At 37.0% G+C, this 57,671-nt stretch carries 60 protein-coding genes, 4 tRNA genes and 1 pseudogene (1 of these 65 only partly in view); 54 read left to right on the plus strand and 11 right to left on the minus strand.

The features are described from left to right. The 4 genes and pseudogenes from ME3_RS02950 to ME3_RS02970 form a co-directional block, all read left to right on the plus strand. A pseudogene (locus ME3_RS02950) lies at positions 1 to 219 on the plus strand (hypothetical protein); the annotation flags it as partial. Between the two features lie 16 nt (positions 220 to 235). Beyond that, a complete protein-coding gene (locus ME3_RS02955; RefSeq protein WP_007477008.1) occupies positions 236 to 901 on the plus strand; it encodes a lysozyme in 666 nt (221 codons plus the stop codon). Continuing rightward, entirely contained in the window at positions 898 to 1,125 is a 228-nt protein-coding gene (locus ME3_RS02960) for a hypothetical protein (RefSeq protein WP_007477009.1), read from the plus strand. The genes ME3_RS02955 and ME3_RS02960 overlap by 4 nt, the downstream gene beginning before the upstream one ends. Positions 1,126 to 1,256: 131 nt before the next feature. After that, complete coding sequence (locus ME3_RS02970; RefSeq protein ID WP_007477010.1) at positions 1,257 to 1,475, plus strand: hypothetical protein; 219 nt, start codon at positions 1,257 to 1,259, stop codon at positions 1,473 to 1,475. Between the two features lie 100 nt (positions 1,476 to 1,575). Here the strand turns inward: ME3_RS02970 and ME3_RS02975 are convergent. After that, positions 1,576 to 1,651: transfer RNA gene (locus ME3_RS02975), tRNA-Lys, on the minus strand. 237 nt (positions 1,652 to 1,888) lie between these two features. Here ME3_RS02975 and ME3_RS06925 point away from each other — a divergent pair. Together ME3_RS06925 and ME3_RS02980 are read left to right on the plus strand one after the other, a co-directional pair. Further along, complete coding sequence (locus ME3_RS06925) at positions 1,889 to 2,059, plus strand: hypothetical protein (protein ID WP_007477011.1); 171 nt, start codon at positions 1,889 to 1,891, stop codon at positions 2,057 to 2,059. A 68-nt stretch (positions 2,060 to 2,127) separates the two neighbouring features. Beyond that, positions 2,128 to 3,705, plus strand: coding sequence for a TerC family protein (locus ME3_RS02980; protein WP_007477012.1), 1,578 nt, complete (start codon positions 2,128 to 2,130; stop codon positions 3,703 to 3,705). A 368-nt stretch (positions 3,706 to 4,073) separates the two neighbouring features. Here ME3_RS02980 and ME3_RS02985 read toward each other — a convergent pair whose 3' ends face one another. Continuing rightward, on the minus strand, positions 4,074 to 5,018 hold the full coding sequence (locus ME3_RS02985) for a lysylphosphatidylglycerol synthase transmembrane domain-containing protein (protein WP_039952524.1): 945 nt from the start codon (positions 5,016 to 5,018) through the stop codon (positions 4,074 to 4,076). A gap of 1,651 nt (positions 5,019 to 6,669) precedes the next feature. Continuing rightward, the gene (gene secD, locus ME3_RS02990; RefSeq protein WP_007477014.1) at positions 6,670 to 9,171 is read right to left on the minus strand and encodes a protein translocase subunit SecD; all 2,502 of its coding nucleotides are present in this window, start codon (positions 9,169 to 9,171) and stop codon (positions 6,670 to 6,672) included. A gap of 538 nt (positions 9,172 to 9,709) precedes the next feature. Here secD and ME3_RS02995 point away from each other — a divergent pair. Both ME3_RS02995 and ME3_RS03000 read left to right on the plus strand, forming a co-directional pair. Continuing rightward, entirely contained in the window at positions 9,710 to 12,085 is a 2,376-nt protein-coding gene (locus ME3_RS02995; RefSeq protein WP_007477015.1) for a mechanosensitive ion channel family protein, read from the plus strand. Then, positions 12,079 to 12,351: a hypothetical protein gene (locus tag ME3_RS03000; RefSeq protein ID WP_007477016.1), complete on the plus strand. Its 273-nt coding sequence runs from the start codon at positions 12,079 to 12,081 to the stop codon at positions 12,349 to 12,351. Before ME3_RS02995 ends, ME3_RS03000 begins: the two co-directional genes overlap by 7 nt. 501 nt (positions 12,352 to 12,852) lie before the next feature. Here ME3_RS03000 and ME3_RS03005 read toward each other — a convergent pair. Then, positions 12,853 to 12,938, minus strand: a tRNA-Leu gene (locus ME3_RS03005). Between the two features lie 166 nt (positions 12,939 to 13,104). Here ME3_RS03005 and ilvA point away from each other — a divergent pair. From ilvA to ME3_RS03020, 3 genes are all read left to right on the plus strand, one after another. Then, positions 13,105 to 14,370, plus strand: a complete 1,266-nt coding sequence (gene ilvA / locus ME3_RS03010) for a threonine ammonia-lyase IlvA (protein WP_007477017.1) — start codon at positions 13,105 to 13,107, stop codon at positions 14,368 to 14,370. Between the two features lie 36 nt (positions 14,371 to 14,406). Then, entirely contained in the window at positions 14,407 to 14,937 is a 531-nt protein-coding gene (locus tag ME3_RS03015; RefSeq protein WP_007477019.1) for a hypothetical protein, read from the plus strand. Positions 14,938 to 15,238: 301 nt separating this feature from the next. Continuing rightward, complete coding sequence (locus ME3_RS03020) at positions 15,239 to 16,603, plus strand: DEAD/DEAH box helicase (protein ID WP_007477021.1); 1,365 nt, start codon at positions 15,239 to 15,241, stop codon at positions 16,601 to 16,603. 1,220 nt (positions 16,604 to 17,823) lie between these two features. On the opposite strand, the gene ME3_RS03025 is transcribed toward ME3_RS03020, so the two are convergent. Further along, positions 17,824 to 18,645 (minus strand): outer membrane protein, encoded by an 822-nt coding sequence (locus ME3_RS03025; protein ID WP_007477023.1) that lies wholly within the window; start codon positions 18,643 to 18,645, stop codon positions 17,824 to 17,826. Positions 18,646 to 19,525: 880 nt separating this feature from the next. On the opposite strand from ME3_RS03025, the gene ME3_RS07170 reads away from it, so the two are divergent. Together ME3_RS07170 and ME3_RS07355 are read left to right on the plus strand one after the other, a co-directional pair. After that, a complete protein-coding gene (locus ME3_RS07170) occupies positions 19,526 to 19,885 on the plus strand; it encodes a hypothetical protein (RefSeq protein ID WP_007477026.1) in 360 nt (119 codons plus the stop codon). Between the two features lie 390 nt (positions 19,886 to 20,275). Continuing rightward, the gene (locus ME3_RS07355; RefSeq protein ID WP_483413617.1) at positions 20,276 to 20,560 is read left to right on the plus strand and encodes an AAA family ATPase; all 285 of its coding nucleotides are present in this window, start codon (positions 20,276 to 20,278) and stop codon (positions 20,558 to 20,560) included. 347 nt (positions 20,561 to 20,907) lie between these two features. Here the strand turns inward: ME3_RS07355 and ME3_RS03035 are convergent. After that, positions 20,908 to 20,982 (minus strand) — tRNA-Asn (locus tag ME3_RS03035). 185 nt (positions 20,983 to 21,167) lie between these two features. Here ME3_RS03035 and ME3_RS03040 point away from each other — a divergent pair. The 6 genes from ME3_RS03040 (at position 21,168) to ME3_RS03065 (ending at position 28,132) form a co-directional block, all read left to right on the plus strand. Then, positions 21,168 to 21,241: transfer RNA gene (locus tag ME3_RS03040), tRNA-Cys, on the plus strand. A gap of 206 nt (positions 21,242 to 21,447) precedes the next feature. Further along, the gene (locus ME3_RS03045; protein WP_007477030.1) at positions 21,448 to 22,122 is read left to right on the plus strand and encodes a protein-L-isoaspartate O-methyltransferase family protein; all 675 of its coding nucleotides are present in this window, start codon (positions 21,448 to 21,450) and stop codon (positions 22,120 to 22,122) included. A gap of 58 nt (positions 22,123 to 22,180) precedes the next feature. Next, positions 22,181 to 23,458, plus strand: a complete 1,278-nt coding sequence (locus tag ME3_RS03050; RefSeq protein WP_007477033.1) for a TolC family outer membrane protein — start codon at positions 22,181 to 22,183, stop codon at positions 23,456 to 23,458. A 233-nt stretch (positions 23,459 to 23,691) separates the two neighbouring features. Continuing rightward, on the plus strand, positions 23,692 to 24,258 hold the full coding sequence (locus ME3_RS03055) for a DUF2497 domain-containing protein (RefSeq protein ID WP_007477034.1): 567 nt from the start codon (positions 23,692 to 23,694) through the stop codon (positions 24,256 to 24,258). Between the two features lie 167 nt (positions 24,259 to 24,425). Further along, positions 24,426 to 27,149 (plus strand): valine--tRNA ligase, encoded by a 2,724-nt coding sequence (locus ME3_RS03060; RefSeq protein ID WP_007477037.1) that lies wholly within the window; start codon positions 24,426 to 24,428, stop codon positions 27,147 to 27,149. 194 nt (positions 27,150 to 27,343) lie between these two features. Next, positions 27,344 to 28,132 carry a tetratricopeptide repeat protein gene (locus ME3_RS03065; RefSeq protein WP_007477040.1) on the plus strand — a complete coding sequence of 263 codons (789 nt, stop codon included), beginning with the start codon at positions 27,344 to 27,346 and terminating at the stop codon, positions 28,130 to 28,132. Positions 28,133 to 28,232: 100 nt separating this feature from the next. On the opposite strand, the gene ME3_RS03070 is transcribed toward ME3_RS03065, so the two are convergent. The 5 genes from ME3_RS03070 to xth all read right to left on the minus strand — a co-directional run bounded on the left by ME3_RS03070 (position 28,233) and on the right by xth (position 32,426). Next, on the minus strand, positions 28,233 to 28,979 hold the full coding sequence (locus ME3_RS03070; RefSeq protein ID WP_007477042.1) for an amino acid ABC transporter ATP-binding protein: 747 nt from the start codon (positions 28,977 to 28,979) through the stop codon (positions 28,233 to 28,235). Between the two features lie 11 nt (positions 28,980 to 28,990). Further along, entirely contained in the window at positions 28,991 to 29,707 is a 717-nt protein-coding gene (locus ME3_RS03075) for an amino acid ABC transporter permease (protein WP_007477044.1), read from the minus strand. Between the two features lie 2 nt (positions 29,708 to 29,709). Continuing rightward, the gene (locus ME3_RS03080) at positions 29,710 to 30,462 is read right to left on the minus strand and encodes an amino acid ABC transporter permease (RefSeq protein WP_007477046.1); all 753 of its coding nucleotides are present in this window, start codon (positions 30,460 to 30,462) and stop codon (positions 29,710 to 29,712) included. A gap of 139 nt (positions 30,463 to 30,601) precedes the next feature. Further along, positions 30,602 to 31,510, minus strand: coding sequence for a transporter substrate-binding domain-containing protein (locus tag ME3_RS03085; protein WP_007477048.1), 909 nt, complete (start codon positions 31,508 to 31,510; stop codon positions 30,602 to 30,604). A gap of 124 nt (positions 31,511 to 31,634) precedes the next feature. Next, positions 31,635 to 32,426, minus strand: a complete 792-nt coding sequence (gene xth, locus ME3_RS03090; RefSeq protein WP_039952528.1) for an exodeoxyribonuclease III — start codon at positions 32,424 to 32,426, stop codon at positions 31,635 to 31,637. Positions 32,427 to 32,941: 515 nt separating this feature from the next. Between xth and rpsL the strand changes: the two genes are divergently transcribed. From rpsL to alaS, 35 genes are all read left to right on the plus strand, one after another. Continuing rightward, entirely contained in the window at positions 32,942 to 33,313 is a 372-nt protein-coding gene (gene rpsL, locus ME3_RS03095) for a 30S ribosomal protein S12 (RefSeq protein WP_007477052.1), read from the plus strand. A 19-nt stretch (positions 33,314 to 33,332) separates the two neighbouring features. Further along, positions 33,333 to 33,803, plus strand: coding sequence for a 30S ribosomal protein S7 (gene rpsG / locus ME3_RS03100; RefSeq protein WP_007477054.1), 471 nt, complete (start codon positions 33,333 to 33,335; stop codon positions 33,801 to 33,803). Between the two features lie 27 nt (positions 33,804 to 33,830). Next, entirely contained in the window at positions 33,831 to 35,915 is a 2,085-nt protein-coding gene (gene fusA / locus ME3_RS03105) for an elongation factor G (protein WP_007477056.1), read from the plus strand. Between the two features lie 63 nt (positions 35,916 to 35,978). After that, the gene (tuf, locus tag ME3_RS03110) at positions 35,979 to 37,154 is read left to right on the plus strand and encodes an elongation factor Tu (protein ID WP_007477058.1); all 1,176 of its coding nucleotides are present in this window, start codon (positions 35,979 to 35,981) and stop codon (positions 37,152 to 37,154) included. A gap of 65 nt (positions 37,155 to 37,219) precedes the next feature. Continuing rightward, the gene (gene rpsJ, locus ME3_RS03115; protein ID WP_007477064.1) at positions 37,220 to 37,528 is read left to right on the plus strand and encodes a 30S ribosomal protein S10; all 309 of its coding nucleotides are present in this window, start codon (positions 37,220 to 37,222) and stop codon (positions 37,526 to 37,528) included. Positions 37,529 to 37,555: 27 nt separating this feature from the next. Beyond that, on the plus strand, positions 37,556 to 38,296 hold the full coding sequence (rplC, locus tag ME3_RS03120) for a 50S ribosomal protein L3 (RefSeq protein ID WP_007477065.1): 741 nt from the start codon (positions 37,556 to 37,558) through the stop codon (positions 38,294 to 38,296). Next, positions 38,296 to 38,916 carry a 50S ribosomal protein L4 gene (gene rplD, locus ME3_RS03125; protein WP_007477066.1) on the plus strand — a complete coding sequence of 207 codons (621 nt, stop codon included), beginning with the start codon at positions 38,296 to 38,298 and terminating at the stop codon, positions 38,914 to 38,916. The genes rplC and rplD overlap by 1 nt, the downstream gene beginning before the upstream one ends. Further along, positions 38,913 to 39,206, plus strand: coding sequence for a 50S ribosomal protein L23 (locus ME3_RS03130; RefSeq protein WP_007477067.1), 294 nt, complete (start codon positions 38,913 to 38,915; stop codon positions 39,204 to 39,206). Before rplD ends, ME3_RS03130 begins: the two co-directional genes overlap by 4 nt. 21 nt (positions 39,207 to 39,227) lie before the next feature. After that, entirely contained in the window at positions 39,228 to 40,061 is an 834-nt protein-coding gene (rplB, locus tag ME3_RS03135; protein WP_007477068.1) for a 50S ribosomal protein L2, read from the plus strand. A 15-nt stretch (positions 40,062 to 40,076) separates the two neighbouring features. Continuing rightward, positions 40,077 to 40,355 carry a 30S ribosomal protein S19 gene (gene rpsS / locus ME3_RS03140; RefSeq protein WP_007477069.1) on the plus strand — a complete coding sequence of 93 codons (279 nt, stop codon included), beginning with the start codon at positions 40,077 to 40,079 and terminating at the stop codon, positions 40,353 to 40,355. 2 nt (positions 40,356 to 40,357) lie between these two features. Beyond that, complete coding sequence (gene rplV, locus ME3_RS03145; protein WP_007477070.1) at positions 40,358 to 40,747, plus strand: 50S ribosomal protein L22; 390 nt, start codon at positions 40,358 to 40,360, stop codon at positions 40,745 to 40,747. Beyond that, positions 40,747 to 41,457 carry a 30S ribosomal protein S3 gene (rpsC, locus tag ME3_RS03150; protein ID WP_007477071.1) on the plus strand — a complete coding sequence of 237 codons (711 nt, stop codon included), beginning with the start codon at positions 40,747 to 40,749 and terminating at the stop codon, positions 41,455 to 41,457. Before rplV ends, rpsC begins: the two co-directional genes overlap by 1 nt. A 36-nt stretch (positions 41,458 to 41,493) precedes the next feature. Beyond that, positions 41,494 to 41,907 (plus strand): 50S ribosomal protein L16, encoded by a 414-nt coding sequence (gene rplP, locus ME3_RS03155; protein WP_007477072.1) that lies wholly within the window; start codon positions 41,494 to 41,496, stop codon positions 41,905 to 41,907. Positions 41,908 to 41,919: 12 nt separating this feature from the next. Beyond that, positions 41,920 to 42,120, plus strand: coding sequence for a 50S ribosomal protein L29 (rpmC, locus tag ME3_RS03160; RefSeq protein ID WP_007477073.1), 201 nt, complete (start codon positions 41,920 to 41,922; stop codon positions 42,118 to 42,120). Positions 42,121 to 42,131: 11 nt separating this feature from the next. Next, the gene (rpsQ, locus tag ME3_RS03165; protein ID WP_007477074.1) at positions 42,132 to 42,371 is read left to right on the plus strand and encodes a 30S ribosomal protein S17; all 240 of its coding nucleotides are present in this window, start codon (positions 42,132 to 42,134) and stop codon (positions 42,369 to 42,371) included. Positions 42,372 to 42,521: 150 nt separating this feature from the next. Continuing rightward, a complete protein-coding gene (rplN, locus tag ME3_RS03170; RefSeq protein WP_007477075.1) occupies positions 42,522 to 42,890 on the plus strand; it encodes a 50S ribosomal protein L14 in 369 nt (122 codons plus the stop codon). A 12-nt stretch (positions 42,891 to 42,902) separates the two neighbouring features. Then, a complete protein-coding gene (rplX, locus tag ME3_RS03175; protein ID WP_007477076.1) occupies positions 42,903 to 43,217 on the plus strand; it encodes a 50S ribosomal protein L24 in 315 nt (104 codons plus the stop codon). Further along, a complete protein-coding gene (gene rplE / locus ME3_RS03180) occupies positions 43,210 to 43,767 on the plus strand; it encodes a 50S ribosomal protein L5 (RefSeq protein WP_007477077.1) in 558 nt (185 codons plus the stop codon). Before rplX ends, rplE begins: the two co-directional genes overlap by 8 nt. A gap of 24 nt (positions 43,768 to 43,791) precedes the next feature. After that, on the plus strand, positions 43,792 to 44,097 hold the full coding sequence (gene rpsN / locus ME3_RS03185; protein ID WP_007477078.1) for a 30S ribosomal protein S14: 306 nt from the start codon (positions 43,792 to 43,794) through the stop codon (positions 44,095 to 44,097). 14 nt (positions 44,098 to 44,111) lie between these two features. Beyond that, positions 44,112 to 44,510: a 30S ribosomal protein S8 gene (gene rpsH / locus ME3_RS03190; RefSeq protein ID WP_007477079.1), complete on the plus strand. Its 399-nt coding sequence runs from the start codon at positions 44,112 to 44,114 to the stop codon at positions 44,508 to 44,510. A 38-nt stretch (positions 44,511 to 44,548) separates the two neighbouring features. Beyond that, on the plus strand, positions 44,549 to 45,082 hold the full coding sequence (gene rplF, locus ME3_RS03195; RefSeq protein WP_007477080.1) for a 50S ribosomal protein L6: 534 nt from the start codon (positions 44,549 to 44,551) through the stop codon (positions 45,080 to 45,082). A 12-nt stretch (positions 45,083 to 45,094) separates the two neighbouring features. Continuing rightward, positions 45,095 to 45,457: a 50S ribosomal protein L18 gene (gene rplR, locus ME3_RS03200; RefSeq protein WP_007477081.1), complete on the plus strand. Its 363-nt coding sequence runs from the start codon at positions 45,095 to 45,097 to the stop codon at positions 45,455 to 45,457. A 114-nt stretch (positions 45,458 to 45,571) separates the two neighbouring features. Next, complete coding sequence (gene rpsE, locus ME3_RS03205) at positions 45,572 to 46,132, plus strand: 30S ribosomal protein S5 (protein ID WP_007477082.1); 561 nt, start codon at positions 45,572 to 45,574, stop codon at positions 46,130 to 46,132. A gap of 31 nt (positions 46,133 to 46,163) precedes the next feature. After that, positions 46,164 to 46,370: a 50S ribosomal protein L30 gene (gene rpmD, locus ME3_RS03210; protein WP_007477083.1), complete on the plus strand. Its 207-nt coding sequence runs from the start codon at positions 46,164 to 46,166 to the stop codon at positions 46,368 to 46,370. A gap of 26 nt (positions 46,371 to 46,396) precedes the next feature. After that, a complete protein-coding gene (gene rplO / locus ME3_RS03215) occupies positions 46,397 to 46,864 on the plus strand; it encodes a 50S ribosomal protein L15 (protein WP_007477084.1) in 468 nt (155 codons plus the stop codon). A 170-nt stretch (positions 46,865 to 47,034) separates the two neighbouring features. Further along, on the plus strand, positions 47,035 to 48,381 hold the full coding sequence (gene secY / locus ME3_RS03220; RefSeq protein WP_007477085.1) for a preprotein translocase subunit SecY: 1,347 nt from the start codon (positions 47,035 to 47,037) through the stop codon (positions 48,379 to 48,381). Further along, positions 48,378 to 48,956: an adenylate kinase gene (locus ME3_RS03225; protein ID WP_007477087.1), complete on the plus strand. Its 579-nt coding sequence runs from the start codon at positions 48,378 to 48,380 to the stop codon at positions 48,954 to 48,956. The genes secY and ME3_RS03225 overlap by 4 nt, the downstream gene beginning before the upstream one ends. A gap of 179 nt (positions 48,957 to 49,135) precedes the next feature. Then, complete coding sequence (gene rpsM, locus ME3_RS03230; protein WP_007477089.1) at positions 49,136 to 49,504, plus strand: 30S ribosomal protein S13; 369 nt, start codon at positions 49,136 to 49,138, stop codon at positions 49,502 to 49,504. A 110-nt stretch (positions 49,505 to 49,614) separates the two neighbouring features. Then, the gene (gene rpsK, locus ME3_RS03235; protein WP_007477091.1) at positions 49,615 to 50,004 is read left to right on the plus strand and encodes a 30S ribosomal protein S11; all 390 of its coding nucleotides are present in this window, start codon (positions 49,615 to 49,617) and stop codon (positions 50,002 to 50,004) included. Between the two features lie 95 nt (positions 50,005 to 50,099). After that, positions 50,100 to 51,113: a DNA-directed RNA polymerase subunit alpha gene (locus ME3_RS03240; protein WP_007477093.1), complete on the plus strand. Its 1,014-nt coding sequence runs from the start codon at positions 50,100 to 50,102 to the stop codon at positions 51,111 to 51,113. Between the two features lie 24 nt (positions 51,114 to 51,137). After that, positions 51,138 to 51,566 carry a 50S ribosomal protein L17 gene (rplQ, locus tag ME3_RS03245; RefSeq protein WP_007477095.1) on the plus strand — a complete coding sequence of 143 codons (429 nt, stop codon included), beginning with the start codon at positions 51,138 to 51,140 and terminating at the stop codon, positions 51,564 to 51,566. A 241-nt stretch (positions 51,567 to 51,807) separates the two neighbouring features. After that, a complete protein-coding gene (locus ME3_RS03250; RefSeq protein ID WP_007477097.1) occupies positions 51,808 to 53,205 on the plus strand; it encodes a Do family serine endopeptidase in 1,398 nt (465 codons plus the stop codon). A gap of 8 nt (positions 53,206 to 53,213) precedes the next feature. Beyond that, positions 53,214 to 54,545, plus strand: a complete 1,332-nt coding sequence (locus ME3_RS03255; protein ID WP_007477099.1) for a replication-associated recombination protein A — start codon at positions 53,214 to 53,216, stop codon at positions 54,543 to 54,545. Between the two features lie 635 nt (positions 54,546 to 55,180). Next, complete coding sequence (recA, locus tag ME3_RS03260; protein WP_007477102.1) at positions 55,181 to 56,224, plus strand: recombinase RecA; 1,044 nt, start codon at positions 55,181 to 55,183, stop codon at positions 56,222 to 56,224. 196 nt (positions 56,225 to 56,420) lie between these two features. Further along, positions 56,421 to 57,671: the beginning of an alanine--tRNA ligase gene (gene alaS, locus ME3_RS03265; protein WP_007477104.1), read on the plus strand. It continues 1,416 nt past the right edge of the window; 1,251 of the gene's 2,667 nt are visible here — the first part of the coding sequence; its start codon is at positions 56,421 to 56,423; its stop codon lies beyond the right edge, outside the window.

Consider the following 57,671-nt stretch of genomic DNA (forward strand, 5'->3'; position numbering starts at 1 on the left):
GGGGGTGGCAGAGGGGGTAAAGGCAAGCAAAACGGTAATAATGGTGTTAGAGGGCGTGGGGGCCATAGCATGTGGGGTGGTCATGGGGGACGAGGGAGTGTTGGCATAGATAAGAGTTACCATGGTGGTGGTGGTGGATATTTCCCCGGAGGAGATGCAACAGCTTCATCAAGCGGTGCTGGGGGAGATGGGGCTGTATTAATTAAAGTGTATTTATAAGAAATGGAATAAGACAATGGCACGAAGGATCAGTAAAGACTGTTTAAACTGTTTAAAAAAATGGGAAGGTTTGCGATTAAACGCTTATCAGGATACCTCTGGCGTTTGGACTATTGGTTATGGTCATACAGGAAAAGCTGGTAAACCAGATGTTATTGAAGGGATGACGATTACAAAGCAAAAAGCTGAAAACATCCTTTTAAATGATTTGCACAAATATGAAGCAGCTGTAGAAAAAGCCGTGCATGTCGATTTAAGTGATGAACAGTTTGGCGCTCTTGTTTCTTTTTGTTATAATGTGGGGGTCAATGCTTTTGAGCGTTCTACTTTACTTAAAAGACTCAATAAAGGCGATTATGAAGCTGTACCGGCTGAGTTACAAAAATGGATAAGAGCTGGAGGCAAGCCTTTGAAAGGCTTAGTTCACAGGCGTGCTGCTGAAGCCGGCTTATGGGCAACAAGCGCTTATGTTTCTTCTAATTATCAAGCTGTAGAAGAAAAAGAGCCAACAAGTGCTTTTAAAGCAGAAGTGTTAGCTCCCATCATTGGATCTTTCTCTGGACTTGGAGGGTTGCTTGCGGGTAATGGGCCAGTTCAGTGGGCTTTTGCTGCAATTATGCTGTTAGCTGCTTGTATCGGTATTGCTTTTGTTGCTCAACGTTTTTGGGAGCAACGACTATGATTTGGTGGACAAAGAAATATTTACGGATCATAACGACGGCTTTTGCCGCTTTTTTTGTCATTTTAGCTCAGGTTTTTCGTCTTGGAAAAAAAGTTGAGCAACGAAAACGAACTGAGAAAACTTTAAAAATAGCTATAACACGGTTTGAAGTTGAAGATGAAGTTAACAAGAAAAGTGATGTGGATATACGCTCTGATCTGTCTAACTGGGTGCGCGACAAATAAATACGATTCCTCTTGTCTTGGATGGTTGCCAATTTATTTGCAACAAAAAGATTACAACGTGATCAGTTCAAACTTAGCTAGAGAGCTCTTAAAACACAATAAACAGGGGGAAATCTTGTGTGGATGGAAACATGGTTAGAAGAAAAACTGAAAAACACTCTGAGCTTACAGACGAAGAAAAAGAAATGCTTCAAGAAATGATCATTACCTATCAAAGCATGAAAATGATGTCTCGGTTTATGAAGTGGATAGCATTTATGATCTTTTTAATCATCATGGATTGTGCCCGTTTCATCGATGCCATAGAGAATATTTTTTCTCATTTGAAAAAGTGGGTGACCAAAAATTAACAGAAATATTATGATTCCTATTCCCTAACCTGATTTTTTCATTCCCTAACCTTTAAAAAATAGAAATAAAATCAATGGGTTACAGGGATAAAAAAACAGCTGGTGGGTGATGAGGGAATCGAACCCACGACCCGCTGATTAAGAGTCAGCTGCTCTACCGACTGAGCTAATCACCCAGGGTTCTTCCAAAGAAGAGAATGAGAGGTTCTATAACGTTCCTAGAGGAGGATGTCTAGGTGGCCTCATTGTTTTTTGTAAGATAAATAAAATCTTTAGCTGAACCAGTATAAGACATATAAGCTTTATATAGTATTTTCTCTTGATCTTGTACAAAAATATCCATTATAAGATAATTCTACTAATAAATGTTCTAATTATCTATGCAGAACGGTGCTAAAGGATTGTCGAGCGTAATGCCCGAACAAAATTCAGAAGAGTTTTCTTATAATATCAAGCAATGTGAGCTTTTCTTTCACGGTATGAATCTTATTAACAATCATGTGAGTTTAAGTAATGCCTTGTGGCTTCCTGCTTTTGGGTGCAATTTATTTGCATTCAATGTTATCGATCAATTGTGCGAATGAAAGCTTATGAATTTATTTCATCAACGATGCGCATTTAAGTTTTTTACAACATTTTCAAAGGATGAACTATGATGGAATGGGTCATTGATCCCTATGTGTGGTTTGGTTTGGTTACGTTGATTTTCCTCGAAATTGTTTTAGGAATAGATAACCTTGTTTTCATTGCAATCTTAGCAGAAAAATTGCCATTACATTTGCGTAATCGTGCACGTTTGGTGGGGTTAACTTTAGCATTAATTATGCGGCTTTGTCTTCTCATGGTTATTGGCTGGGTAATGAGTCTTGATAAAGTAATTTTTTCTATTGCATCCTTTGGTTTTAGTTGGCACAGCCTCATTTTAATTAGTGGTGGAGCTTTTTTGTTAGCAAAAGGAACGCTGGAGTTACATGAAAGATTAGAGGGGGCAGCACATGAAAGGAAAACTGGTGTTATTTATGCTGTTTTTTGGCAAGTGATTGTTCAAATTGTTGTACTTGATGCAGTGTTTTCTCTTGATAGTATTATTACTGCAACAGGTATGATTGCCAGAGATCAGGCAGTGGTTATGTACATAGCGGTTGTCGTTGCAATGGGTGTAATGATGTGGGGATCTAGCACCATTATGCGTTTGATTAGTCGTTATCCTACGGTTGTCATTCTTTGTCTTGGTTTTTTAATGATGATTGGCTTTACTCTCATTGTTGAAGGATTGGGCTTTCATATTCCAAAAGGTTATTTGTATGCAGCTATAGGTTTTTCAGTTCTTATCGAGGTTTTGAATCAAATTGGGCGTCGTAATCGTGAAAAGATGGTTACAACAAATGATTTGCGTGAGCGGACAGCCGATGCTGTGTTACGACTTTTAGGAGGAGGAAAAAAAGACGGTAATCTGAGTGAAACTGTAGATGTCATTGTTGAACAAGCAGCCACTTCTGAGCTTTTTCGACCAGAAGAAAAAGAAATGATACGTGGTGTTTTAGATTTGGCTGATCGTCCTGTGCGCTCTATTATGTCACCCCGTAATGAGATTGAATGGTTGGATTTGAACGGTAATGAGAGTGAGATGCGTGAAGAATTGCAAAAAGTTAAACATAGTCGTTTAATTCTTGCGCGCGAAAAAGTAGACGAATTTGTTGGCGTTGCTTTAACTAAAGATCTGCTTTTAAATTGGGCTGAAGATCAAAAGATTAATTGGCAAAGAGCTATGCGTGAGCCACTTGTTGTTCATGAAAATACGAGTGTTTTACGATTGATGGAGCAATTACGCCATTCTTCGATCCAGCTTGCGATTATTGTGGATGAGCATGGATCTTTTGAAGGTATTGCAACACCAACAGACATTCTTGAAGCTATTGCTGGTGATTTTCCTGATGATGATGAAGAACCTGTTGTAGTGGAACGACTTGAAGATGGAAGTTTTCTTGTTGAGGGGTGTGCGGATATTCGCCATTTAAGTAGTTATCTTGAGCGTGATTTTGTTGATGAGGCAGACCGTTATACTACGCTTGCAGGATTTATGCTTTGGCATTTTGGCCATTTACCAAATAAAGATGAAAGTTTTGAAACTGAAGGTTTATGTTTTAAAGTGATTGAAATGGACCGTCGAAATATTTCTAAAGTGCTTATCTCTCCCCTTAATTTTGTGACAAAAGAAGTAATGATTTAGAAAATAAAAAGAATAGCCAATTTTTTATTATTGCTTTTAATAGGCTTATACAAATTTATGAATATATAAAAGCATAGAAGTATTAAAAAGATTTATGTTAAAAAAGTAGTATTTATTCCTTTAATTTCTGTATATTTATGTAAAGAATAATTACTGATCAATACATTGTTATAAGGTTATAAATATTATTTAAATTAAAATTGGTATCTATAATCGTGAAAAATATACGTTTATTTTAGTATATCGTTTATGGTGTGCATTTATAGAAAAATCAAGTAAATATACTGATTTTAGTGTTAGTTAAAATTAGCACAATTCTTATTATTTGTTTGGACGCAAAAAAGTGAAGTGAGTTTATTTTTTTCAAGTTAGGTATGCTGCGTTCGTTTTCGATATTGGTGAATCTCAAAAATTGCTACAAAGAATAATGAAATGATAAGCGGTATAATCAAATAAAGCATTCTAAATACAATAAGTGCTGCAATAACATTAGCAGGATCTATTTGAGGCATACCTGCCATGAATAAAGCTTCAAGTACACCTACGCCTCCTGCAGGGGCATTAGAGAGCAGGGTAATGGTAAAAGACGCTAGGAAAACGCCGAGTACAGAGATAAAACAAATATCAGTATTGCGTGACAGTACGGCATATATAATTCCCGCTGCTCCTAAAAGTTCTAATGGGCTAATCAGAAGTTGTTGGGTGACAATTTTAAGCCGTGGATAAGAAAGTTGAATTTTTTTGCTTATGTATAAAGGTTTTAACTGAAACCAACTGCCGAAAGTGTATAGCGCTATAAAGGCGAGTAAAATTACGCCAATTATTGTGCCAAGCCATACGGGAAGATCTTCGTAAATGAGCGTGATAATTTCAGGCTGCAGAATTAAAACGATGCCAGAAAGCAAGATTGTGCCAATTACAAAAGTAAAGGAGCAAAAGCCAACTAATATTGCAACTTCTGTTCCACTTAATCCTTTCATTTTATAAGCACGGTAGCGTACAACAGCACCAGAAAAAACTGAAGCGCCGATATTGTGTGAAAGCGCATAAGTGGTAAATGAACAGATGGCGATGAATACCCAAGAAATTTTACGACCAAGATGTTGCAAAGCAATTCGGTCATACCCAGCAAGAGCTGCATAAGCGATGAGTGAACAAAAACAGGCCAGTAACCACTGATGTACCTTTAAATCGGCTAAACGATCCAATACATCAATTAGAAAAATAGTTGATAGCTTTATATAAAGAATACGGATTGATATCAGCATTGTTAGGATGCCGATAAATGGCCATATAAATTTTTTTAATTTCACACTTTTTTATCCATTTCCGGGTTTTTATTCATGACTTTTGTGCACATAATTCGTGATTATTCATCTTGGATTGCAAATCATTGTTTTACTAAATTTTCCATAATCTCAAGTGCTTTTTTGTTATTATCATTACAATGGCTATACATCAATTAATAAAGCAGCCTAACAGGCTGTTTTTGTTTTAAGTAGTGTATAAGCTTTAAGGTTGGGTATATTGGTTATGCATTATCTTACTTCAATAATACAATAACATCTTTTTGTATATTTCTAAATATTAATTGCATCAATAATTTCTTGTTTTATGGTATTTTCTGCTAATTATTTCGATTTTATCTGCAATTGTTCTACTGGCAAAAATATTTTTATTCTTTATTTAAAATTAAAGGCTTACCTTTGTTTATTAAGGAAAAGCGCAAATCTTATGTGCCAATACAGTTGTAATCACTCATCATAACATGACTAATTTTAAAAATAGTGAATAGGAACTCTAGGCTAGAATTTTCATTAATATTGAAAATTCTTTGCGTATTTCATCAATTTACGTGAAAATTTCTTTAAATATTTTTAATTTTGCCAAGGTTAATGAAAACGGAAAGAGTTGAGCACAATAGAAAAAGCTGTTTCTGTACAGATCAAATCATAGAGGCAATTGTTCAAGAGATTCTAAGTTTGAATTTAATTTTGCGAGAATGAAAAATTTTCTAATATGAGCAAAATTATCTGAGATAGTGAAAATTATTTTATTAGAATAGCGGTAAGTTTCATAATGAAAAAAGCAATAATAAAGTTTGCCTAACATGATCATTAATTATTGTTTCTAGAAACAGTAAAAAGTTATCAAGTTCTTTCTTTGCTAGATTAAATAATATGCTTGCAGAGATAAAAAAGGAAATAGAAAAAATATTTTCGCAATGATAAATTTTTTGCTGCACACTGACTTTTAAGAGGGGTTAAACTTAATAATGCTCCGAATTTTAAATCAGCCACTATATAAAAAGATTAATTAATTCTCTTTTATTCCTTATCTTTAAGATGTTTGCTCTTGAAGGTCTAGAGTTTAGTGTTAATGTCATGATTAAATTTTCAATGGTTATCACACAATAGCAATAAATCCTTTTTTGTGTTTATAAATTGGTGTTTTATAGAGTATTGGATTATGGTATTCACTTTGAGTAAAGCTAAACTAGATACTAAATCACTCGTAAAACTACAATCCATAGTCCAGCTAGAAACGTAACCCTAAAAAATAGCAAATGCCATTTGTATAACGATAACAGAGGTTGTAATGGCTTTGATAGATACAAGCTTTTAATAAAAATGCACTTCAACACCAAATATCAAAAAATGACAAATCTTTCAATGAGTTGATTGATAAGAGAGAGAGTTCTATTTTGGAACTGCTTGTATTTGGTTATGTAATAATAATCCTTAGAGAACAAATATCTCGCCAGTAATGAAATACATAAATGATAAGCAATTATTTCAGAAAGGAATGCTCAATATAAATCCAATAACAATAATTGTAACTAGTCGCATGTCTAGAGTATAATTTCTTGAGGTTTTTTGATTGTTTAAAGCGATTGTAGTTTTATAGGAAGAGAAAGTCGATATGAATTGATATACCATTTTGTGGCTTATTGGGTTTTATTATTTATGCCTTCTCTTTTATTTTGCTTATACCCCAGTTACTTAACAATAATAGAATAGGTGCTGCAATAAAGATAGAAGATAATGTGGCAATAATGATACCAAAGACCATAGGCAATGCAAAATTATAGACAGCACTTCCACCCCATAATGCCATAGGCAACATAGCTAATATTGTAGTGGTTGATGTGAAGACACAGCGTGTAAAAACTTGATTAATCGAGAGGTCTATCAACTGATACATAGGCATTTTTTTATAAAGACGCATATTTTCACGCATGCGGTCATAAACAACTACTTTATCGTTAATCGAGTAGCCAACAATCGTTAAAAGGGCAGCAATAGCGGTCAAATTAAAATCAAATTGAAACAAAGCAAAAAGACCAATCATTTTTGCGATATCAAGAATAAGAGTGACAATTGCTCCAACTGCAAAGAACCATTCAAAACGCCACCAAATGTAGAGTGACATAGCAATTGCTGCTAGTATAACAGCAATAACACTAGCTGTGACAAATTCCTCTGAAATCTTAGGGCCAACAATTTCTATTTGATCAAATATAGTATCTGGGTAGATATTCTGTATGGCTGTCTTAACCTTATCCATGGTAACGGTTTGTTGTATTTCACTGCCGTTTTGTTTCTGGATACGAATTAAAACTGTGTGTGCATTGTCAATATTTTGTAATTTTACTTCACCAATATTAAGGGCGGAAAGCGTTGAGCGCAGGGTAGCCAAATTCGCTGGCGCCTTTGTTGTTATACTCATTTGGCTGCCACCAATAAAATCGATACCGAAATTCAAACCAGGTTTAAAGAACAGAAAAATTGAAGCAAGTGATAAAATAATTGAAATACCAATACCTATAAAACGAGCTTTCATAAAGTGGAAAGTTGTATTGTATAGGGTAAAGTCAAAAAAGGGTTGAATATGCAACGTCTTTATTTTCCATTTACGGACAACCCAAACCATGATGATACGCACTATGGTGATATCAGTGAACATGGAAATAATAATTCCAAGTAACATTGTGATTGCAAAACCGCGAACAGGGCCGTTACCAAACCAAAAAAGCAAAATGGTTGCAATAATAGCCGTAACATTGGCATCAACAATGGTTGCAAAAGCTTGTTTAAACCCACGATCTAAGGCGGCAAAGGCGCTGACACCTTTTCGACTTTCTTCTCGAATACGTTCATTAATCAAAATGTTAGCATCGACAGCAATGCCAATACCCAAAATAATACCAGCAATACCCGGCAGTGTAAGTGTAGCACCGAGAAGACTTAATGCTGCAAGTGTCAAAATAGTATGTAGTGCTAGTGCTATGTCGGTGATAATGCCCCAAATACCATATAGAAGAAACATGAAAATGGCGACAAGAACAAAGCCTATAATTCCTGTATAAAGTCCCATTTTAATAGCGTCTGCACCAAGATCTGGGCCTACAGTTCTTTCCTCAATAACAATTAATGGTGCGGGCAAAGAGCCAGCTCGGAGTAGAGCAGCAAGGGTTGATGCTTCTTTTATATCAAAATTTCCTGTGATTTGACCCTGTCCATTAGGGATAACGCCATTAATGACAGGAGCGGTCAAAACTTTGTTATCAAGAACAATTGCAAAGGGACGGTTAATGTTTTTACGTGTTATTTCCGCAAATATTTTAGAACCAATTGAATTCATGGTGAATGAGATAATAGCACGCCCTGGCATTTGCGGGTCGAAACCTGCACGTGCATCTTTTAGTACATTTCCATCCAAAGCAATTTGATCATAAATTGCATAATGTTGATTTTCATCAGTATATCCAGGAAGAATTGAAACACCTATAGGCGGGGTGTTTACATCTACATTGGAAGGAACAAGGTGGAAGGTCATTTTTGCGGTTGTTCCTAGAAGATCACGTAATTGTTTTGGATCTTGGAGACCAGGCAATTGAACCATAATACGATTAGTTCCTACTTTTTGAATGGCTGGTTCAGCTACACCTATCTGATCAATACGTCGGCGAATAATTTCTAAGCTTTGTTCGACAGTGTTTTTAATACGATCCTTAATACCAGATTCAGTTAATGTTACACGAATATTCTCATTTTGAGTGCTAATAGCGATATCATTGGTTGTGGTGCCAAAGCTATTTTGTATCGGTATGACCAATGTTTCTAAAGCAGTGACGGCTTTTTGATTTTGTGTAGGATCGGAAATAACAATAATAATGTCATCTTCAATGATACGAATATTTGATGTACGGATTTTTTGTTCACGCAGTTTTGTGCGTACATTATCTAAAATTGTGCGTAACTGATCACGCTTTAATGTTTTTACATCAACTTCCAGTAAGAGAGAAGATCCTCCTTGAAGATCAAGACCAAGTGTCACGTGGGTGTTAGGCAGGAATTTAGAGTTTTTAATTTGTTCTTGTGAGAATAAATTAGGTAATGCAACGTAAATGCCGCTTAAAAGGATAAGGCAATAGAGAATAATTAGCCAACCAGGTGTACGCATGATATATTCCAACTAGTAGAACACTGTAAGAGTTATTGAAGTTAAGCGCGCAAAGTAAAATTAAAATGATAATTTTGCAGCTCAAGCAACGGAAGGAGCATGTTAATTTAAAAAATATTATTTTTGAAGACTATAACACCTTATACGAGCAATAATTATAGGATTTGAAAATATATTCTAATACCTGTTTAGAAAGTTGATTGTATTTATTTTCTAGATAAAACCATAATATTGGTTATATTATCAGTATGTCGTACTCTGATCAAGTGCATACACATTTCTAAGCTATTAATCAGTTATATTGCTCAATGTTGCACAAAAAACAAATTGTACAAAAGAGAAAATTTTTTGCAATATAAGAGCAAAAAACATGCTAAATTATTTTTTGTCTTATTGATTTTAGGTCTATTTAGTCTCCTTTATCAGCATTATTAGATGAGGGGAAGCTTTTATGGGATTATTCTTATGAGAGTTGGAAATATTATCTTATGCCATATTTAAAAAGGAATTACTCTTTTTACTTATTTTTAGGGCGGATATGTATTTATTCTTTAAAAAAAAATTATATGTTTTTTTCTTAATCATCACGATTAGTGTTTTATTTAGTGCTTTTTCATGGGGAAACTTAGCATCTCCAACTATAGCAATTGGACAATCAATAACTTCACAATTGGTTGAAGAAATTGTTCAGCAACAACAACCAATTCTTGAGACTCTTAAGCAAGATATCGAGTCTTTACAAAAAAACTTTGAAAGTGAATCAGAAGATGAGCACATTTTAAAAGAATGGCGGTTGCAGGCACAAGATATCAGTAAGCGTGCTTTAGAAGCCGCATTTGTTTTACGCGCTCCTCTTAATAACATTAATATACTTCTTAGCCAGTCTGCTGAGCTACAAGATGGTCAAACAGACTTAGAAAGCCAAAGTAAGGAGCGCTCTGGTCTGATAGAGCAAAAGGCTAAAATTAATAGTATAGTATGTCAGTTTGAAGAGATATTTTTGACTGCAAATAAGATGACGGAACGTGCTATTTCTCAATCTCGAGCATTGTTTACGCGCACCCTTACGTACAAATTTGAATTTTCAATGTCAATGCTTAAAGATATTTTTACAAAAACCAAAGAGGCTTCATTTGATTTTATTTCGTTGTTTAATTCTTGGTGGAAATTTGTGTATTATTTCAAACCATTACAATTATTTTCTACCTTTTTTATCCCACTTGTTGTTACTTTAGGTCTTTCTTATTTTTCGCACGCAAGTATTGCACACGTAAGCTCGCGTGTTATCAAAGGTAATGACGAAGTCCCTTATCTACAGCGTTTATTGGTTGCTTTTATTTCAATTCTTTTGCCTTCATTTGTATGTATTCTTTGCATTTATTTGACATTTTTCCTATTGTACTATTTCAGTTTGACTTTGGGGAAGTTTACAGAAGTATTTCATACGATTGGGCACCAAATTATTATGGTCTTTTTGATAAATCGTATAGCAGTTGCCCTTTTATCATCAAAAATAGCTCCTATTCGTCTTTTGAATATTGCACCATCACCAGCATATCAACTGATAATTTTGCTTACTCTGTTAGGTGGAGTTTTAGCACTTGATGCTGTTCTTGATAGTATTTATTGGGTGGTTTCAGCATCTCTTTCTTTGACAATTGCTAAAAGCTTTATTGCTGTTTTTCTTGTAGGGGTTTTGTTGTTTATTATTTCATTTGTACCTTTGCAGTTTAGACGTGGGCGTTTTCAAAGTGGAAAGATAAAACCACTACCTTGGCCACTTTATATACGTATTCCTCTCTTAGTATTGGGATTGTTTCTTATTGTGATGGATTTTTTAGGTTATATTGGTTTGGCGCGTTTTGTTGTACAACTGATTGTGACCAGTAGTGCATTTTTGATTTTGATGTATTTGGGGATACAAAGTACACGTGCTATCGCGTCCAAAGGGGAATTTATCAAAACAGGAATTGGTCACACCTTGATGAAATGGTTTCATTTCGAAGAAAAAACGATGGATCAATTAGGAACTGTTATTAGTATTCTTCTTAATGTGGTCGTGTTTGTACTTTGTACAGTACCGATTATTGGGAAGTTTGGATTTTCGTATTCTGAAATAGGGGCACTATTTTGGCAATTAATGATTGGTTTTCAGATTGGAAATATATCTATTTCTTTGATTTCTATTGTGATGGGAATAGTTGTTTTTTTTGTTTGTTTGTTTATTATTCGTCTGTTTATTGGTTGGTTGGACGGCACAGTAATGGAGCGAGGAGAATTCGATCTGGGTGTGCGTAATTCTATCAAAACGGTCATAAGCTATGGGGGTATCGCTTTGTCGGTCTTGTTAGGAGTATCAACAGCAGGTTTTAATCTTAGTAGTTTGGCGCTCGTTGCTGGAGGGCTTTCACTTGGTATCGGTTTTGGTTTGCAAAATATTGTCCAAAATTTTGTATCTGGGCTTATTATTTTAATCGGGCGGCCATTTAAATTAGGTGATTATGTAGAATCAGGATCGGTTCGTGGTATTGTCAAACGTATTAATGTGCGTGCAACTGAACTTGAGACATTTCAGCGCCAGACAATCATTATTCCTAACTCAAATCTCATTAATAACAACGTAAATAATTGGACACGTCGTAGCAAAATGGGGCGAATTGATATACCTTTGACTGTTGCAACTAATGTTGATCCAGAATACGTCGTTCAAATATTGCTAGAAATTGCTTCTGCGACGGAGGGGGTTTTGAAAAACCCTGCACCGCAGGTGAATTTTACTGGGTTTGATAAACAAAACTTTTCGTTTACCTTGGCTATTTACGTACCTAATATCACTTCTACTTCTAAGGTAAATAATGCTCTTCGCTTTATGCTTTATAAACGTTTTTTTGAGGAAGGGATTTTGGAGTGCTAAAATATTTTTATATTTTTATCACAGTGATACTGTTCAGTGTTTTTTCTATGAAAGTTTTTGCAGCAACTGTGAAAAACAATGGTTTAACAGTACAGTTGTTTATTGTTGCTGAAGGAAGTGCACGTTCAAATATTTCACTTGATCCTGGCCAAATGATTACAGTTTGTACAAAGGGCTGTTTTATTACTTTTTCCAATAAGGATAAATTTGCTATAAAAGCAGACGATACTATAGAGATAGATGAAGGTAGAGTATTTTTTAAGTAAAATAGTTTACGATTCTTTTATTATAAGGCCCTTATTGGAAGGGGTTTATAGTAGTAAAGCTTTCTAGATCTATTTGGTTATAGAATTGATGATATATTTGTGAAAATTTTGATGCTTTTTCATAAGAAAGATTGAGTAATCTTTAAAGAAGAAGCAGAGAGAAAATAAGAAGAGGGCTGATACGCATTTACTAATGCTTAATTCAGATATGTAAAATTAGTTGCTTAGAAAAGTTATATAGAACTTAAAATTGCTTTTAAAAAGTGTTTAGGGTAATTACATTCAATTCATGGTGGCAACCCTAACTGTTTAGCGGAGCATTATTAGTAAATTGCCAAAAAGGCATGATTAAAAAATGCCTTACTTAAAGGACTCTTTATTTACAATTTTGGTAATTACTATGCAGCTTGATAGCGCTATAATTCTTTTTATAAGATAATTTAAAAGTGATTTTTATCACTTCCAATAAGACTGGAATAGAAAAATATTTTATATAATCAATGGTGCGGACGGCGGGACTTGAACCCGCAAGGTCTTCGACCGGCAGATTTTAAGTCTGCTATGTTTACCTATTTCATCACGTCCGCGATAAGGGCTAAAGGCTTTCTCATAAGCTATATCTTTTATTTAATCAAGAATTAATAACAAAAGAAACTTCTTTCGTTCTGTGATAAATTTTTGACTGACAATAATTGTTTTTACAGTTAGAAGAAATCTATACACTATCAATAAAGCAGGAAAATAAGTGGTGCTATGAGTGAATTTGTTCAAGATGTGACTAAAGCTATGGTAGCTTTACGTAATGTTTTTACTGAAACACCACTTCAACGCAATGATTTTCTTAGTCAAAAATATGATGCGGAAATTTATTTAAAGCGTGAGGATTTAACACCTGTACGGTCGTATAAAATTCGTGGAGCTTTCAATTTTGTTTCAGAAATGCTTGATAAGGTATCTCAAGATACAGTATTTGTTTGTGCATCAGCAGGTAATCATGCACAAGGGGTTTCTTTTGTTTGTCGCTATTTTAAACGTAGAGGCATTATTTTTATGCCTGTGACAACACCACAGCAAAAAATTGATAAGACACGCATTTTCGGTAAGGAATTTATTGAAATCCGTTTAGTTGGTGATACATTTGACCAATGTTATGAGGCTGCGCAATCTTTTGTAGCTGAGGGGGGAGGTGTGATGGCACCACCTTTTGATGATATTCGCATTGTTACAGGGCAAGCAACAGTTTTATGTGAGGCTGCTTTACAATGGAAAAAACTTAATGGAGAGAGTGAGCCAGATTTGATTGTTGTCCCTGTGGGCGGTGGTGGTCTGGCTAGTGGTGTGAGCAATTTTTTACATGAATATGGTTGGAAAACAAAGCTCCGTTTTGTTGAACCGGAAGGGGCGGCGAGTTTACTTGCATGTTTAAAGAACAAAAAACGTGTCAAACTTGAAAATATTAATACATTTGTAGATGGTGCTGCTGTGGCTGAAATTGGCGCATTAAATTACGCTATGTTGCAACAGTTTTCACCCGATTGTGTCATTACAGTTCCTGAAAACAGAGTTTGTTTTACAATGGTTGAAATGCTCAATGTTGAAGGTGTGGTTCTTGAACCAGCTGGTGCTTTGTCGATTGATGCTCTTAAAAGTATTTCTCGTCAGGAATTGAAAGGCAAAAAAATTCTTTTAGTTATTTCGGGTGGTAATTTTGATTTTGAACGTTTGCCAGATATTAAAGAGCGTGCTTTACGTTTTCAGGGATTAAAAAAATATTTTATTTTTAGTTTTCCACAATACCCTGGTGCCTTGCGTAGTTTTCTTGCGCACTTAACACCAAATGATGACATTGTGCGGTTTGAATATCTCAAAAAATCAGCTAGAAATTTTGGTTCTGTTTTGATTGCAATTGAAACAAAAAAGTATGATAATTTTTACCTCTTAGAGAAAAATTTTAAAGCGTTAGGTTGGCCTTATCGTGATATTACTAATGATCAAGTATTATTTGATTTTGTAATCTAGGAGTCTAAATTTTTTACTAGAGCGAAAGTTATAAAAATGAGATTTTTTCGTTATTTTACGCTGGGTGTATTTTTATTGTTAGGTATTGGCGGACAAAGTTTAGCAGCCAAACAAACAACGATACAAAAAACAGAGCTTTTAAATCTAGTTGTTGATATTAATAATGCTATAAAAAATAGAAATTTTGCAATTGTTTCTGCTCATATGCCTGACCGGCTTTATAAAGAAATGGCACGTCGATTAAATACAACAGAAGATAATTTACGCAACAATTTGCTTAAACAACTCCATACTCAGTTTAAAAATTTGTCTTCTGATGCTTATTATTTAGATGAGATAAAAATAGATTATCGGCAAACAGATAATGGTTCTTTTTACGCGTTGATTCCAACTACGCTAAAAACAGAAGATCGTATTATTCATTATAAAACATTGGCGATTTTTGATAATAACAGGTGGTATTTAATTTATGGAGGACAGAAAACAATACAAAATCCAGTTTTTCTTGAAATTTATCCTGATTTTGATGGAATTAATCTTCCAAAGGAAGTAGTAATAAAACAATAAACAATAAAGCTAATGTTTCTTCTGTATATAATAAATACCTTTAGAAAGTACTTGCTTTTTTATTTTAATCCAACAATAGTGTAGCTTCAGACATTTAAGCTTGAATATTGGCGTTTTACAAAGTAATTTTATATTTTCTCTTTAAATTTGAAGATACTTATGAACTGCTCAAGTCGCTTATTTTTATTTAAGCGGTATTTTAAATGTTTAATGTCAGATCTCGATTATACGGGATTTAAAGATTGATATAATTGTAGCTTGTTAGCTGTTTGCTGTTCTTGAGTTAAAGAGAGATTTTGTTGTGAATATAAAAGAAAATGCCTTTATAAAATTGGGTATACCTACACTTTTAACTGAAAACCTATTTATTGCTGGTATAAACAAACCTAAGCCTATTCAAAAACAGGCTATTCCAGTAATGCTAAAAAAGCGCGATATTTTAGGTATTGCACAAACCGGTTCTGGAAAAACATTAGCATTTGGATTACCTGTTTTAAGCCAAATTTTGGCTTTGGGTGATAAAAGATATCCTAAAACTGCACGAGCTTTGATTTTAGTTCCAACTCGTGAACTTGCAGTTCAGATTGAAGAATCAATTCGTATGGTTGCAAAAGGATCTCACCTTTCAACATGTTTAATTTTAGGAGGGGTGTCTCGATCTGCACAAATCAAACGTATGAAAACAGGTGTAGATGTTTTAATTGCAACACCAGGGCGTTTAATGGACCTTGTCTGTGAAAAATGCATTGATCTTTCTCAGTCTCGTTTTTTGGTTTTGGATGAAGCTGATCGTATGTTAGATATGGGCTTTATTCGTGATGTACAACGCATTGCAAAACTTTTGCATGAGAAGCGTCAAACAGCGCTTTTTTCAGCGACAATGCCGCAGGAAATAGTTATGCTTGCAAAGAGTTTGCTTAATGAACCAGTAAAAATAGAAATTGTTCCTCAAGGGACTGTTGCTACAGAAATTACTCAAAAATTATATTGTGTTCCTACAAGTGAAAAAAAGAGCGTTTTGAATAAGCTTCTAACAGATCCAGCTTTAGCTTCGGTTATTATTTTCACGCGAACTAAACATGGCGCTGATGCTGTTGCGCGCAGTTTGACGAAGGCGGAATATTCTGTTGCAGCAATTCATGGAAATAAATCGCATGCTGCACGACAGCGTGCGCTAAAAGCTTTTCGCGAAGGATCGGTAAGGATTCTTGTTGCAACTGATATTGCTGCACGTGGTATTGATGTGCCTGGAGTCAGCCACGTTATTAATTATGATTTACCGGATGAAGCTGAAAATTATGTGCATCGTATAGGCCGTACGGGACGAAATGGTACGTCTGGCAACGCTATTACACTTTTTGATGAAAAGGTAGAGCAAGTGCGTTTACGTGCTGTAGAACGTGTTATTCGAATGAAATTGACGCACGAAGATATTCCACCACAAATTGCAGCACTTCCAGAGAAATCTCTTATACCAGAAAATGGTAAGAAACATTGTTTTAAAAAATCTCAGTGTCAGAAGCAGACTTTTGATCATATAGATCAAATTAAACAATCACATATCAAAAATTCTTCATCTAAAAGTAAAAGATGTAAGAAAGCAAAAACCACAACAAAACGTGCTAAATTATTTCGTTTTCGTAAATCAATAAAGCAAGTGGCTTAAGTAAAACATTTGGAAAATGTAACGAAAATAACTAGATTATATCAGAGGAAACCTGGGTAAAATCTTTAAGCTGTAGTAACAGACTTGGTGATTGTATTTTAATGTATTTGGTGCTTTTAAAATACCTAATCGTATATTGATTATCTGTTATGAGAAAATACAATGGAACACTTAAAAAGAGCACACAAATAGCACTATTCTAGCTGTAAGGTTGCGAAGTTGTAGTACGAAGCAATATGTTTACGTAATGTATGATAGTTTAATGTATTTTTGAAGCAAGTTAAAAATAAATCCAAAAGCGTATCGGATTAATGATTAATAATAGTCAACTTGGTAAAAAGACAGGTTTTTCGTTATTTTTCAAGCATGATGGATTTCATTTTGTTTGTAAGTTATATAGCTCTAGTTGTTACGTATTAAAATATTAAAAATCAATTACTTACAGTTCAATGATAAGCGCATACTTTAATTCAAAAGCAAAAATATATTTTAAACTAATTTTTCAAGTATAACTTAGGATCATTTACTTCAATTTGTGAGTGTCAGTTTCGCTTGTTTAGTAAAAAAGAATGAATTCAGAAAAGAATTTGAGTTTTGTAAGCTAATATAAAAGAAAAATAAAGCATTATTAATAAATTTTGTTGCTAAAACTGTTTAGCCTTAGCCTAATATCTTTCTCATTTTTAAATCGGGAAAAGGTTGAAAGAAAACTTTTTGCAAAAGGTTTGGATATTTCACTTTATAGAAGATATTAACCCGGATAAAAAATATTCAAAACACAAAGCAAATAAAGAAATACTTCAAAGAGTGTGAAAAACCAATTATTATTCAACAATAAACAACATATTTTCAATGAGTTTAAAAGTATCTTTAATTAAAAAAATGAATTAAATTGGTTATGTTAAGCTGAACTTAAAACCTTTCTTAAAAAGCTTTGAAATTTACATTAAATGCCAATACAAACTTGAAATAGAAGATAAAAATAGCCAGGAAAAGAGAGAAAATTCCAAAAAGTAAGAACCCTATTCAAAAAAATAACTTCATTCCCCTACATCACTTTTTAATAACTCATTACAAGCTTATTCTGTTGTTTTAGAAGCTATAATTTATAATTAAAACACCATTTACAAAAGCATAAGTTATATAAATCTTCGAAAGATATTTATAAAATTCCGAGCAAAAATTAACAGAACTTCTTAACCAATTACATCTTATAAAGGTCAGAATTTATAAGATACACCAACACGGAAATCATTGGTTTTATAATCAATTTCAAATTTATCTTTAATGAATTTCTTTTTACCAAAATTTGAGAAACGATATTCTGTACGTAAAACGAGATCATCCATCATTGCAAAATCAATACCACCACCAAAAGTATAACCAATCATTGCTTTGGTTTCATCCACTATTTTATCTTTTTTTACTTCGGTTGAGACCAAAAAGATATCTTGAATCTGCGTATAAGCAACACCACCAGCAATATAAGGCATGATACGATCAACAGCAAAACCTATACGCATTCGTGTGGCTCCAGCCCACTTTTGTTTTAAAGTATGACTTATGGTTACAATAAATTTTTCTAATAATTCATTGCTTAACACTGCTTCTTGCAAAGGGTGCTGTCTCTGTACACCATGTTCCTCATCTTTCATTTTATATCCAGTCTGTCTGATAACCTTTGTATCTTTTTTATCAGACCAAATTACATCGGTGTCAACACCTAGAACAAGGCTATTATTAAGGTCAAAATTAGCTCCTGCGTAAAGACCACCCATAAACCCCGAAAGTTTGGGTAATAAATCTTTCTCAATCGATGATAATTTTGTAGAATCAACATCTTTTAAATTTAGAGCAGTCTTACTCGAAAAACCGCCAATTTGGCCACCGAAATAAAAACCTGTCCAAGAAAAAGAAGGAGCAACAACATTTGGTAAAACAACAGACATTGATTCTTGAGAAATTCTACTACTTTCTGCTTGAGCCACAGAAGATGCAACTAAAGTAAAAATAGATGCGGTAATTAAATATTTAGTATTCATATGTCGCTCCAAAATTACACACTAAACTACATAATGATACATTTTTTTCATAAAAAATCTGTAGTAAAAATGATACAAGTATAGGCAAAATGAAGTTCAACACAAAAAGCAATAACTTCTTCTCGTGCTTCAAAAATAAAATAAATATCAAACGTTTTGTATTTTTTATTTGCTCAAAAAAATCTGTCTATTATATTACGTTAATATGATGAGCAAAACTCTATTGTAATATGTCTTAAAATTAAGACTTTTTCTTCTCTAAAATTTTTCTAATCTGTGCAAGAGAAATAGACATTTATTTTGATATTTCATTCAAAGGCATAATTATACATTAAACGTGAACTTGGATAGCATCAGTTCGGGCTTAACAAGAGGCATTTTAAAATTGATGAATATGGAAAACATTTATGTGGGTGAAAATCAATTCAGAAGAAAAACTAAAAAACATATAGAATTTACAGAAGAAGAAAAGGAAAAGCTTCAAAAGTGATTATTACTCACCAAAGTATAAAAATCTACCAAAGTATGAAAGTAAAGTGATGTCGTGTTTTATGGAATGAATAGCATTTATCATCTTTTTACTGATCCTTATTTTGCATGTTTTATGGATGCGATGTATAATTATAATATCTTCCCACCTTTAAAACAGTGGTTTTCAAGAAAGTTAAGTGTTTGTTGCTTGAATTATTTTGAAATATAATAGTAAAATACTCTTATTCTATAATAAAAACCGTAAAACATTATTTTTTAAAGATACACTGAAGGGGTATTATGATATTTACTTCATTTAAATTAGAAAATTTCAAAGGGATAGGCGAACCTGTAGAAATAAATCTCTTAAGGGGAGGTAGAAGTTTTCCTTTTATTCTAGTGGGGAATAATGAATCAGGAAAAACGATACTTTGGAGGGTATTTGCTTCTTGTCACAGCTATGTTAGGGAAACAATTAACAGATGAAGAGCTTGCTTCTATACGTCCCAAAATAGTTTATTTTAACAAAGGTATTATCTTATCTGCCACAATTTCAGTAGATGAAGCGGAGATTGAAAAATTAGCTAAGCTTAACGCACTGAAAAAAATCAAAGATGATTTCTTTGAAAATAACCGACTAAATTTATCTTTTGTATATTCATTTGCTAAGAGCTATTGCACAGAAAAGTGTGTAATGATCAACAATAAGGATTATGGAGATAAAACAACAACAGTTTCTTTTAACCTATATAAAGGACCATATTCCTGAAATCGTCTATTATGATGATTTTATGTTTGACGTGCCTAATAAAATTAGGTTTTTAAAAACGGCAGCTCAAAGTTCAAATGAAGAAGTAAAACGGGACAGTTTGTTGAATGATAAAAAAATCTTTTATGACATAATATTTTTAATGATTTACTAATTGGTGCTCATAAACAGCAAACTGGGGGAAAAACTGAATTAAATATTAACTTTCAACGTGATGTCGTTGATTGTGATAATAAAGACGCAATCAAGCAACGTCTATCTTCTATGAATAATTATCTTAATAGTGTTGTTACCAAAGATTGAGAAGACATTACAGGAGGAAAAACTGTATTTGATAGCTTTGGCATAGAACAAGTAACAGGATCAAATCCCAATTTTCTAGATTTTTGTTTGGATGTCAAAGCTAACGGTCGCACTTTTTCTTTACATGAAAGAAGCAAAGGGTGCTGTTGGTTCTTTTACTTTAAAGTGTTTACAGATATTCGTACCAATAGGAGCAAAAATGGAACAATTTTCTTGTTGGATGAATCTGCAAGTAATCTACATATCTATCCCCAAGAAACAATATTACAATCTTTACAGAAATTATCAGGGTCTGATAACAATAGCGTGATTTATTCTACTCATTCTCCTTATTTGATTGAGGAGACTAAAGTGGATAATTTATGTTCGTAATGAAGCGTCTGATTGCGATCATCCTAAAATTCTATGTAGCAAAATTTTCAACTGGATAACAGCAGCGACGAAGGACGAAGTGTCGAAATCAGTTGAGCCTTTTTCACAGAAACTTGTGATGAATTGCGTTAAGCACTTTGGTAATAACCGGAAAGAAAGATTTTCACGACTTTGTAATTTTATTAAAGAAGTTTGTCTTCTTGCTGATTCTATCTAAAAAGTTATTAATTTAATACAGAAAATTCTCTGACAAACTATATTAAAAAATCTTATTTCCTAGCCTTATTGTTTTATCTCTAACTTTAATAAATATCAATAAAATCAATAGGCTATAGACAAAAAATAAATGGCTCCCCGGGCCGGATTCGAACCAGCGACCAACCGGTTAACAGCCGGTTGCTCTACCACTGAGCTACCGAGGAATAACACCAATTTATTTTAGTGCAAGGGCTATAGCAAAGCAATATTCATTTGCAAAGGGTAAAATTACTTTTTTTAAAAAAAATTTAAAATTATATAAAAAGAATAAAAATGATCCAAGAAAGATTACTGTATCTTGACGGATGCATTACCTTCCCTTATTGACAATTTTGATATTTATTGACGAGGCCTCGTGGCGGAATGGTTACGCAGAGGACTGCAAATCCTTGTATCCCGGTTCGATTCCGGGCGAGGCCTCCACTTAATTTCGATTAAAATAATTTTTTATTGAAGAGTATTCTTAATTTTTTGAGTGAAGTTACCTTTATATAGAAAATTAGCGCAATTAGAATCTTGTTATTGACTGTAACATGCTTTTTTGTCACATTCACAATAAAAGACATTACGCTTTTATTACCGCCATTTTGATTGTGGTTTTTGTTATGCATTAGGAGAAAAAACTAGTTATGGTTGCAGATTTTGCAGAACTTCGCCGCAAAATGGTTGACAATCAAATTCGTACAGTAGATGTAACGGATTTATCGATTCTTGAGGCATTTTTAACGGTGCCGCGTGAAGATTTTGTGTCAGAAGACGTTAAAGATTTAAGTTATCTTGATGGAGATATCGTTGTTTTTCCAGCGCAAGATGATTTACGCGCATGCTATTTGATGAAGCCTGCCTCTTTAGCAAAATTGCTACAACTTGCAGCTATAAAACCATCAGATAGTGTGCTAAATATTGGTGCAAATAGTGGTTATTGTGCAGCGTTATTTTCAAAGATTGCTAGGTCTGTTGTTGCGTTGGAAAGCAATAAAACGCTTGTAGAACAAGCAGATAAACTTTTAAAATATCATCAGTATGATAATGTGGTTGTTGTTCATGGACCATTAGAGCAGGGTTATGCTGCTAAGGGGCCTTATGATGTGATTTTTATAGAAGGTGCTGTTGATTTTATTCCTGATGGTATCTTTGATCAAATGGAAGAAGGTGGGCGTCTTGTTGTGGTTGAAGGGCATGGTGGCGCGGGTATTGCACAAATTTATATAAAAAAAGACAAGGTTATTTCAGTTCGTCGTAGCTTTAACCTTGCTGTAAAACCCCTTCCTGGTTTTTTAAAGACATTCGATTTTGTGTTTTAATATTTGATTTCATCCATGAATAAGCAAAGAGTTGTGTGGTAAGTTTAGGATTTATAGTGTGTTTAAAATAAATAAAAAACTTCAGGTATGTTTGTTGCTAGTACTGGATGTTTTTATATCAGGATCCGCTCATGCTGGTACATTGAAAGATGCTTTAGCTGAAGCTTATGTGTATAATGCCAAATTAAATAGCGAACGTGCTGTCGTACGTATATCAGATGATGATATGGTTGTTGCACGCTCAAATTTTTTGCCGCAAATTGAAGGGATTGGAACCTATGGCCGGAATAATACCGTAACAGGTGGATCTATAGGGATAAAGTTGAGTCAAAGATTATTTGACGGTTTTGTGACGCAAAATACATTTTTTTCAGCTCAAGTTAAAACACAAGCGCAACGTGAATATCTTCGCAATGCTGAACAAAATATGTTTTTGGATGCTGTAACAGCATATGCTAATGTGTATAAAGCACGTCGTATTGCTGATCTTCGTCGAGAAAATTTGGCTGCTCTTGAAGAACAAGTTCGTTCAAATGAAGCAAGGTTAAATGTAGGGGAAGGGGCTCGTGTGGATTTTGCTCAAGCACAGGCGGCGCGTTCTATAGCTGTTTCTGAATTTAGTCTCGCTTGTGCTGATGTGAAGGCAATGGAAGCCATTTATCGTCAAATCATTGGTTCAGATCCTGCACAGTTAGAACGCCCACCAGTGGCGACAGAGCTTCCGGAGAATCTTGATATTGGTTATCAAGTTGGTGATATCATGCATCCAGCGATTCTTTATGCAAGATATTTGACTGATGCCAGTTCTTATAATGTAAAAGCAAAAGAGGGGGCTTTGCTTCCTAGAGTAGATTTTTCCACAACAGTATCTTATAATCGAATTTATAGTGGCCCTGGTGAGAATGGGGTTTCTCAATCGGTTGGAGTTTCATTGAGTGTTCCAATTTTTGAAGGTGGGCGTACATCTGCGCAGGTTCGTCAATCGAAAGAGCAGTTTGAACAGGCTCGTCTCCAACTTACTGTAGCTCAAAATGATGTAAGACAAGCATTAACTGCTGCCTGGTTTCAGTTAGAGGGTGCACGTGCGTCTGTTATTGCTTATCGTGAGAGTGTTCGTGCTGCTGAAATTGCTCTTAAAGGTCGTATTCAAGAAAACCGAGTGGGACAAGCAACTACATTAGATGTTTTGAACTCTCGAACTCAGTTGATTAATGCCCAAATTGCACTGGCAATTGCAGAACGGGATGTTGTGGTTGCAAGCTATAGTGTTCAATCTTCTATTGGAAAATTGACTGCAAATTATTTAGGTTTGAGGACGGTTAAATATACTCGCTGAAACTACAAGCTGTGTGTATATAGTGATTAGCATTTAGGGGGTAAATAAATCAAATTGCTAATGATATTGAAAAATATATTGTTTACATGTAATCTCATTTTAGGCGGGAAAATTCACTTAACTAAGGAAAGAAAGTTGTGTGTGGCATCATATTTCGTATGAAGAGACATGGCAATCTTATAATTCTTTTATTACACTAATGCATTGTTTTGCGTTTTTAAGAGGTTTTTAATATGGTACAGAGTTCAAATGCGTTACGTGAGCCAAGTATGGATGAGATTTTAACATCTATTCGTGAAATCATTGAAGAGAATGCAGTTCAGGCTGATCATTTTGTAAATGAAACCCTTACTGATGCTTCTTCTGAAAAACACTCAGAGGTATCTTCAGAAGATGTTTGTGAAACCACTTTATCAGTTGATGATGCAATGAAAGCTTTGGCTGACCGTATTGGCCTTTCCTCTAATAACCAAGATTTTTCTCTGACTCAAGTGCAAGATAACACAAATGTAGAGGATAATACAGTTAGTATGGGTGTACAAGAAACGAAACTTTCTTCCGAAGAACAGGCTTCTGTTCATAAAACAAAACAATATAATACTAAGGCATTTATATCGCAGCAAGAAAATACAGTTTCTGATTATGTAGAACTATCTCCATATTTTGTCTCTTCTGCAAAGAGAATTGCAGAGGACATTTTACGCCCGGCTATAGCGGAATGGTTACAGCGTCAATTGCCTGTTTTTGTTGAAAAGATTTTGCGTGAAGAGATAGCTAAGACAATTAAGGATTTACCTTAAGTGTTTGTTTGTTACTTTTAGCCATTTGGTATTTTCCTTTTATTGTAAAAACTGATTTATAATTTTATGGGACCATTTTAAGTGGGTGACATTTGCGAATAATGTTTGCTGAGTATTAGGTTGTAAGTTACGTTTTTTAGTGGTGTTATGAGTAAGTGGGTAAAAGAATGATAGAAAAAAACTATGATGCCGCTTCCATAGAGCCACAGATTGCAAAAGAGTGGGAAGCTCATGGTGTTTTTAAAGCGGGGGCTGGTTCAAAACCAGGTGCAGAGCCTTTTTGCGTTATGCTTCCCCCACCGAATGTAACGGGCTCACTTCATATGGGGCACGCTTTAAATACGACAATCCAAGATATTATGGTACGTTTTCAGCGAATGAAGGGTAAAAACGTATTATGGCAACCTGGTTTGGATCATGCAGGGATTGCCACGCAAATGGTTGTTGAACGCCAATTGGCAGAATATCAAGAACCAGCACGTCAAGAAATGGGTAGGGAAAAATTTGTCGAGCGTGTTTGGAAATGGCGTCGTGAGACGGGGGGCATCATTGTTAACCAGCTACGGCGTCTTGGTGTTTCATGTGATTGGTCGCGTGAACGATTTACAATGGATGAGGGGTTGTCTCAAGCTGTTAGTGAAGTGTTTGTTATACTTTATAAGCAAGGGTTGATTTATAAAGACAAGCGTTTGGTTAATTGGGATCCAAAGTTATTAACAGCTATTTCAGATCTTGAGGTGGATTCGAAAGAAATAAAAGGTCATTTGTGGCATTTTAGATATCCGCTTGAAGGTAAAGTTTTTGATCCAAATGATTCAACAACTTTTATAACAGTTGCGACAACGCGACCTGAAACGATGCTTGGTGACACGGGTATTGCGGTTAATCCTGAAGATGATCGTTATAAAAATCTTATAGGTCAAAATGCTATTTTACCACTTGTTGGTCGCAAGTTATTGATTGTTGGTGATTCTTATGCTGATCCTGAAGAGGGAAGTGGTGCTGTAAAAATTACACCGGCACATGACTTTAATGATTTTGCAGTAGGGCAAAGAAATGGCTTGCGCTTAATCAATATTTTAACGCAAAAGGCTGAAGTTTTTTTGCGTGATAATGAGGCATTTTTTGATGGTTTGGTCTTATCGGACAAATTGAAAGCATTAGTGGAGGATTTGGATCGGTGTGATCGTTTTGTTGCACGAAATCAGATCGTATCTTTAATGAAGGAGCGGGGTTATTTTGTAAGCGTTGATGATCATCTGCACACTGTTCCTCATGGTGATAGGAGTGGAGTGCCTATTGAACCATTTTTAACTGATCAATGGTACGTCAATGCTGCAGAATTAGCAAAGCCGGCAGTAGAGGCTGTTCGTCAAGGCAAAACACAATTTGTTCCAGCTAGTTGGGAAAAAACCTATTTCAATTGGATGGAGAATATTCAACCTTGGTGTATTTCTCGCCAATTATGGTGGGGACATCAGATTCCAGCTTGGTATGGCCCTGACGGTGTGATTTTTGTTGAAAAAAGTGAAGAAGAAGCTTTAGTTTCAGCTTTATCTCATTATGGTAGAGAGGTTCAGCTAACGCGTGATCAAGATGTCTTAGATACCTGGTTTTCATCAGCTCTGTGGCCTTTTTCGACGCTAGGTTGGCCACAGAAGACGACAGAATTAAAAACGTTTTATCCAACATCTCTATCGGTTACTGGGTTTGATATTATTTTTTTCTGGGTTGCCCGTATGATGATGATGGGTATTCATTTTATGGGTGAGATACCTTTTCCAACTGTTTATGTACATGCTCTCGTACGGGACCAGACGGGTGCAAAGATGTCAAAGTCGAAGGGAAACGTTATTGATCCACTAGAACTTATTGATCAATATAGCGCAGATGCATTACGTTTCACTTTAGCTATTATGGCAGCACAGGGGCGTGATGTAAAACTTGATTCTTCGCGTGTTGCAGGTTATCGCAATTTTGCTACAAAATTATGGAATGCCACTCGATTTGCAGAAATGAATGGGGTTAGGCATAGTTTGTCTTTTAAGCCGGAAGAAGCAAAACTTACTTTTAATCGTTGGATTGTAACAGAATTATCCAAAACTGTTTCAGCAGTGACTGCTGGTATTGAGAGCTATAAATTTAATGAGGCTGCTAGCGCACTTTATCGATTTGTTTGGAATACATTATGCGATTGGTATCTTGAATTTCTTAAACCTGTGTTTCAAGGTTCAGACGAAGATTCCAAAAAAGAAGCGCAAGCATGTACTGCTTGGGTTCTTGATGAAGTTTATAAACTACTGCATCCTTTTATGCCTCATATCACAGAAAAATTGTGGTCTCTCACAGCAATGTCAGGCATAAAACGTGAAAATATGTTGGCATTGACGCAATGGCCACAGATAGCATTTGTAGATGAAGAAGCTGCAATCGATGTTAATTGGCTTATTGACGTTATTAGTGAAATTCGTTCTGTGCGCTCTGAAATGAATGTTCCAGCGGCTGCGCAAGCACCTCTTATTATTATAGAGGGGGAAGGGACAATACAAAAACGTGTGCAGCGTTATGATACTATTCTTAAAAGATTAGCACGTGTTGAGACAATTTGTTTCTCTGATAAAATTCCATCTGGATCTGCGCAAATTGTTTTAGGAGAGGTGATTTTTTGTTTATCGCTTGAGCAGTTGATTGATTTAAATGCTGAACGTGCCCGTTTGATGAAAGATATCAGTAAAATTGAACAAGATATTGAAAAAATATCAGTTAGGTTAAATAATCCAAAGTTTATAGAGAATGCAAAACTAGAAGTTGTTGAAATTGAACGTAAAAAAATTATAGAACTACGTGCTGCAAAGAACAAAACATCGCTTGCTTTAGAACGTTTGGTTTAACTAAAATTCTTCATTTTTATGAAAGTCAGAAATTATTTAAATGTGACACATTTCATAATTTTTTTCATTACGTATTTTAAAAAGTGAAATTATATAATACTTTATTTTTATTTTAAAAAGGTAATGCATTTTAAATACATGTTTTTTAAGATTTGTAGTGGCACCGATGGTGTCATGAGAGTGGATAACTTTTAATGATAAATAGCTTTAAAATATTCAAAATAGCTACGATGACTATTGCTTTAGGGATTCTTTCTACTGCTTATGCAACGGATGTAAGCGTTTCCCAGAAAGTAACTAACCGTTCATCTGATTTTTTTAAGCGTGGTATGTCTGCTTATAAAAATGGACAAACAGATCAAGCTATTTCAGCTTTACATTGTGCCGCTAATATGGGCCATATTGGTGCGAATTGGAAACTTGGTTATATTTATGCAAATGGCGATGGTGTGCCTCAAAATGATTATAAGGCATATATTTTTTTTGCGCATGTTGTTGAAAAAGGTGCTGATCCTGGCTCGGAGAATGAGAGTTATGTTTCTGATGCATTAGTTAAGCTTGCAAACTATCTTAGAAAAGGTATTCCTGATTCGCCTGTAGAAGCTGATCCTTCTTATGCAGTTGATCTTTACACGCAGGCTGCAACGAATTATAGAAACCCTCAAGCTCAATATTATCTAGGTAACATGCTTTTAAAAGGTGAAGGTGGAGAAAAAAATCCTGTACAAGCAGCCCGATGGTTTCAGCTTTCAGCTAAGAAAGGAAATTCTTCTGCTCAGGCTATGCTCGGAAATATGTTGTTTCAAGCAGGGGAAACGGTTCGTGGTGTAGCAATGTTAACTGCAGCTTATGAAAAGGCTAACACAAAAGATCAAAGTTGGATTCGTCCTATGCAAGAACGAGCTTTTGCTATTTGTGATGAATTTGAACGGCGTACAGCGATGTTGTTAGCTATTGATATTCTTGAAAAAGGTAATTCTTAAACAATTTTATTTGCGATAATACACCTCTAATGTCTATACGTGAAATTTTGGTTTTATGTATAGACTCACAATAAAATGATTTACATATACAATGTAGCAGTTAATGATTGAGAATTTTTGATAAAAATTCTTGTGCACGTGGTGTTCTAGCTTGTGGATCAGAGAAGAATTCTTCTGATGAACAATCTTCAAAAATTGTTCCTTGATCCATGAAAATTACGCGCTTTGATACTTTTTGCGCAAAACTCATTTCATGGGTTACGCAAATCATTGTCATACCTTCTTCTGCTAAGTTGATCATAACATCTAACACTTCACCCACCATTTCGGGATCCAAGGCAGAGGTTGGTTCATCAAAAAGCATAACAAGTGGGTCCATAGTTAAAGCTCGTGCAATAGCAACACGTTGCTGTTGGCCTCCTGAAAGTTGACCGGGGTACTTATTTTTATGTTCGATAAGTCCAACACGTTCAAGATACAATAAACCACGCTCAAGTGCTTCTTTCTTACTGCGTTTTAGAACTTTAATTTGCGCAATTGTTAAATTTTCTGTAACAGATAAATGTGGGAAAAGCTCAAAATGTTGAAATACCATTCCCACATGGCTGCGCAATTTAGGTAAATTTGTTTTTTTTGAGTGCACTGGTACACCATTAATCCAAATTTCGCCTTTTTGAAAAGGTACTAAGGCATTGATGGTTTTAATGAAGGTTGATTTCCCTGAACCTGATGGTCCACAAACTACCACAACCTCCCCTTTATTAATATTGGTTGTGCAATTTTTAAGAATATTAACTTCGCCGTACCAATTGGAAACGTTTTTCATTTCGATCATATGAGTAGACATTTTTTTCCTTATTAGCGAATAATGGATATTTTTTTCTGGAGGTATAAGACTATCTGCGACAATGTAAAACAGATAGCAAAATAGAAAATGGCTGCTAAAATGTAAGCTTCTTGTTTTACACCAAAATTGTTAGAAACAATATCAAAACCGTTTAAAAGACTGTTACCACTAATTGCATAAACAAGTGTTGTGTCTTGAAACAAAATAATAACCTGTGTCAAAAAAACAGGCAGCATGTTTCTGAAGGCTTGGGGAAGAAGTACAATATACATGTTTTGCCAATACGTCATTCCAAGAGCTTGTCCTGCATATTTTTGCCCTTGCGGTATTGAAGAAAGGCCAGCGCGCATGATTTCAGCAAAATAAGCAGCTTCAAATGCAGTAAAAGTAATTAATGCTGATTTATTCGCGCCGATTGACGTTCCCGTTAGGAAAGGTAAGAGCACAAAAAACCATAAGATAACCATAACAAGTGGTATTGAGCGCATGGCAGTTATATAAATTACGGCAAGCGAGGAAAAAAGTTTAATAGAAGAAAGCCGCATCATTGTCAACAATATGCCGAAGATAAATCCAAATATCGTTGCAAAAAGCGTTAGAAAAACACTAAAAAGCAGACCTGGCAGAATATAAGAGAGGAATATATCAAAAGTAAAAAATGAAAAATCAAAGTCTGAAAAATTGAAAGAAAGATAAGGCCAAAAATAAGAATTCATAAAATCTTTCATATTCAACGCCCCCCCGTTTGAAGATTAGGAATTTTAAGCATTTTCTCAATGATTGTCATCATAACAAAAATGAATAAAGCTATAGCAATATAAAGAATAGTAACAATCAAATAGTTTTCATAGACATGACTTACTTCTTCAATTGTTTGGTATTGGAACTGCATTAGTTCGTTAATAGAAACGGCAAATGCTATAGATGAATTTTTTACAATCCCCATTGCTTCTGAAGTTAATGGTGGCAAGATTGTACGAATAGCACGTGGTAATATGATATAGCGATAACTTTGACCAGTAGTAAATCCCATTGCCATGGCTGCATAACGCTGTCCAGAAGAAATAGATTCAATACCTGAACGAACTTGCTCTGCGACACGTGCAGATGTGAAGAATCCTAAAGCACAGGTTATTAATATAATAGGTGAAAAACTTATTGCTGGTGGATAAATTTTAGGGACAACAAAATACCATAAAAACACTTGTACAAGTAGAGGGATATTGCGCATAATTTCTACCCAAACACAACCAATAGCGCGAAAAACGCGGTTGATGATGGAAGTGTGGGGTAAAGTGCGTATTGTCCCTATAATGACACCGACAAATACAGCTAATATTAATGAAGAAACAGATAATATAGCGGTATTTTTAAAGCCATCGAGCAGTGTGTCCAAGTAGGTATGACTTATACCAGGAGTTCCAAGACACCCAATCACTGGTGTTTGATTAAGATCATCTATACAAAGGAAAGAAAAGTCCATTAGTCAGCATTTCCTAAAGTTGTCCATCCCTTAGTAAGGTGGATAAATAGCTGCATTACACATGCTAAATTTATTGAAAAGTTAAAAAAGCACAACCACACTCGGTTTTTGGAGAGTGTGGTTGCTCTTTATCCAAATACTACAAGTTGTTTTCTATATAATGTTCCCGAGGTTTATTGTTGGGATTTTCCCAAGCAAATTTTGTTGATTGGGATAAGGGGAGATTGACAACAGTATTTGTAGGAGGAATTGGCTCCATAAACCATTTATTGTAAAGTTTTTCAAGTGAACCATCTTTAATTTGCCGAATAATACTGTTGTTAATTTCTTGCTCGAGGTTTTTGTCATTTAATCGAAGCATGCAGGCAATAGGTTCAATTGAAAGCACTGTATCGAGAATTATATAATCGAATGGGTTTTTTGATTTAGAAATATGCCCAGAGAGAATTGAAGCATCCATCACAAATGCGTCAGCACGACCAGATTCTAACAACAAAAAGCTATCTCCGTGATCTTTACCTGTTACAACTTTGAAGTTAATGTTCTTTGCGCGTTTATTTTTACGGATAAGCTGAACAGATGTTGTACCGGTAGTGGTTGCGACTGTTTTACCATTTAAATCTTCAATAGATTTAATACCAGAATTTTTCTTTACAGCAATTCTAACTTCTTCAACATAAGTGGTATAAGCAAACGCTGCCTCTTTATTGCGAGAAGAATCATTTGTTGTAGAACCACATTCGAAATCATAGGTTCCGTTTTGTAACAGAGGAATTCGATTTTGTGACGTGATAGGAAGATAATGGATTTTAATTGATTGACCAATTTTTTTTGAAATATCATCAATGATATATTCTGCCATTTCTGTATGAAAACCTGTATATTTACCATTACCAATAGCATAGGCTAAACCTATAGATGATTCGCGAACACCTAAAGTAATTTCTCCTGTTGTTTTAATTTTTTCCAGTGTGTCATTTTGAGCTTGCACCATACTTGTTAGCCCAATAACAATCGCTGCACTAAATGCCAACAGTGATTTTTTCATTATTTCCTCCATTTATTTTATAATTTTTTGTTCTTAATTATTATATTTAAAAATCTTTTGCACGCAATGTAACATGTTTATTATTCAAAGTGGGTATTTTTTTTAAATTATCCTCATAACAAGGTTAAATTTTTAAATTAGAGTTGAGCTCAATCCAAACAGGAACATGGTCTGACGGCCTTTCATATCCTCTTGCTTCAGCTTGACTGTAGGCACAAACAAGTTGATCTGCAGCTTCTGGGGATAATAATAAATGATCAATACGAATACCATTATTTTTTTGCCATGCACCAGCTTGAAAATCCCAAAAACTAAAAGAAGAATCATCTGTAACGTTACGAATAGAATCATAAAAACCTAAATAAACAATGCGCTGGAATGCTTGTCGTGTTTGTGGAAGAAATAAAGCGTCATTCTTCCATTCTTCAGGTTTTTTTGCATCCAATGGGGTTGGGATGACATTATAATCTCCAGCTAGAATAAGGGGATCTTCATATGCAAGTAATGATTTTGCATGTGTATATAATCTCTCCATCCACTTCATTTTATAAAGATGTTTTTCGCTATTGATGGGGTTACCATTCGGAAGATAAAGGGAAACAACACGAACAACCCCTTTATTTGTTGAGTAAACGGCTTCAATATAACGTGCTTGCTCGTCATTGTCATCACCTGGCAATCGACGGATGAGCTCATCAGGTCTTTTTTTAGAAAGAAGTGCAACGCCATTGAAACTTTTTTGTCCATGTGTCTCTATATGATATCCTAAAGTTTCAATTTCATCACGTGGAAAATTTGCATCAATACATTTAATTTCTTGTAAGCAAACTATATCAGGCTGATTTTTCTGCAGCCATTTACATAGTGTGTCATGTCGTGCTTTTATTCCAGCAATGTTCCATGTTGCAATTTTCATCATATTAACTTTTAAGCATTATATATACAATTAGCAAGTGATTACAGAATAGTATGTTGGAAACTCTCTAATATATTGCAGTTATTTTTTTTGGATGGAATTATTACAGCAGCAACTTTCTTTACAGTTTTTTTCTTTAAAAACCAAATTTGTAAAAGTGCTGTAATGTTATTTATTTTCATTTTTACAAACTTTCTGCTGTTTAATACTTGACGAATGTATATGTTCTCGTTATTAAAAATCATCATGACCGATGTGAGAGTGATTAATATTTTAGGGTTTCGCCCTGGGATTCATGTCAAACAGAGTTTGTTTTAAAAAATTTAAAAACCAATACTAGTGCAAGAGGCTAATGCCTCCTCTGCTTTTAGTCGGGTAGGCTATCTATATAAGCGTGCCCGGCTTTGTGTGTAAGCTTAAGTCTTTATTCCAATTGTATCGGGATAGGCATTACATTAATAAAGTAAAGAAGCCCAAATGGGCGAGATGAACGTAGATTGAAAAAGGAAGGTTGTATGCCTACCGTAAACCAGTTGATTCGCAAACCACGTGTAGCGCCGGTTAAGCGTAATAAAGTTCCTGCCCTTCAGGCGAACCCGCAAAAACGTGGCGTTTGTACTCGTGTCTATACAACGACACCGAAGAAGCCTAATTCTGCCCTTCGTAAAGTTGCTAAGGTTCGTTTAACAAATGGATTCGAGGTTATTGGTTATATTCCTGGTGAGGGACATAATCTTCAAGAACACTCTGTTGTGATGATTCGTGGCGGTCGTGTAAAGGATTTACCCGGAGTTCGTTATCACATTATTCGTGGTTTGCTTGATACACAGGGTGTTAAAAATCGTAAACAGCGCCGTTCAAAATATGGCGCAAAACGTCCGAAATAAATACTGAGAGACAAAGCCAATGTCCCGTCGCCATAGAGCAGAAAAACGTGAAATTAATCCAGATCCTAAGTTTGGTGATTTGGTCATTACAAAGTTTATGAATGCCATTATGTTTGATGGTAAAAAATCTGTTGCTGAGCGCATTGTTTATGGTGCACTTGATGCGGTTGAGAGTAAAGTAAAAACAGATCCTGTAGCTTTGTTTCATCAGGCATTAGAAAATGTTGCTCCACATATTGAAGTTCGTTCGCGCCGTGTTGGTGGTGCTACTTATCAAGTTCCGATAGATGTTCGTCCTGATCGTCGTCAAGCTCTTGCTATTCGTTGGTTAATTGTGGCGGCGCGTGGACGTAATGAGACGACAATGATTGATCGTCTTTCTGGAGAGTTGGTGGATGCGGCTAATAATCGTGGTTCTGCAGTAAAAAAGCGTGAGGATGTGCACCGTATGGCTGAGGCTAACCGTGCATTTTCTCATTATCGCTGGTAGGTATATTGTAAATCTAAGGCAAATAGAATGGCTCGCGAATATAAAATCGAAGACTATCGTAATTTTGGTATTATGGCGCATATTGATGCGGGTAAGACCACGATGACTGAGCGTATTTTGTTCTATACTGGTAAAAATCATAAAATTGGTGAAACTCATGATGGTGCTTCTACAATGGATTGGATGGAGCAAGAGCAAGAGCGTGGTATTACAATTACATCTGCTGCGACAACAACTTTTTGGAAAGGGCGTGATGGCCGGAGCAGACGTTTTAATATTATTGATACGCCAGGGCACGTTGATTTTACAATTGAAGTTGAGCGTTCTTTACGTGTTCTTGATGGTGCGATAGCTTTATTAGATGCTAATGCTGGTGTAGAGCCTCAAACGGAAACGGTTTGGCGGCAGGCTGAGAAATATCATGTACCACGCATGGTTTTTGTTAATAAAATGGATAAAATTGGAGCTGACTTCTATCGTAGTGTAGAAATGGTTGGTTCGCGATTGGGTGCTAAGGCGCTTGTTATTCAGTTGCCAATTGGTTCTGAGAATGATTTTGAAGGCGTTGTTGATCTTATTGAGATGAAGGCGTTGAAGTGGGATGGTTCTATTGGTGCTTCGGCTACAGTAGGTGAAATTCCAGTCGAATTGAAAGAAAAAGCAGAGGAATATCGTGAGAAATTAGTTGAAATGGCAGTTGAAGTTGATGAGGCTGCTATGGAGGGTTATTTGGATGGTGTTATGCCAACCGATGAGCAGCTTATGGCTCTTATTCGTAAGGGGACAATAGAGGTTCAGTTTCATCCAGTTCTTTGTGGTACTGCCTTTAAAAATAAAGGGATTCAACCGCTATTAGATGCTATTGTTTCTTATCTTCCTTCTCCGATTGATGTTCCGGCTATTAATGGTATTGATGTTAAAACTGAAGCTGAAACAACGCGTGAGTCTTCAGATGATGCCCCACTTTCTATGCTTGCTTTTAAGATTATGAATGATCCATTTGTTGGGTCATTAACTTTCTGTCGTATTTATTCTGGTAAGGTTCAGAGAGGTATTTCTCTTGAAAATACAGTGAAAGGAAAAAAGGAACGTTTAGGACGTATGCTTCAGATGCACTCAAATTCTCGTGAAGATATTGAGGAGGCGTTTGCAGGTGATATTGTTGCTCTTGCGGGCCTTAAGGAAACGACGACAGGTGATACTCTTTGTGATCCTTTGAAGCCTGTTATTCTGGAAAGAATGGAGTTTCCTGAGCCTGTTATTGAGATTGCGATTGAACCGAAAACGAAAGCAGATCAAGAAAAAATGGGTATTGCACTTAATCGTTTGGCTGCGGAAGATCCTTCATTTCGTGTTAAATCAGATGAAGAATCTGGTCAAACAATTATAGCTGGAATGGGAGAGTTGCATCTTGATATTATTGTTGATCGTATGCGGCGTGAATTTAAGGTTGAAGCTAATGTAGGTCAACCACAAGTTGCTTATCGTGAAACAATTACGAAAGTTGCGGAAATTGACTATACTCATAAAAAACAGTCTGGTGGTGCTGGGCAGTTTGCTCGTGTGAAGATTATTTTTGAGCCTCATGACGGTGATGATTTTGTATTTGAATCAAAAATTGTTGGTGGTGCTGTTCCTAAAGAATATATTCCAGGTGTTCAGAAGGGTATTGAAAGCGTTATGGGATCAGGGCCTCTTGCAGGTTTTCCCATGCTTGGTGTGAAGGCTACTCTAATTGATGGTGGTTATCATGATGTTGATTCTTCTGTTTTAGCTTTTGAAATTGCTGCGCGCGCAGCTTTTCGAGAGGGGGCACAAAAGGCAGGTGCACAGCTTCTTGAACCAATCATGAAGGTGGAGGTTGTGACTCCAGAGGATTATATGGGAGATGTAATTGGTGATTTAAATTCTCGCCGAGGTCAAATTTCAGGTACTGAGGTGCGCGGCATTGCGACAGTAGTAAATGCGATGGTTCCTTTGGCGAATATGTTTGGTTATGTAAACACGCTTCGTTCAATGAGTCAGGGGCGTGCTCAGTATACAATGCAATTTAATCATTATGAGCCTGTTCCTTTAGCTGTGGCGCAGGAAATTCAGAAAAAATACGCGTGATCTTTCGATTACGTATTAATTTTAAACTTAGTCCTTGATTTGGACAGAAAATGGAGAGCTCAAATGGCAAAGAGCAAATTTGAACGTACGAAGCCGCATGTTAATATAGGAACGATAGGTCACGTTGACCATGGGAAGACGTCATTAACAGCGGCGATTACGAAGTATTTTGGTGAATTTAAAGCGTATGACCAAATTGATGCGGCGCCTGAGGAGCGTGCGCGTGGAATTACCATTTCAACAGCGCATGTTGAATATGAAACAGAGCAGCGTCACTATGCGCATGTTGATTGTCCAGGCCACGCGGATTATGTGAAGAACATGATCACAGGTGCGGCGCAAATGGACGGGGCGATTTTGGTTGTTTCAGCAGCTGATGGTCCGATGCCTCAGACGCGTGAGCATATTTTGTTGGCACGTCAGGTTGGTGTTCCTGCGATTGTAGTTTTTTTAAATAAGGTTGATCAGGTTGATGATGCTGAACTTTTAGAACTTGTTGAGCTTGAAGTTCGGGAGCTTCTTTCGAAATATGACTTTCCTGGTGATGATATACCGATAATTAAAGGTTCTGCATTAGCAGCTCTTGAGGATTCAGATAAAAGTATAGGTGAGGATGCGGTTCGTCGTTTGATGAATGAGGTTGATAATTATATCCCAACGCCTGAGCGTCCGGTTGATCAACCATTTTTGATGCCTATAGAGGATGTTTTTTCGATTTCTGGGCGTGGAACGGTTGTAACGGGTCGTGTTGAGCGTGGAATTATTAAAGTTGGTGAAGAAATCGAGATTATAGGTATTCGTCCGACTTCTAAGACGACGGTTACAGGTGTTGAGATGTTCCGTAAGCTTTTAGATCAAGGTCAGGCAGGTGATAATATCGGTGCATTGCTTCGTGGTATTGATCGTGAAGGTATTGAGCGTGGACAAGTTTTAGCGAAGCCTGGTTCTGTTACGCCCCATACCAAGTTTAAAGCTGAGGCTTATATTTTGACGAAAGATGAGGGGGGTCGTCATACACCGTTTTTCACGAATTATCGTCCACAGTTTTATTTCCGCACCACGGATGTGACAGGAATTGTTACACTTCCAGAAGGTACGGAAATGGTTATGCCGGGTGATAATGTTGCAATGGATGTTTCTTTGATTGTTCCGATTGCAATGGAAGAGAAGCTTCGTTTCGCTATCCGTGAAGGGGGGCGTACTGTCGGAGCTGGTATCGTTTCTAAGATTATTGAATAATATCAATAAATTATCAGAAGTGTTTTTAGTGTTAGAGTTGCTCCGTATGACAGGGAAATAAGAATATGAATGGTCAGAATATCCGCATTCGCTTAAAGGCGTTTGATCACCGGATTCTTGATGCGTCGACGCGTGAAATTGTGTCGACCGCCAAGCGTACTGGCGCCAATGTCCGTGGTCCCATTCCGCTTCCGACGCGGATTGAGAAGTTTACGGTCAATCGTGGGCCACACATTGATAAGAAAAGTCGTGAGCAATTTGAGATGCGCACACATAAGCGTCTTCTTGATATTGTTGATCCCACACCGCAAACGGTGGATGCTCTTATGAAGCTCGACCTTTCTGCTGGTGTGGATGTAGAAATTAAGCTCTGAGGTTTGAAGACAGAAGGAACAAACCCGATGCGTTCAGGTGTAATAGCACAAAAACTGGGTATGACCCGTATATATAATGAGGCTGGTGAGCATGTACCAGTGACAGTACTTCGTTTGGAGAATTGTCAGGTTATTGCTCAGCGTACAGTTGAGAAGAATGGTTATACTGCTGTTCAATTAGGTGTGGGGTTTGCGAAAGTTAAAAATATTTCGCGAGCTCTCCGTGGGCATTTTGCTAAGGCTATGGTTGAACCAAAAGCTAAGGTAGTGGAATTTCGTGTTAGTCCCGATAATTTGCTTGATGTAGGTACTGAGATTACAGTGGAACACTTTATTCCAGGGCAAAGAGTTGATGTAACGGGTACAAGTATCGGTAAAGGTTTTGCCGGTGTTATGAAGCGGCATAATTTTGGTGGGCATCGTGCTTCACATGGTAATTCAATTACACATCGTGCTCATGGTTCAACAGGGCAATGTCAAGACCCGGGTAAAGTATTTAAAGGTAAAAAAATGGCTGGTCATATGGGGCAAGTACGTGTGACGACGCAAAATATCGAAGTTATTTCTACTGATATTGATCGTGGTTTGATTTTGGTGCGTGGTGCTGTCTCTGGTTCTAAAGGGGCTTGGATTTTAGTGCGTGATGCTGTAAAGAAGCGTCTTCCTGATAATGCGCCAAAGCCTGCTGGGATTCGTCGCTCTGTCGAGAAAAAGACTGAATCATCTACTCCGGTGGTAGAGGCCTCTAAAGTTGAGGAGGCTGAATAATGGATCTTGTAATTAAAACTCTTGACGGCAACGAAGCTGGTAAGTTAAAAGTTTCTAAACATATTTTTGGCCTCGCTCCGCGTGAAGATATTCTCCAGCGTGTTGTTCGTTGGCAGCTTGCACGTCGTCAGCAAGGAGCGCATCAGTCACAGGGGCGTTCGGATGTAGCTCGGACAGGTGCAAAAATGTTTAAACAAAAAGGAACTGGACGTGCCCGGCATTCATCTGCTCGCGCACCGCAGTTTCGAGGTGGTGGTAAAGCACATAGTCCAATGGCTCGTAGTCACGTACATATTCTTCCTAAGAAGAGTCGTGCACTTGGGCTGTGTCTTGCTTTATCAGTAAAACTAAAGACAAATGATTTGATTGTAGTTGATGAACTTAATGTTCAGGATGCTAAAACTAAAGTACTTGCTAAGAGTTTTTCTAAGCTTGGTTTTAATAATGCCCTGTTAATTGGTGGAAAAGAAATAAATATGAATTTTTCTCGTGCAGCATCTAATATCCCTAATATTGATGTTTTACCGGTTCAGGGGATTAATGTTTATGATATTTTGCGTCGCAATAAGCTTGTTTTATCGAAGGCAGCTGTTGAGGCTCTTGAGGAGCGTTTCAAATGACGGATCTTCGACACTATGATGTAATTATTAGTCCGGTTATTACTGAGAAATCGACTATGATTTCTGAATATAATCAAGTTGTTTTTAATGTTGCACCAAAAGCGATGAAACCTGAAATCAAAGCAGCTATTGAGGCGCTTTTTAATGTTAAGGTTAAGGCGGTTAACACAACGATTCGTAAGGGTAAAGTAAAGCGTTTCAAAGGTGTTGTTGGTCGACAGAATGATGTCAAAAAAGCGATTGTGACATTGGCTAAAGGTTACTCAATTGACCTTTCGACAGGTCTTTAATAAGGCTCGGAGATAAGAATAATGGCACTTAAGCACTTTAATCCAACAACACCCGGGCAACGTCAGCTTGTTATTGTGGAGCGTTCTGATCTTCATAAGGGTAAATCTGTAAAGACGCTGACTGGGGGGTTGTCGTCAAAGGGTGGGCGTAATAATTATGGTAGAGTTACAGCCCGTTTTCAAGGTGGGGGGCATAAGCGTAGCTATCGATTTGTTGATTTTAAGCGCCTTAAGCGTGATATGTCTGCAAAAGTTGAGCGTTTGGAGTATGATCCAAATCGTACTGCTTTTATTGCATTGATTCGTTATGAAGATGGTCAATTAAGTTATATTCTTGCGCCTCAGCGTCTTGGTATTGGTGATTTGGTTATTACTGGTTCAAATGTTGATATTAAGCCAGGTAATGCAATGCCTCTTTGTAATATGCCAGTGGGTACGATTATCCATAACGTTGAGATGAAACCTGGTAAAGGTGGTCAGATTGCACGTTCAGCAGGGGCTTATGCACAGCTAGTTGGGCGAGATCAGGGAATGGCTATTCTTCGTCTTAATTCTGGGGAGCAGCGTTTGGTTCCTGGTGGTTGCTTTGCAACCGTTGGTGCTGTTTCAAATCCTGATCACGGAAATATTAATGATGGTAAAGCTGGTCGGTCACGTTGGCGTGGAAAGCGTCCTCATGTTCGTGGTGTCGCTATGAATCCAGTGGATCATCCACATGGTGGTGGTGAGGGGCGTACATCGGGTGGTCGTCACCCTGTATCTCCTTGGGGTAAGCCTACGAAAGGTAAGCGTACACGCTCCAATAAAGCTACTAGTAAATTTATTATGCGTTCACGTCATCAACGTAAGAAGTAAGAGAGGTAGTCTAACGTGGTTCGTTCAGTTTGGAAAGGTCCGTTTGTTGACGGCTATCTTCTTGGGAAAGCAGAGAAGGTACGTGCAAGTGGGCGTAATGAAGTTATTAAAATGTGGAGTCGTCGTTCTACTATTCTGCCGCAATTTGTTGGTTTGACTTTTGGTGTTTACAACGGCAATAAACATATTCCTGTTTCTGTTTCTGAAGAAATGGTTGGGCATAAATTTGGCGAATTCGCTCCTACTCGAACCTATTATGGTCATGGTGCGGATAAGAAAGCAAAAAGGAAGTAGTAATGGGCAAAGCTAAAGTTCCGCGCCAACTTAAGGACAATGAAGCGAAGGCTGTTGCTCGAACGGTTCGTGTTAGTCCACAAAAGCTTAACCTGGTTGCTGCGATGATTCGTGGTAAAAGGGTTAATACGGCGTTGGCTGATTTAACATTTTCACGTAAACGTATCGCTCAGACAGTTAGAAAAACTCTTGAGTCAGCGATCGCGAATGCGGAAAATAACCATGATCTTGATATTGATTCATTGATTGTTTCAGAAGCGCATGTTGGTAAATCTATAGTAATGAAACGTTTTCATGTTCGTGGTCGTGGGCGTTCTAGCCGAATTGAGCGTCCATTTTCGCATCTTACTATTATTGTTCGTGAAGTTACCGAAAAAGAGGAGGCTGCGTAATGGGGCAGAAGATCAATCCAATAGGGCTTCGTCTTGGAGTTAATCGAACTTGGGATTCACGTTGGTATGCTAATAATGGTGAATATGGACGTCTCCTTCATGAAGATTTAAAAATTCGTTTATATGTGATTGAAGAACTGAAGCAAGCGGCTATTTCTAAGGTTGTTATTGAACGTCCTCATAAAAAGTGTCGTATTATAATTCACTCAGCACGCCCTGGTCTTATTATTGGTAAAAAGGGTGCTGATATTGAAAAGCTTCGTTGTAAACTTTCAGAAATGACGAATGCGGAGACTTCACTAAATATTATTGAGATTCGTAAGCCGGAAATTGATGCAACAATCATTGCACAATCAATCGCTCAGCAGCTTGAGCGTCGTGTTGCTTTTCGGCGTGCAATGAAACGTGCTGTTCAATCCGCTATGCGTCTTGGAGCGGAAGGTATTCGCATTAATTGTTCTGGTCGTCTTGGTGGTGCTGAAATTGCTCGTATGGAATGGTATCGTGAAGGTCGTGTTCCACTTCATACTTTGCGTGCCGATGTGGATTATGGTACAGCAGAGGCTAAAACGGCGTATGGTATTTGTGGTGTTAAAGTTTGGGTTTTTAAAGGCGAGATCCTTGAACATAATCCAATGGCTTCGGAAAGTCGTACTATGGAAAGTGATCATTCAGGAGTTTCGTCGAGTCGCCGCCGTGAAAATACTTGATTTTTATGGTTGAATTGAGATTTGGAGTAAAGAGTAATGTTGCAGCCAAAGCGCACAAAATTTCGTAAGCAATTCAAAGGCCGTATTCACGGTGTTGCGAAAGGTGGTACGGATTTGAACTTCGGTGCTTACGGTCTGAAGGCTATTGAGCCAGAGCGTATTACTGCGCGCCAAATTGAAGCGGCGCGTCGTGCTATTACACGTTACATGAAGCGTTCTGGTCGTGTATGGATTCGGATTTTTCCAGATCTTCCAGTTACATCTAAGCCGACTGAAGTTCGTATGGGTAAGGGTAAGGGAAGTGTTGATTATTGGGCAGCGCGTGTTTCTCCTGGGCGCGTTATGTTTGAGCTTGACGGGATTCCTGAGGATGTAGCACGTGAAGCTCTTAGATTGGGTGCTGCAAAGTTGCCTGTTAAGACTCGTTTTGTTCAACGAATTGCTGAATAAAGAGGTTAAGCGATGAAAGCCGAAGAATTACGGGCGCAAACGCTCGACCAAATGAAAGATGAGTTGGCTAAGTTAAAGAAAGAGCAGTTTAATCTGCGTTTTCAGAAAGCGACAGGTCAATTAGAAAAAACCGCACGTGTTAAGCAAGTTCGTCGTAACATTGCGCGTATTAAAACTTTTCTTCGTCAGAAGATGGATGGAAACAAGGTTTAAGGAAATAAGAGATGCCTAAACGCATTTTGCAAGGCGTTGTCGTTAGCGACAAGAATGATAAAACTGTAGTTGTTAAAGTGGAGCGTCGTTATTCTCATCCGCTTCTCCAAAAGACGGTTCGACAGTCTAAAAAATACAAGGCGCATGACGAGAACAATCGGTTCAAAATCGGAGATCAGATTTCTATTCAAGAATCTAAACCGATTTCGAAAGATAAGCGTTGGATTGTTGTTGTAGACAGTGTAACGTGATTAACCAGGCTAATTGTTTTAAAATTTAACATTGGTTTTTTCCATTGGGTAAATTTTGATAACCATAGCTTCATTGTTGTTTGACAGGCAAGTCCGGATGTGCCAAAGGCATCGTCGGATTTAAACATTAAGAAAAGGTGGTGGCCAGTCATGATTCAGATGCAAACAAACCTCGACGTTGCTGATAATTCTGGTGCTCGTCGTGTCATGTGCATCAAGGTGCTGGGCGGTTCAAAGCGGAAATATGCTTCGGTCGGTGACATTGTTGTTGTTTCGGTTAAGGATGTTATTCCCCGTGGCCGTGTTAGAAAAGGTGATGTGATGAAAGCTGTGGTAGTTCGTACTGCCAAGGATATTCGTCGTGCGGATGGTAGTGTAATTCGTTTTGATAGAAATGCCGCTGTTTTGGTGGATAATAAAAAAGAGCCTATTGGTACGCGTATTTTTGGGCCTGTTCCTCGCGAACTTCGTGGTAAAAACCACATGAAGATCATTTCACTCGCTCCTGAAGTGTTGTAAGGAGTAAATATCGTGCAAAAGATTCGAAAAGGTGATAAAGTTATCGTTTTATCTGGGAAAGATAAAGGTCGTAGCGGTGAAGTTATTAAGGTGAATCCCAAAAATAGCAGCGCTTTTGTTCTTGGAATTAATGTAGTTAAACGTCATCAGCGTCAAACACAAACACAAGAAGCTGGAATTATTTCTAAGGAGGCGCCTATTCATTTGTCTAATTTGGCGGTTGTTGATCCTAAAGATGGTAAACCTACACGTATAGGTTTTCGTGTAAATGCAGATGGTAATAAAGTTCGTGTTGCCAAACGGTCGGGAGAACTGATTAATGGCTAAAGAAAAACAGAAACCGCGTATGAAGACGCATTATCTTGAAGTTGTTCGTAAAATGCTTCAAGAGAAGTTTAACTATAAAAACGAAATGCAAATTCCACGCGTTGATAAAATTGTGATTAATATGGGGATTGGTGAGGCGACTGCTGATTCCAAAAAACCATCTATTGCAGCTGAAGATCTGACATTAATAACAGGTCAGAGAGCTGTAGTTACCTATGCGCGTAATTCTATTGCGAGTTTTAAGGTTCGTGAAAAAATGCCGCTTGGAGCTAAGGTTACATTACGTAAAGATCGTATGTTTGAGTTTTTGGACCGTCTTATTACGATTGCCCTTCCACGGGTTCGTGATTTTCGTGGTTTGAATCCAAAAAGCTTTGATGGTCATGGCAATTTTGCTATGGGTATTAAAGAGCACATTGTGTTTCCAGAAATCAATTATGATAAAGTTGATCAGATTTGGGGCATGGATATTATCGTTTGTACGACAGCAAAAACGGATGATGAAGCGCGTGAATTATTGCGTGCTTTTAATTTTCCATTTCGCTTGTAACGGCAGACGTAGTGAGGTGAGATTATGGCCAAAGTAAGCGCCGTTGAGAAAAATAAACATCGTGTTGTGATGGCAAAGCGTTATGCTGCGCGTCGTGCGCGTTTGAAAGCAATTGTGATGGATCAGAAGGTTTCGCTTGAAGAGCGTTTTAAAGCTTCTATTCGGTTGGCGGAACTGCCGCGTAATTCTGCAAAGGTCCGTATTCGTAATCGTTGTGAAGTTTCGGGGCGTCCAAGAGCTTATTATCGTAAATTAAAAATGTCGCGGATTGCGCTACGTGAACTTGGTTCTCTAGGCCATATTCCTGGTATTGTTAAGTCTAGTTGGTAAGAGGAGATAACAAGATGTCTATGTCAGATCCTCTTGGTGATATGTTAACACGTATTCGTAATGCGCTTAGCCGTAAAAAGGGTAAAGTGGTTACGCCTGCTTCTAAGCTTCGTAGGCGGGTGCTTGATGTTTTACAGTCTGAAGGTTATATTCGTGGATACAATCAGGTTGATTTTGGTAAAGGGAAATCCGAAATCGAGATTGAATTGAAGTATTTTGAAGGTTCAGCTGTTATTCGTGAGATTTCACGTGTTTCAAAACCTGGTCGCCGTGTGTATGTTTCTGCTAAGTCTATTCCTCAGGTAGCAAATGGTCTTGGTATTTCAATTTTGTCGACTCCTAAAGGAGTAATGGCAGATCATGAAGCGCGTGAACAAAATGTCGGTGGAGAAATTCTCTGTCGTGTTTTCTGATTGATTGTAAGCAAACGAAAGTAAAACAGGTTAAAACAATGTCTCGTATTGGAAAAAGGCCTATTCCGGTTCCTCTTGGAGTTACTGCTACTGTTGAAGGTCAGTTGATTAAGGCAAAAGGTCCAAAAGGTGAACTGAGCTACGTCGTTAATGATGAAGTTTTGGTTAAGCTTGAGGAAAATGTTGTGTCGGTTTTACCGCGTGATCAATCAAAGGATGCACGCTCTAAATGGGGTATGTCGCGTTCAATGATTGAGAATATTTTTTGCGGTGTGAAAGATGGTTTTGAGAAGAAACTTGAGATCAACGGCGTTGGTTATCGTGCTGCTTTACAGGGTAAGGATATTCAATTATCATTAGGCTTTTCCCATGATGTTATTTATAAAGTACCATCTGGTGTTACTGTAACAGTTCCTAAGCCGACAGAAATTATTGTTTCTGGAATTGATAAGCAGCAAGTTGGGCAAGTTGCGGCAGAAATTCGTGAATATCGTGGACCCGAGCCTTATAAAGGTAAAGGTATAAAATATGTAGATGAACGTATCGTTCGTAAAGAAGGTAAAAAGAAGTAAGGGTTTTGCGTTATGGTTTCATCTAAAAAGACTATTCAGCGCCGTGCGCAACGTGTTCGTCGTCAAATTAGAGCTGTCACTAATGGTCGTCCGAGACTTAGTGTTTACCGCTCAAATCAGAATATTTATGCACAAATTATTGATGATTTACGTGGGTGTACGCTTGCTTCTGCATGTACTCTTGAAGGAGAATTGAGAAAATCTTTAAAAAGCGGTTCTGATAAAGCGGCCGCTTTCGCTGTTGGTAAATTAATTGCTGAACGTGCAAAAAAAGCTGGTGTTAATGAAGTTGTTTTTGATCGTGGGGCATATGTTTATCATGGTCGAGTGAAGGTTTTAGCTGAAGCTGCTCGTGAGGGCGGTTTGATTTTTTAAAATGTCTTGTTTAGAGATTCTGCTAAAAAGATATTTTTAGTGTTTCATATGAGTTCCTTAATTTAATGTTGAGGATTCGTTAAGGTGCTTCCGGAAAAGAAAAAGGAATGAGGAATGGCACAAAAAGAACGTAATGATCGCGATGAGCGTCGAAATGAAAATAATAGTGAATTTGTTGATAAACTTGTGCACATTAATCGTGTTGCTAAAGTTGTAAAGGGTGGACGACGTTTTGGGTTTGCTGCTCTTGTTGTTGTTGGAGACCAAAAAGGACGTGTTGGTTTTGGTCATGGTAAGGCGCGTGAAGTGCCTGAAGCAATTCGTAAGGCTACAGACTCTGCGAAGCGTGAAATGATTTATGTTCCGCTTCGATCTGGACGCACATTACATCATGATGTTGAAGGTTGTCATGGAGCTGGTCGTGTGTTATTGCGCTCAGCTTCTGCTGGTACTGGTATTATTGCTGGTGGGCCAATGCGTGCTATTTTTGAAACTCTTGGTGTGCAGGATGTCGTTGCTAAATCATTGGGTTCATCAAATCCGTATAATATGGTTCGTGCAACTTTTGATGCTTTAAAGCGTCAGATGCACCCTAAAGATATTGCGGCGCAACGTGGTATTAAATATTCAACTTTACAGTTGCGTCGCCAGCATTTGATTGGTTCAGAGGAATAATTTCTGAGGTTTGTCAGAAAAGGAATTAAAAATGGTTCAAAAAAAATCTCAGATTGGCAAAACTGTAACGGTGGAGCAAATTGGAAGTCCGATTCGAAAGCCGGAAACTCAGCGTGCAACGTTAAAGGGACTTGGATTAAATAAGATGCGTCGTCGTCGCACTTTAGAGGATACACTTTGTGTGCGAGGTATGATTGCTAAAGTTTCCCACTTTGTTCGGGTTGTAGATGAAGGTTAGAATAGAAGGTCGCAGGAGTATAGAATATGAAACTCAACGAACTGCGTGATCGCGAAGGCGCAACAAAGAATCGTAAGCGTATTGGACGCGGTATTGGTTCGGGTAGTGGTAAAACTGGTGGTCGCGGTGTTAAAGGGCAAAAATCGCGTTCTGGTGTATCGCTTAATGGTTTTGAGGGTGGGCAGATGCCTATCTATCGTCGTTTGCCAAAGCGTGGATTTAAAAATTCCTCTGCCAAAATTTATAATGAAGTTTCATTAGGTCGAATTCAACGAGCGATTGATGCAGGAAAGTTAAATATTGAAAAACCGGTTGATGTATTTGTGCTAAAAGAAGCTGGTATCGTTCGTCGTGTAAAAGATGGTGTTCGTCTTCTTTCTGATGGTGAGTTGAAAGCTAAGATTGTATTTAATGTTTCTGGTGCTTCTAAGATTGCTTGTGTAAAGATTGAAAAAGTTGGTGGTCAGATTAATCTTCTTGAATCTGTCCAATAAGTTCATTTTGATAAATAGTAGTTGGCCTGGAAGGGAGTATCTGTAACTCATTCTAGGCCATTATTTATAGAGACCATTTAAGTTTTGCGTTTATTTTTATATAACATAGATAGAATGTTAGGGTTATTGTTGTGTAAGCAACGAGTTGGGGTATAAACTGGAGAGATTTTATGGCATCAGCTGCAGAACAACTTGCTTCCAATATAAATTTTGGTACTTTTTCACGTGCGACTGAATTAAAAAAACGTATTTGGTTTACTCTAGCTGCACTTCTTGTGTATCGTTTTGGTACTTATATTTCTTTACCTGGCATTAATATTGATGCTTTACGGCAAACGTTTGAACAGCATGCGTCTGGTGTATTGGGGTTGGTGAATATGTTCGCTGGAGGTGCTGTTGGGCGGATGGCGATTTTCGCACTAGGAATTATGCCTTATATATCAGCATCAATTATTGTGCAGTTGCTAACTTCAATTATTCCTTCATTAGAATCTCTTAAAAAAGAGGGTGAATTAGGCCGTAAAATTATCAATCAATACACTCGTTACATAACGGTAGTATTAGCTGTTCTGCAGGCTTTTGGTGTTGCGGTTGCGCTTGAAACTGGTATAGGAACAGGACTTCAAATTGTTTTGGAGCCAGGTGTAATGTTTCGTATTTCTGCTGTCATTACGTTGGTTGGTGGGACGATGTTTTTAATGTGGCTTGGCGAGCAGATTACATCACGTGGTGTTGGTAATGGGGTTTCTCTCATTATTTTTACAGGTATTGTGGCTAATTTCCCTTCCACTTTTGCTCAACTTTTGACCACACATAGTCAAGCTGATTTATCAACTTTTTTATTAATAGCAATTGTTCTTATTATTGTTTTTGTTGTTGGATTTATTGTCTTTATAGAACGTGCACAGCGACGGATTCTTATTCAATATCCAAAACGTCAAGTTGGTAATCAGATGTTTCAGAGTGATATGTCACATCTGCCTTTAAAGTTGAATACTGCTGGAATTATTCCTCCAATTTTTGCCTCATCTTTGTTATTGTTGCCTGCAACTATTAATAATTTTTCTGATAAAATGCCGCAGTGGATTCAGACTATTTCTTTTTCTCTTGGTCATGGGCAACCACTTTATATGATAATTTATGCGGCTTTGATGGCATTTTTTTGTTTTTTTTATACAGCTATTGTATTTAATCCTAGTGATACAGCAGATCAATTAAAAAAACATTTGGGTTTTATTCCTGGAATTCGCCCTGGTGAACGTACAGCTGAATATATTGATTATGTTTTGACACGTATCACTGTTGTCGGTGCGATTTATATTATTCTAGTTTGTTTGCTGCCGGAGTTTATGATATCAGCACTGCATGTTCCTTTTTATCTTGGGGGCACCTCCTTGCTTATTGTCGTTACTGTTACACTTGATACAGTTTCTCAAATTCAGGGGCATCTCATTGCACACCAATATGAAGGGTTGATTAAAAAATCAAAGCTCCGTGGAGGCAAAAGGAATCGATGAGAATTATTTTTTTAGGGCCTCCTGGCGCTGGTAAGGGTACTCAAGCTAAAATATTGAGCGCATACTATAACATTCCTCAATTATCAACAGGCGATATGTTGCGTGAAGCCGTTATAGCAGAAAAAGAAATTGGAAAAAAAGCTAAAGCCATTATAGAAAGTGGTGCTTTGGTATCTGATGATGTTGTTAATCAAATTGTGTCAGATCGTATTGATGAGAATGATTGTGTAAACGGTTTTATATTGGATGGATATCCGCGTACTGTTGGGCAAGCAGAAGCATTACAACAAATTTTGCAATCAAAAGATATGCAGCTTAATGCTGTTATTGAGTTTGTTATTGATGAAAAGGCTTTGGTTGAGCGCATGAAGAGACGTGTCGAAGAAACGATTGCTATTGGTGGAGAGGTTCGTTCAGATGATAATCCTAATTCTTTTGCAAAACGGCTAGTTGAATATCGTGAAAAAACAGCTCCTTTGTCAGAATTTTATTTGAAAACAGGTTTGTTAAAAAAGGTTGATGGAATGGCTGGTGTTTCTGATGTATCACGTGCAATTAGAGAATTCCTTAAATAAGAAATTTTTTTAAAAATAAATGAAAAGAGTTGACTTTTATAGTAAAATCTATCAAAAGCTGCTTTATTTCAGTAAAAAATGGGATTTGGGGTATGTTGGAGCCGAGATCATTTCTTTGTTTCTATAAAGTACTTCAAGTATTTTATAGTTCATTGTTAACATAATCAAGGAGAATAAATGTGGCTCGTATTGCTGGCGTCAATATTCCAACAAATAAGCGTGTAGTTATTGCGCTTCAGTATATCCACGGGATTGGACGAAAATTTGCTCAAGAAATTGTCGAGAAAGTTGGTATTCCTTCGGGACGTCGTGTACATGAACTTTTGGATGCGGAAGTGTTGCAAATTCGTGAAACGATAGATCAAGGTTATCAAGTTGAGGGAGATCTTCGTCGTGAAGTTGCGATGAATGTTAAACGTTTGATGGATCTTGGTTGTTATAGGGGGTTGCGCCATCGTCGTTCTCTACCCGTTCGTGGGCAGCGTACACATACTAATGCGCGTACGCGTAAAGGTCCAGCTAAAGCAATTGCTGGTAAAAAGAAATAATAGTAATCTTTATTTTTAATATTCTTCTTTTTGTGGGAAGTTTTGAATAAAGGTAAATAAGGTGGAGCTGCTGGTGTTACGGCAGTGGAGAGATCGTTGAAAGGAAAGCTATGGCCAAGGAAGCCACACGTGTTCGCCGTCGCGAGCGTAAAAACATTTCATCAGGTGTTGTGCATATCAATTCAACATTTAATAATACGATGATTACTATTAGTGATGCTCAGGGGAATGTGATTGCATGGTCATCTGCTGGTGCTCAGGGATTTAAAGGCTCTCGTAAATCTACGCCTTTTGCTGCACAGGTTGCAGCAGAGGATTGTGCTAAAAAGGCGCAAGAACATGGTATGCGTTCATTGGAAGTTGAAGTTTGTGGTCCTGGGTCAGGTCGTGAATCTGCTTTGCGTGCGTTGCAATCTGTTGGTTTTGTAATTACTTCCATTCGAGATGTAACGCCAATTCCTCATAATGGATGTCGTCCCCGAAAGAGACGGCGTGTTTGATTAGGTATTATTTTTCATAATCGGAAACTTTCTCCGATGTTCACACTGGCCGTTGCGATTGAATGGTAGCGGAACTAAAGAACAGGAATAAAAATATGATCCAGAAAAACTGGCAGGAGTTAATTAAACCCAATAAAGTTGAGTTTCATGCAGGTGGTAATTCAAATGTTGTAAGTGTTGTTGCAGAGCCGCTTGAGCGTGGTTTTGGTTTAACATTAGGAAATGCACTTCGTCGTATATTATTGTCATCACTGCGTGGCGCTGCTGTTACTGCTGTGCAAATTGATGGTGTGTTGCATGAGTTCTCATCAATTCCAGGTGTTCGTGAAGATGTTACAGATATTATTTTAAATATCAAAGAAATCGCTATTCGCATGGAAGAGGAGGGTCCTAAGCATGTTATCATTTGTAAAGAAGGGCCTGGTGTTGTTAGAGCTGGAGATATACGTACTGTTGGAGATATGGAAATCCTTAATCCCGGGCATGTTATTTGCACGCTAGATGAGGGTGCGGAAATTCGTATGGAATTTATTGTGAATACAGGAAAAGGTTACGTTCCGTCTGATCGTAATTGTGTAGATGATGCGGTTATAGGTCTTATCCCAATCGATAGTCTTTATTCGCCAGTTCGTAAGGTGTCTTATAAAGTAGAAAATACACGCGAGGGGCAGGTCCTTGATTACGATAAGTTGACGTTAACGATTGAAACTAACGGCGCTGTTAATGGTGAAGATGCTGTCGCTTTTGCGGCGCGTATTCTTCAAGATCAGCTTTCGGTATTTGTCAATTTTGAAGAGCCGCAAAAAGAACTTGTTGAAGAGCCAGCTTCTGAGCTTTCCTTTAATCTTGCACTTCTTAAGAAAGTGGATGAGTTGGAGCTTTCAGTTCGTTCAGCAAATTGTCTTAAGAATGATAATATTGTTTATATTGGTGATCTTATTCAAAAAACAGAAGCTGAAATGCTTCGGACACCAAATTTTGGACGTAAGTCATTAAATGAGATTAAAGAGGTTCTTGCATGTATGGGGCTCCATCTTGGTATGGAGATTCCTGCGTGGCCGCCTGAGAATATTGATGATCTTGCTAAACGTTATGAAGATCAGTATTAAGAATTAAATTTAAGGAGAAAGCTCATGCGTCATGGTAAATCAGGTCGCAAGCTAAACCGGACTGCCAGTCACCGTAAAGCAATGTTTGCCAATATGGCAGCTTCGTTAATTGGGTATGAGCAGATCGTGACGACGCTTCCAAAGGCTAAAGAAATTCGCCCTATTGTTGAAAAGTTGGTTACACTTGGTAAACGGGGTGATTTGCACGCGCGTCGGCAAGCAATTTCAGCTATTCGTGACACTAAAAAGGTTGCAAAATTATTTGATACGCTTGCACCACGTTATGCATCACGCAAAGGTGGTTATTTGCGCATTATGAAGGCAGGTTTTCGTACTGGTGATAATGCACCTATGGCTGTTATAGAATTTGTTGATAGGGATATTAATGCAAAAAATTTTGTAAATCATAAACACATGGAAGGGGTTGCCAATGAGGAAAAGGCCTCTTCGTAAGGAGCCTTTTCTTTTTTGGGAAATGAAAAACGCCTTTCTGAGGCGTTTTTTTTATTCGTGCTTCAGAATAAATGTTGTTCAATAATGGGTGAAAAAAGAAGATTGTTCTCATTGTTGATTTTGCAATATTACTTGCCAAAGTGAGACATTTTTGATTTAAATATCAAATAAATGGAGATGAATAATAAAATTTCCATGTTCTACTAAATGGGGGCGGTGTTAGTTTTTGAGGGAGTGGATAATGAAGCGTTCTATTTTAATAGGGCTTTTTTTTGTGATTATGGCATTAATATCGTTTCATTCCACGAAAGCTCAAGTTCTGCAAACACAATCAGAAATCACTTTTTCATTTGCTTCTTTAGTTAAAAAAACTGTTCCGTCTGTTGTAAATATTTACGCTGCTCGACAAGTTAAAGTACGTTCTCCTTTTGAAGATGATCCATTTTTTGAGCAATTTTTTGGTCGTTATCAAGATAACAGACCTTTACGCACGCAATCATCATTGGGATCTGGGGTAATTGTTGATGCACGTGGTTTGGTTGTTACAAGTTACCACATTATTAAAGGTGCTCACGAGATTAAAGTTGCTCTTTCTGATGGAAGAGAGTTTGAAAGCACAGTTATATTAAAAGATGAAGCAACTGATATTGCTATACTTGAAATAATTAATTCAAAAGATACTCAGTTTCCTATTCTTCCTTTGGGAAATTCTGATGCAGCTGAAGTTGGAGATCTCGTTCTTGCGATTGGTAATCCTTTTGGTGTTGGACAAACAGTTACAAGTGGCATTGTTTCAGCGCAAGCGCGTGCACGTGTTGGTATTTCTGATTTTGATTTTTTTATTCAAACAGATGCTGTTATCAATCCGGGTAATTCTGGTGGGGCTCTAATTGATGTGAATGGCCGATTGATTGGGATTAATACAGCTGTTTATTCGCGCTCCGGAGGTTCTACAGGAATTGGTTTTGCTATTCCAGCTAACCTTGTTAAAGTAGTTCTTGATACAGTTAAACGTGGTGAAAAGTTTTTTGTGCCACCTTATATTGGTGCATCCTTTCAAAGGGTTACACCTGATGTTGCAGGTGGTTTGGGTTTAGAGCGTCCCTATGGGGCTCTTGTTATTGAAATTATTCAAGATAGTCCTGCTGCAAAAGCTGGTTTAAAAGTGGGTGATGTTATTTTAAATGTGCAAGATATACAAATTGATAATCCAGATGACCTTATATATCGTTTGATAACAACTAGTATTGGGCAAAACCTTAATTTAGAATATTTACGAGATGGAAAAACTTTAAAAACAAAGATAACTGTCTCATCAATGTCTAATTCTGCATTTGTAAAATCTGAAAAAATTGTTGATAAAAGTCCTCTTTCTGGGGCTGAAGTACTAGATTTAACACCGCAAAATAGCCAGCGTTTTCATCTTCCTGCGACTGTAAAGGGGGTTGTGATTGTCAATCTCGATAACATGAGTAATGCTGCAGAGATTTTCCGCTCAGGAGATATTTTGCGCGCTGTTAATGGTCATCAAATTCAAACTGTGAGCCAATTAAAAAAGATTCTTATGCAGGAACATCCGCGTATTTGGCAACTGGAATATGAACGCAATGGTGTCTATATTCGCCAATTTATCCGCTGAGAGGCACTTTGAATAAAGATTTTTTTACTTCATCTTTTGATTTTCATGTCAGTGAAAATCGTCCACTTGCTGAAAGAATGCGTCCCCGTTCTTTGAGTGAGGTTGTTGGGCAAGATCATTTGATTGGAACGAAAGGCTTTCTTTCACGTGTGATAGAAAGTGGTTCGTTTGGTTCGATGATTTTTTGGGGGCCTCCAGGGACAGGTAAAACAACAATTGCACGTTTATTAGCATTTGAGACGAATTTCGCTTTTGAGCAAGTTTCTGCTATTTGTACTGGTGTTACAGAACTCAAGAAAATTTTTGAAGTAGCTCAAGCTCGTTTTATGTCTGGATGTCGGACACTTTTGTTTGTTGATGAAATTCATCGGTTTAATCGTGCTCAGCAGGATGTTTTTCTTCCTTTTATGGAAGACGGTACAGTGGTTCTTGTAGGGGCAACAACTGAAAACCCTTCATTTGAACTCAATAGCGCTCTTCTTTCACGTGCACGTGTTTTGACGTTTCGCTTACATGGTAGTAAAAGTTTGAGTATGCTTTTAAAGCGTGCTGAGGAAGTGGAGGGCAAATCTTTACCTTTGGATGATCATGCTAGAGACCTCTTGATAAGAATGTCTGATGGTGATGCGCGAGCGGCACTAACACTAGCAGAGGAAGTTTGGCGTGCTGCACGCCCGGAAGAAATCTTCAATGCTAAAGTTTTACAAGAAATCATTCAGCGTCGGGCTCCGATTTATGATAAAGGTCAGGACAGTCACTATAATCTTATTTCAGCATTACATAAATCAGTTCGTGGATCTGATCCTGATGCTGCTCTTTATTATCTTGCACGTATGTTTGATGCGGGTGAAGATCCTTTATATATTGGACGCAGATTGGTACGTATAGCTATTGAAGATATTGGTTTGGCAGATCCGCAGGCTCTTGCCATTTGTAATGCAGCAAAGGATGCTTATGATTATTTAGGATCGCCTGAGGGTGAATTGGCTTTGGCGCAAGCATGTCTTTATATTGCTACGGCACCCAAGTCAAATGCAGTTTATCTTGCTTATAAGGCAGCGATGCATTGTGCGCGTAAAAATGGTTCTTTACCTCCTCCTAAGCATATCCTTAATGCTCCCACAAAACTTATGAAGGAAAATGGATATGGGGAAGGTTATCGTTATGACCATTCTGAGCCAGATGCTTTTTCAGGGCATGAGTATTTTCCTGAAAAACTTGGACGTCAAATTTATTATCAACCACAAGAGCGTGGTTTTGAGCGTGAAATCGTGAAACGTCTTGAATGGTGGAAAAAGTTACGACAAAAACGGGGCAGTCAAAAACAAGATTGCGACTAAATCATTTTCTATTTTTCTTTAATAAATTTCAATTTAACCGCAACTTGTTGTAGCTTTATTAATAAGCTTAAGTCATATGCGAAAATTTGCCATTCCTTACATATTAAAAATTTTCTCTTTTTGAGTAAGAGTAAATTCAAACCTAGATGACAACTAAATTTTGAAAATTTTTAAGGAAACTGTAATTGGTGTGGTTGTTAGTGTATTTAATGATGAGCTGATTGGTGCCTTAAGTTATTTCTCAGATACTGTGGTGATTTTAATCAACGTTAATTTTGGGCTATTTGCGGTAAATTGGTAATTATAGGCCCGTGTGCTCAGTTGCTTCATTTATTATATTGTGGAAGTGTGTGCCCAAAACATGGTCTTGAAATTTGGGGCGTTTTCTTTATGGATGAGATAGGTTAACGATATAAACTTAATACAATAAGCAGCTATTTTTTCGATGCATTTTTTTAAAATATGCTTTGTGTTAGCAAAAAAGTATAATTTTTTATAACATTGATTAAAAATTATTAATGCAACGAAGATAGAGATGAAATAGTCTGTGAAAATCTAAACTCCAGACTTTAATTAAGTTAATAGAGCGGTATATATTGTACAAAAAATTATTCTGACTTACTAAGGATATGATTGTGGATAAAACAAAAGCTCTAGATTCTGCTCTATCACAAATCGAACGTTCTTTCGGTAAAGGCTCAATTATGCGTCTTGGGCAAAAGGAGCAGGTTGTTGAAATTGAAACAATTCCAACTGGCTCATTATCCTTAGATATTGCTTTGGGTGTAGGTGGATTACCAAAAGGGCGTATTATTGAGATTTATGGACCAGAAAGCTCCGGGAAAACGACATTGGCTCTTCATGCTATTGCTGAAGCTCAGAAAAATGGTGGAGTTTGTGCTTTTGTTGATGCAGAACATGCTCTTGATCCTATTTATGCACGTAAACTTGGTGTTAAATTAGAAGATCTGCTCATTTCTCAACCAGATACCGGTGAGCAGGCTTTGGAAATTGCAGAAACACTTGTTCGTTCTGGTGCAATTGACGTACTTGTTGTTGATTCAGTAGCAGCTTTAACACCACGTGCGGAAATTGATGGTGAAATGAATGATTCTGTTCCTGGATTGCAAGCTCGATTGATGAGTAAAGCTTTGCGTAAATTAACGGCATCAATTTTTCGCTCTAACTGTATGGTTATTTTCATCAATCAGATTCGCATAAAAATTGGTGTAATGTTTGGTTCTCCTGAAACGACAACAGGTGGGAACGCTTTAAAGTTTTATGCTTCTGTCCGTTTAGATATTCGCCGTGTTGGTGCCATTAAAGATCGAGATATGGTAATTGGTAATCAAACGCGTGTTAAAGTGGTGAAAAATAAATTAGCCCCTCCATTTAAACAGGTCGAATTTGACATTATCTATGGTGAAGGTATTTCCAAAGTGGGAGAATTGATTGATTTAGGTGTTAAAGCTGGTATTGTAGAGAAATCTGGTTCATGGTTCTCTTATAATTCTCAACGTTTAGGGCAGGGGCGTGAGAATGCAAAGCAATTTTTACACGAGAATGCAGAAATAGCAACGGAGATTGAATCAACTTTACGTCAAAATGCTGGTTTGCTTGCAATTGAATTATTAGAAAATGCAGGATTAGAAAATACAGAAAATGATGAATCAATTTGATAAATAATCATTAATTGCAATTTAGTTCTTTCTGTTTTTATTTGTTAGATTTTTTGAGTGTAAAATCTTTTATTTTCAAATTTTTCTGAAAAAATATTTCTATTTTAATTAAGTTACTCTAAAAGCGATAAGGAGAGTATTTAATTAAAATGGGTTTTATCTTTGCAGTTGTGTGCTGTATTGTGCGGGTGTAAATATGAATAGCGTTAATAAAATCCGGTCGACATTTCTGGATTATTTTCATCGTAATGGGCATAAAGTTCTTTCTTCTAGCCCACTTGTTCCACGCAATGATCCCACATTAATGTTTACAAATGCAGGAATGGTACAGTTTAAAAATGTTTTTACTGGATTTGAGCAACTTTCTTGTAGCCGGGCAACAACCGCACAAAAGTGTGTACGTGCGGGTGGAAAGCATAACGATCTTGATAATGTTGGTTATACTGCACGCCATCATACTTTTTTTGAAATGCTTGGTAATTTTTCTTTTAGCGATTACTTCAAAGAAGAAGCAATTTTTTTCGCATGGAACCTTCTAACAAAGGAATTTTGTCTTTCGAAAGATAAGTTGTTGATTACAGTTTATCATAGTGATGATGTAGCTGCTCAGTTATGGCGTAAAATTTCAGGTCTTCCAGACGAAAAAATTGTTAGGATTGCAACAAATGATAATTTTTGGATGATGGGGGATACAGGGCCTTGTGGCCCATGTTCAGAGATTTTTTATGATCATGGCGATAAAATTTTTGGGGGACCTCCTGGAAGTGCTGATAAAGATGGTGATCGCTTTGTTGAAATTTGGAATCTAGTCTTCATGCAGTATGAGCAGGTGAGTAAAGACAAGCGAATTGAATTGCCTCATCCTTCTATTGATACGGGGATGGGATTAGAACGTATCGCTGCTGTTTTGCAAGGTGTGCACGATAATTATGATATTGATCTTTTTTCTGCATTAATTCGTGAGTCACAAAGGATCACAGGAGTTGAGGCGACTGGTGATTTTGTTGTTAGTCATCGTGTTATTGCTGATCATCTACGTTCCTCGGCATTTTTGATTGCAGATGGTGTTCTGCCTTCTAATGAGGGTCGGGGATATGTTCTACGTCGTATTATGCGTCGTGCTATGCGTTATACTCATTTTCTTGACGCAAAAGAGTTATTGATGTGGCGTCTTGTACCTGCTTTGATACACGAAATGGGGCAAGCTTATCCTGAATTAGTGCGTGCCGAATCTTTAATTTCAGAAATTTTAAAGTTGGAAGAAACGCGTTTTCGTAAAACTCTTGAACGGGGTCTTCGTTTGTTGAATGAAGAAAGTATTCATCTTAAAGAAGGTGATTGTTTTAATGGTGAAGTTGCTTTTAAACTTTACGATACATATGGTTTTCCACTTGATTTGACGCAAGATGCTCTTCGTCACCGTGGAATATCTGTTGATGTTAACGCT

The sequence above is a fragment of the Bartonella melophagi K-2C genome (genome assembly GCF_000278255.1).
GTDB classification, from domain to species: domain Bacteria; phylum Pseudomonadota; class Alphaproteobacteria; order Rhizobiales; family Rhizobiaceae; genus Bartonella; species Bartonella melophagi.

Excerpts from the sequence above, each read along its gene's own strand:
- ME3_RS02955 (WP_007477008.1), top strand. The coding sequence starts at position 236 with ATGGCACGAAGGATCAGTAAAGACTGTTTAAACTGTTTAAAAAAATGG.
- ME3_RS02960 (WP_007477009.1), top strand. The coding sequence starts at position 898 with ATGATTTGGTGGACAAAGAAATATTTACGGATCATAACGACGGCTTTT.
- ME3_RS02970 (WP_007477010.1), top strand. The coding sequence starts at position 1,257 with ATGGTTAGAAGAAAAACTGAAAAACACTCTGAGCTTACAGACGAAGAA.
- ME3_RS06925 (WP_007477011.1), top strand. The coding sequence starts at position 1,889 with ATGCCCGAACAAAATTCAGAAGAGTTTTCTTATAATATCAAGCAATGT.
- ME3_RS02980 (WP_007477012.1), top strand. The coding sequence starts at position 2,128 with ATGATGGAATGGGTCATTGATCCCTATGTGTGGTTTGGTTTGGTTACG.
- secD (WP_007477014.1), bottom strand. The coding sequence starts at position 9,171 with ATGCGTACACCTGGTTGGCTAATTATTCTCTATTGCCTTATCCTTTTA.
- ME3_RS02995 (WP_007477015.1), top strand. The coding sequence starts at position 9,710 with ATGTATTTATTCTTTAAAAAAAAATTATATGTTTTTTTCTTAATCATC.
- ilvA (WP_007477017.1), top strand. The coding sequence starts at position 13,105 with ATGAGTGAATTTGTTCAAGATGTGACTAAAGCTATGGTAGCTTTACGT.
- ME3_RS03015 (WP_007477019.1), top strand. The coding sequence starts at position 14,407 with ATGAGATTTTTTCGTTATTTTACGCTGGGTGTATTTTTATTGTTAGGT.
- ME3_RS03025 (WP_007477023.1), bottom strand. The coding sequence starts at position 18,645 with ATGAATACTAAATATTTAATTACCGCATCTATTTTTACTTTAGTTGCA.
- ME3_RS07170 (WP_007477026.1), top strand. The coding sequence starts at position 19,526 with ATGAATCAGGAAAAACGATACTTTGGAGGGTATTTGCTTCTTGTCACA.
- ME3_RS03045 (WP_007477030.1), top strand. The coding sequence starts at position 21,448 with ATGGTTGCAGATTTTGCAGAACTTCGCCGCAAAATGGTTGACAATCAA.
- ME3_RS03055 (WP_007477034.1), top strand. The coding sequence starts at position 23,692 with ATGGTACAGAGTTCAAATGCGTTACGTGAGCCAAGTATGGATGAGATT.
- ME3_RS03060 (WP_007477037.1), top strand. The coding sequence starts at position 24,426 with ATGATAGAAAAAAACTATGATGCCGCTTCCATAGAGCCACAGATTGCA.
- ME3_RS03065 (WP_007477040.1), top strand. The coding sequence starts at position 27,344 with ATGATAAATAGCTTTAAAATATTCAAAATAGCTACGATGACTATTGCT.
- ME3_RS03070 (WP_007477042.1), bottom strand. The coding sequence starts at position 28,979 with ATGTCTACTCATATGATCGAAATGAAAAACGTTTCCAATTGGTACGGC.
- ME3_RS03075 (WP_007477044.1), bottom strand. The coding sequence starts at position 29,707 with ATGAAAGATTTTATGAATTCTTATTTTTGGCCTTATCTTTCTTTCAAT.
- ME3_RS03080 (WP_007477046.1), bottom strand. The coding sequence starts at position 30,462 with ATGGACTTTTCTTTCCTTTGTATAGATGATCTTAATCAAACACCAGTG.
- ME3_RS03085 (WP_007477048.1), bottom strand. The coding sequence starts at position 31,510 with ATGAAAAAATCACTGTTGGCATTTAGTGCAGCGATTGTTATTGGGCTA.
- xth (WP_039952528.1), bottom strand. The coding sequence starts at position 32,426 with ATGAAAATTGCAACATGGAACATTGCTGGAATAAAAGCACGACATGAC.
- rpsL (WP_007477052.1), top strand. The coding sequence starts at position 32,942 with ATGCCTACCGTAAACCAGTTGATTCGCAAACCACGTGTAGCGCCGGTT.
- rpsG (WP_007477054.1), top strand. The coding sequence starts at position 33,333 with ATGTCCCGTCGCCATAGAGCAGAAAAACGTGAAATTAATCCAGATCCT.
- fusA (WP_007477056.1), top strand. The coding sequence starts at position 33,831 with ATGGCTCGCGAATATAAAATCGAAGACTATCGTAATTTTGGTATTATG.
- tuf (WP_007477058.1), top strand. The coding sequence starts at position 35,979 with ATGGCAAAGAGCAAATTTGAACGTACGAAGCCGCATGTTAATATAGGA.
- rpsJ (WP_007477064.1), top strand. The coding sequence starts at position 37,220 with ATGAATGGTCAGAATATCCGCATTCGCTTAAAGGCGTTTGATCACCGG.
- rplC (WP_007477065.1), top strand. The coding sequence starts at position 37,556 with ATGCGTTCAGGTGTAATAGCACAAAAACTGGGTATGACCCGTATATAT.
- rplD (WP_007477066.1), top strand. The coding sequence starts at position 38,296 with ATGGATCTTGTAATTAAAACTCTTGACGGCAACGAAGCTGGTAAGTTA.
- ME3_RS03130 (WP_007477067.1), top strand. The coding sequence starts at position 38,913 with ATGACGGATCTTCGACACTATGATGTAATTATTAGTCCGGTTATTACT.
- rplB (WP_007477068.1), top strand. The coding sequence starts at position 39,228 with ATGGCACTTAAGCACTTTAATCCAACAACACCCGGGCAACGTCAGCTT.
- rplV (WP_007477070.1), top strand. The coding sequence starts at position 40,358 with ATGGGCAAAGCTAAAGTTCCGCGCCAACTTAAGGACAATGAAGCGAAG.
- rpsC (WP_007477071.1), top strand. The coding sequence starts at position 40,747 with ATGGGGCAGAAGATCAATCCAATAGGGCTTCGTCTTGGAGTTAATCGA.
- rplP (WP_007477072.1), top strand. The coding sequence starts at position 41,494 with ATGTTGCAGCCAAAGCGCACAAAATTTCGTAAGCAATTCAAAGGCCGT.
- rpmC (WP_007477073.1), top strand. The coding sequence starts at position 41,920 with ATGAAAGCCGAAGAATTACGGGCGCAAACGCTCGACCAAATGAAAGAT.
- rpsQ (WP_007477074.1), top strand. The coding sequence starts at position 42,132 with ATGCCTAAACGCATTTTGCAAGGCGTTGTCGTTAGCGACAAGAATGAT.
- rplN (WP_007477075.1), top strand. The coding sequence starts at position 42,522 with ATGATTCAGATGCAAACAAACCTCGACGTTGCTGATAATTCTGGTGCT.
- rplE (WP_007477077.1), top strand. The coding sequence starts at position 43,210 with ATGGCTAAAGAAAAACAGAAACCGCGTATGAAGACGCATTATCTTGAA.
- rpsN (WP_007477078.1), top strand. The coding sequence starts at position 43,792 with ATGGCCAAAGTAAGCGCCGTTGAGAAAAATAAACATCGTGTTGTGATG.
- rpsH (WP_007477079.1), top strand. The coding sequence starts at position 44,112 with ATGTCTATGTCAGATCCTCTTGGTGATATGTTAACACGTATTCGTAAT.
- rplF (WP_007477080.1), top strand. The coding sequence starts at position 44,549 with ATGTCTCGTATTGGAAAAAGGCCTATTCCGGTTCCTCTTGGAGTTACT.
- rplR (WP_007477081.1), top strand. The coding sequence starts at position 45,095 with ATGGTTTCATCTAAAAAGACTATTCAGCGCCGTGCGCAACGTGTTCGT.
- rpsE (WP_007477082.1), top strand. The coding sequence starts at position 45,572 with ATGGCACAAAAAGAACGTAATGATCGCGATGAGCGTCGAAATGAAAAT.
- rpmD (WP_007477083.1), top strand. The coding sequence starts at position 46,164 with ATGGTTCAAAAAAAATCTCAGATTGGCAAAACTGTAACGGTGGAGCAA.
- rplO (WP_007477084.1), top strand. The coding sequence starts at position 46,397 with ATGAAACTCAACGAACTGCGTGATCGCGAAGGCGCAACAAAGAATCGT.
- secY (WP_007477085.1), top strand. The coding sequence starts at position 47,035 with ATGGCATCAGCTGCAGAACAACTTGCTTCCAATATAAATTTTGGTACT.
- ME3_RS03225 (WP_007477087.1), top strand. The coding sequence starts at position 48,378 with ATGAGAATTATTTTTTTAGGGCCTCCTGGCGCTGGTAAGGGTACTCAA.
- rpsK (WP_007477091.1), top strand. The coding sequence starts at position 49,615 with ATGGCCAAGGAAGCCACACGTGTTCGCCGTCGCGAGCGTAAAAACATT.
- ME3_RS03240 (WP_007477093.1), top strand. The coding sequence starts at position 50,100 with ATGATCCAGAAAAACTGGCAGGAGTTAATTAAACCCAATAAAGTTGAG.
- rplQ (WP_007477095.1), top strand. The coding sequence starts at position 51,138 with ATGCGTCATGGTAAATCAGGTCGCAAGCTAAACCGGACTGCCAGTCAC.
- ME3_RS03250 (WP_007477097.1), top strand. The coding sequence starts at position 51,808 with ATGAAGCGTTCTATTTTAATAGGGCTTTTTTTTGTGATTATGGCATTA.